Source organism: Priestia sp. FSL W8-0524, from assembly GCF_038005965.1.
GTDB classification, from domain to species: domain Bacteria; phylum Bacillota; class Bacilli; order Bacillales; family Bacillaceae_H; genus Priestia; species Priestia zanthoxyli.
In genome coordinates, this window is record NZ_JBBOUG010000001.1 from 4,736,379 (window position 1) to 4,794,049 (window position 57,671).

General features: G+C 37.9%; 57 protein-coding genes (2 of these 57 cut by a window edge). 12 read left to right on the forward strand and 45 right to left on the reverse strand.

The annotated features are described in order from the left end of the window. A protein-coding gene (locus NST66_RS24810; RefSeq protein ID WP_340843722.1) for a flagellar hook-associated protein 2 crosses the window boundary here: on the reverse strand, positions 1 to 1,186 show its 5' portion. Its footprint begins 611 nt before the window's first position; 1,186 of the gene's 1,797 nt are visible here — the first part of the coding sequence; the start codon lies at positions 1,184 to 1,186; its stop codon lies off the left edge, out of view. A gap of 202 nt (positions 1,187 to 1,388) precedes the next feature. Next, the gene (locus tag NST66_RS24815) at positions 1,389 to 2,069 is read right to left on the reverse strand and encodes a hypothetical protein (protein ID WP_028412021.1); all 681 of its coding nucleotides are present in this window, start codon (positions 2,067 to 2,069) and stop codon (positions 1,389 to 1,391) included. Between the two features lie 331 nt (positions 2,070 to 2,400). Here NST66_RS24815 and NST66_RS24820 point away from each other — a divergent pair, with 331 nt between their 5' ends. Further along, positions 2,401 to 3,798 (forward strand): amino acid permease, encoded by a 1,398-nt coding sequence (locus NST66_RS24820; RefSeq protein WP_340843723.1) that lies wholly within the window; start codon positions 2,401 to 2,403, stop codon positions 3,796 to 3,798. A gap of 39 nt (positions 3,799 to 3,837) precedes the next feature. Here the strand turns inward: NST66_RS24820 and NST66_RS24825 are convergent, their stop codons facing one another. After that, a complete protein-coding gene (locus NST66_RS24825) occupies positions 3,838 to 5,550 on the reverse strand; it encodes a sodium:solute symporter family protein (protein ID WP_028412019.1) in 1,713 nt (570 codons plus the stop codon). A gap of 630 nt (positions 5,551 to 6,180) precedes the next feature. Between NST66_RS24825 and betB the strand changes: the two genes are divergently transcribed. Together betB and NST66_RS24835 are read left to right on the forward strand one after the other, a co-directional pair. Continuing rightward, complete coding sequence (gene betB / locus NST66_RS24830) at positions 6,181 to 7,671, forward strand: betaine-aldehyde dehydrogenase (protein ID WP_340843724.1); 1,491 nt, start codon at positions 6,181 to 6,183, stop codon at positions 7,669 to 7,671. A gap of 21 nt (positions 7,672 to 7,692) precedes the next feature. Next, positions 7,693 to 8,895 carry an iron-containing alcohol dehydrogenase gene (locus NST66_RS24835; protein WP_016765895.1) on the forward strand — a complete coding sequence of 401 codons (1,203 nt, stop codon included), beginning with the start codon at positions 7,693 to 7,695 and terminating at the stop codon, positions 8,893 to 8,895. Between the two features lie 42 nt (positions 8,896 to 8,937). On the opposite strand, the gene cudC is transcribed toward NST66_RS24835, so the two are convergent. From cudC to NST66_RS24910, 15 genes are all read right to left on the reverse strand, one after another. Next, positions 8,938 to 9,492 carry a choline uptake/conversion transcriptional regulator CudC gene (gene cudC, locus NST66_RS24840; RefSeq protein ID WP_028409671.1) on the reverse strand — a complete coding sequence of 185 codons (555 nt, stop codon included), beginning with the start codon at positions 9,490 to 9,492 and terminating at the stop codon, positions 8,938 to 8,940. A 226-nt stretch (positions 9,493 to 9,718) separates the two neighbouring features. Beyond that, positions 9,719 to 9,949 (reverse strand): carbon storage regulator CsrA, encoded by a 231-nt coding sequence (csrA, locus tag NST66_RS24845; protein ID WP_029714345.1) that lies wholly within the window; start codon positions 9,947 to 9,949, stop codon positions 9,719 to 9,721. A gap of 24 nt (positions 9,950 to 9,973) precedes the next feature. Continuing rightward, complete coding sequence (gene fliW, locus NST66_RS24850; RefSeq protein WP_028412016.1) at positions 9,974 to 10,396, reverse strand: flagellar assembly protein FliW; 423 nt, start codon at positions 10,394 to 10,396, stop codon at positions 9,974 to 9,976. 81 nt (positions 10,397 to 10,477) lie between these two features. Then, positions 10,478 to 11,359 (reverse strand): flagellar hook-associated protein FlgL, encoded by an 882-nt coding sequence (flgL, locus tag NST66_RS24855; RefSeq protein WP_340843725.1) that lies wholly within the window; start codon positions 11,357 to 11,359, stop codon positions 10,478 to 10,480. 9 nt (positions 11,360 to 11,368) lie between these two features. Continuing rightward, positions 11,369 to 12,892 carry a flagellar hook-associated protein FlgK gene (gene flgK / locus NST66_RS24860; RefSeq protein WP_340843726.1) on the reverse strand — a complete coding sequence of 508 codons (1,524 nt, stop codon included), beginning with the start codon at positions 12,890 to 12,892 and terminating at the stop codon, positions 11,369 to 11,371. Between the two features lie 18 nt (positions 12,893 to 12,910). Then, positions 12,911 to 13,372 (reverse strand): flagellar protein FlgN, encoded by a 462-nt coding sequence (locus NST66_RS24865; RefSeq protein ID WP_340843781.1) that lies wholly within the window; start codon positions 13,370 to 13,372, stop codon positions 12,911 to 12,913. Between the two features lie 21 nt (positions 13,373 to 13,393). Further along, positions 13,394 to 13,648, reverse strand: coding sequence for a flagellar biosynthesis anti-sigma factor FlgM (flgM, locus tag NST66_RS24870; RefSeq protein WP_014457790.1), 255 nt, complete (start codon positions 13,646 to 13,648; stop codon positions 13,394 to 13,396). A 165-nt stretch (positions 13,649 to 13,813) separates the two neighbouring features. Then, complete coding sequence (locus NST66_RS24875) at positions 13,814 to 14,227, reverse strand: TIGR03826 family flagellar region protein (protein ID WP_249887147.1); 414 nt, start codon at positions 14,225 to 14,227, stop codon at positions 13,814 to 13,816. Between the two features lie 61 nt (positions 14,228 to 14,288). Next, positions 14,289 to 14,981: a ComF family protein gene (locus NST66_RS24880; protein WP_028412011.1), complete on the reverse strand. Its 693-nt coding sequence runs from the start codon at positions 14,979 to 14,981 to the stop codon at positions 14,289 to 14,291. After that, positions 14,978 to 16,468, reverse strand: coding sequence for a DEAD/DEAH box helicase (locus tag NST66_RS24885; protein WP_251440682.1), 1,491 nt, complete (start codon positions 16,466 to 16,468; stop codon positions 14,978 to 14,980). The genes NST66_RS24880 and NST66_RS24885 overlap by 4 nt, the downstream gene beginning before the upstream one ends. Positions 16,469 to 16,565: 97 nt before the next feature. Next, a complete protein-coding gene (locus tag NST66_RS24890) occupies positions 16,566 to 17,411 on the reverse strand; it encodes a DegV family protein (protein ID WP_033580406.1) in 846 nt (281 codons plus the stop codon). Positions 17,412 to 17,517: 106 nt separating this feature from the next. Then, complete coding sequence (locus NST66_RS24895) at positions 17,518 to 17,955, reverse strand: YaaR family protein (protein ID WP_033580405.1); 438 nt, start codon at positions 17,953 to 17,955, stop codon at positions 17,518 to 17,520. 120 nt (positions 17,956 to 18,075) lie between these two features. Then, a complete protein-coding gene (fliS, locus tag NST66_RS24900) occupies positions 18,076 to 18,507 on the reverse strand; it encodes a flagellar export chaperone FliS (RefSeq protein ID WP_081732844.1) in 432 nt (143 codons plus the stop codon). Positions 18,508 to 18,885: 378 nt separating this feature from the next. Beyond that, a complete protein-coding gene (locus tag NST66_RS24905) occupies positions 18,886 to 19,569 on the reverse strand; it encodes a response regulator (RefSeq protein ID WP_013059772.1) in 684 nt (227 codons plus the stop codon). A gap of 77 nt (positions 19,570 to 19,646) precedes the next feature. Next, positions 19,647 to 20,795 carry a sensor histidine kinase gene (locus NST66_RS24910; protein WP_013059773.1) on the reverse strand — a complete coding sequence of 383 codons (1,149 nt, stop codon included), beginning with the start codon at positions 20,793 to 20,795 and terminating at the stop codon, positions 19,647 to 19,649. A 438-nt stretch (positions 20,796 to 21,233) separates the two neighbouring features. Between NST66_RS24910 and NST66_RS24915 the strand changes: the two genes are divergently transcribed. Both NST66_RS24915 and NST66_RS24920 read left to right on the forward strand, forming a co-directional pair. Next, positions 21,234 to 21,869: a YigZ family protein gene (locus NST66_RS24915; RefSeq protein WP_013085443.1), complete on the forward strand. Its 636-nt coding sequence runs from the start codon at positions 21,234 to 21,236 to the stop codon at positions 21,867 to 21,869. Between the two features lie 195 nt (positions 21,870 to 22,064). Continuing rightward, complete coding sequence (locus NST66_RS24920; RefSeq protein ID WP_028412005.1) at positions 22,065 to 23,063, forward strand: LCP family protein; 999 nt, start codon at positions 22,065 to 22,067, stop codon at positions 23,061 to 23,063. 38 nt (positions 23,064 to 23,101) lie between these two features. On the opposite strand, the gene NST66_RS24925 is transcribed toward NST66_RS24920, so the two are convergent. Further along, positions 23,102 to 24,154 (reverse strand): glycosyltransferase family 4 protein, encoded by a 1,053-nt coding sequence (locus tag NST66_RS24925; protein ID WP_013059776.1) that lies wholly within the window; start codon positions 24,152 to 24,154, stop codon positions 23,102 to 23,104. 629 nt (positions 24,155 to 24,783) lie between these two features. Between NST66_RS24925 and NST66_RS24930 the strand changes: the two genes are divergently transcribed. Together NST66_RS24930 and NST66_RS24935 are read left to right on the forward strand one after the other, a co-directional pair. Further along, on the forward strand, positions 24,784 to 25,317 hold the full coding sequence (locus tag NST66_RS24930; protein WP_013059777.1) for an NfeD family protein: 534 nt from the start codon (positions 24,784 to 24,786) through the stop codon (positions 25,315 to 25,317). Positions 25,318 to 25,337: 20 nt separating this feature from the next. Next, positions 25,338 to 26,867 (forward strand): flotillin family protein, encoded by a 1,530-nt coding sequence (locus NST66_RS24935; RefSeq protein ID WP_028412004.1) that lies wholly within the window; start codon positions 25,338 to 25,340, stop codon positions 26,865 to 26,867. 36 nt (positions 26,868 to 26,903) lie between these two features. On the opposite strand, the gene NST66_RS24940 is transcribed toward NST66_RS24935, so the two are convergent. The 3 genes from NST66_RS24940 to galU all read right to left on the reverse strand — a co-directional run bounded on the left by NST66_RS24940 (position 26,904) and on the right by galU (position 30,092). Then, a complete protein-coding gene (locus NST66_RS24940) occupies positions 26,904 to 27,611 on the reverse strand; it encodes a WecB/TagA/CpsF family glycosyltransferase (protein ID WP_028412003.1) in 708 nt (235 codons plus the stop codon). Positions 27,612 to 27,677: 66 nt separating this feature from the next. Continuing rightward, a complete protein-coding gene (locus tag NST66_RS24945; RefSeq protein ID WP_028412002.1) occupies positions 27,678 to 28,961 on the reverse strand; it encodes a nucleotide sugar dehydrogenase in 1,284 nt (427 codons plus the stop codon). Positions 28,962 to 29,207: 246 nt separating this feature from the next. Further along, the gene (gene galU / locus NST66_RS24950) at positions 29,208 to 30,092 is read right to left on the reverse strand and encodes a UTP--glucose-1-phosphate uridylyltransferase GalU (protein ID WP_028412001.1); all 885 of its coding nucleotides are present in this window, start codon (positions 30,090 to 30,092) and stop codon (positions 29,208 to 29,210) included. A gap of 241 nt (positions 30,093 to 30,333) precedes the next feature. On the opposite strand from galU, the gene NST66_RS24955 reads away from it, so the two are divergent. From NST66_RS24955 to NST66_RS24965, 3 genes are all read left to right on the forward strand, one after another. Beyond that, positions 30,334 to 31,896, forward strand: a complete 1,563-nt coding sequence (locus NST66_RS24955; RefSeq protein WP_028412000.1) for a hypothetical protein — start codon at positions 30,334 to 30,336, stop codon at positions 31,894 to 31,896. Beyond that, entirely contained in the window at positions 31,889 to 34,519 is a 2,631-nt protein-coding gene (locus NST66_RS24960) for a DEAD/DEAH box helicase (RefSeq protein WP_033580403.1), read from the forward strand. Before NST66_RS24955 ends, NST66_RS24960 begins: the two co-directional genes overlap by 8 nt. 297 nt (positions 34,520 to 34,816) lie before the next feature. Beyond that, the gene (locus NST66_RS24965) at positions 34,817 to 35,863 is read left to right on the forward strand and encodes a C40 family peptidase (protein ID WP_028411998.1); all 1,047 of its coding nucleotides are present in this window, start codon (positions 34,817 to 34,819) and stop codon (positions 35,861 to 35,863) included. Between the two features lie 267 nt (positions 35,864 to 36,130). On the opposite strand, the gene ssb is transcribed toward NST66_RS24965, so the two are convergent. Further along, positions 36,131 to 36,508: a single-stranded DNA-binding protein gene (ssb, locus tag NST66_RS24970; protein ID WP_340843727.1), complete on the reverse strand. Its 378-nt coding sequence runs from the start codon at positions 36,506 to 36,508 to the stop codon at positions 36,131 to 36,133. Between the two features lie 96 nt (positions 36,509 to 36,604). Between ssb and NST66_RS24975 the strand changes: the two genes are divergently transcribed. Next, positions 36,605 to 37,042 carry a YwpF-like family protein gene (locus NST66_RS24975; RefSeq protein WP_048021732.1) on the forward strand — a complete coding sequence of 146 codons (438 nt, stop codon included), beginning with the start codon at positions 36,605 to 36,607 and terminating at the stop codon, positions 37,040 to 37,042. A gap of 523 nt (positions 37,043 to 37,565) precedes the next feature. Continuing rightward, positions 37,566 to 37,988 (forward strand): helix-turn-helix domain-containing protein, encoded by a 423-nt coding sequence (locus tag NST66_RS24980; protein WP_028411995.1) that lies wholly within the window; start codon positions 37,566 to 37,568, stop codon positions 37,986 to 37,988. A gap of 28 nt (positions 37,989 to 38,016) precedes the next feature. Here the strand turns inward: NST66_RS24980 and fabZ are convergent, their stop codons facing one another. The 22 genes from fabZ to wecB form a co-directional block, all read right to left on the reverse strand. Continuing rightward, positions 38,017 to 38,451, reverse strand: coding sequence for a 3-hydroxyacyl-ACP dehydratase FabZ (fabZ, locus tag NST66_RS24985; protein ID WP_013059788.1), 435 nt, complete (start codon positions 38,449 to 38,451; stop codon positions 38,017 to 38,019). An 83-nt stretch (positions 38,452 to 38,534) separates the two neighbouring features. Then, positions 38,535 to 39,356, reverse strand: a complete 822-nt coding sequence (locus NST66_RS24990) for a flagellar hook-basal body protein (protein ID WP_251440684.1) — start codon at positions 39,354 to 39,356, stop codon at positions 38,535 to 38,537. Positions 39,357 to 39,379: 23 nt separating this feature from the next. Then, the gene (locus tag NST66_RS24995; protein ID WP_228307457.1) at positions 39,380 to 40,204 is read right to left on the reverse strand and encodes a flagellar hook-basal body protein; all 825 of its coding nucleotides are present in this window, start codon (positions 40,202 to 40,204) and stop codon (positions 39,380 to 39,382) included. A gap of 114 nt (positions 40,205 to 40,318) precedes the next feature. Next, complete coding sequence (locus NST66_RS25000) at positions 40,319 to 41,320, reverse strand: rod shape-determining protein (protein WP_013059791.1); 1,002 nt, start codon at positions 41,318 to 41,320, stop codon at positions 40,319 to 40,321. Between the two features lie 186 nt (positions 41,321 to 41,506). Continuing rightward, positions 41,507 to 41,770: a sporulation transcriptional regulator SpoIIID gene (spoIIID, locus tag NST66_RS25005; protein ID WP_013059792.1), complete on the reverse strand. Its 264-nt coding sequence runs from the start codon at positions 41,768 to 41,770 to the stop codon at positions 41,507 to 41,509. A 275-nt stretch (positions 41,771 to 42,045) separates the two neighbouring features. Next, a complete protein-coding gene (locus NST66_RS25010) occupies positions 42,046 to 42,876 on the reverse strand; it encodes a M23 family metallopeptidase (RefSeq protein ID WP_028409695.1) in 831 nt (276 codons plus the stop codon). 160 nt (positions 42,877 to 43,036) lie between these two features. After that, positions 43,037 to 44,059 carry a stage II sporulation protein D gene (gene spoIID, locus NST66_RS25015; protein ID WP_028411991.1) on the reverse strand — a complete coding sequence of 341 codons (1,023 nt, stop codon included), beginning with the start codon at positions 44,057 to 44,059 and terminating at the stop codon, positions 43,037 to 43,039. A gap of 161 nt (positions 44,060 to 44,220) precedes the next feature. Beyond that, the gene (gene murA / locus NST66_RS25020; RefSeq protein WP_028411990.1) at positions 44,221 to 45,525 is read right to left on the reverse strand and encodes a UDP-N-acetylglucosamine 1-carboxyvinyltransferase; all 1,305 of its coding nucleotides are present in this window, start codon (positions 45,523 to 45,525) and stop codon (positions 44,221 to 44,223) included. A gap of 31 nt (positions 45,526 to 45,556) precedes the next feature. After that, the gene (locus NST66_RS25025; protein ID WP_028411989.1) at positions 45,557 to 46,297 is read right to left on the reverse strand and encodes a YwmB family TATA-box binding protein; all 741 of its coding nucleotides are present in this window, start codon (positions 46,295 to 46,297) and stop codon (positions 45,557 to 45,559) included. A gap of 160 nt (positions 46,298 to 46,457) precedes the next feature. Continuing rightward, the gene (locus tag NST66_RS25030; RefSeq protein WP_013059797.1) at positions 46,458 to 46,694 is read right to left on the reverse strand and encodes a DUF1146 family protein; all 237 of its coding nucleotides are present in this window, start codon (positions 46,692 to 46,694) and stop codon (positions 46,458 to 46,460) included. A 274-nt stretch (positions 46,695 to 46,968) separates the two neighbouring features. Then, positions 46,969 to 47,373, reverse strand: coding sequence for a F0F1 ATP synthase subunit epsilon (locus NST66_RS25035; RefSeq protein WP_028411988.1), 405 nt, complete (start codon positions 47,371 to 47,373; stop codon positions 46,969 to 46,971). 26 nt (positions 47,374 to 47,399) lie between these two features. Next, positions 47,400 to 48,821 carry a F0F1 ATP synthase subunit beta gene (gene atpD / locus NST66_RS25040; RefSeq protein ID WP_013059799.1) on the reverse strand — a complete coding sequence of 474 codons (1,422 nt, stop codon included), beginning with the start codon at positions 48,819 to 48,821 and terminating at the stop codon, positions 47,400 to 47,402. Positions 48,822 to 48,857: 36 nt separating this feature from the next. After that, entirely contained in the window at positions 48,858 to 49,715 is an 858-nt protein-coding gene (locus NST66_RS25045; RefSeq protein ID WP_013059800.1) for a F0F1 ATP synthase subunit gamma, read from the reverse strand. Between the two features lie 105 nt (positions 49,716 to 49,820). After that, positions 49,821 to 51,329, reverse strand: coding sequence for a F0F1 ATP synthase subunit alpha (gene atpA, locus NST66_RS25050; RefSeq protein WP_013085461.1), 1,509 nt, complete (start codon positions 51,327 to 51,329; stop codon positions 49,821 to 49,823). 15 nt (positions 51,330 to 51,344) lie between these two features. Beyond that, positions 51,345 to 51,890, reverse strand: coding sequence for a F0F1 ATP synthase subunit delta (locus NST66_RS25055; RefSeq protein ID WP_028411987.1), 546 nt, complete (start codon positions 51,888 to 51,890; stop codon positions 51,345 to 51,347). Continuing rightward, positions 51,887 to 52,405 (reverse strand): F0F1 ATP synthase subunit B, encoded by a 519-nt coding sequence (locus NST66_RS25060; protein ID WP_013085463.1) that lies wholly within the window; start codon positions 52,403 to 52,405, stop codon positions 51,887 to 51,889. The genes NST66_RS25055 and NST66_RS25060 overlap by 4 nt, the downstream gene beginning before the upstream one ends. A 102-nt stretch (positions 52,406 to 52,507) precedes the next feature. Further along, positions 52,508 to 52,720, reverse strand: a complete 213-nt coding sequence (gene atpE / locus NST66_RS25065; RefSeq protein ID WP_013059804.1) for a F0F1 ATP synthase subunit C — start codon at positions 52,718 to 52,720, stop codon at positions 52,508 to 52,510. A gap of 90 nt (positions 52,721 to 52,810) precedes the next feature. Continuing rightward, a complete protein-coding gene (gene atpB / locus NST66_RS25070) occupies positions 52,811 to 53,521 on the reverse strand; it encodes a F0F1 ATP synthase subunit A (protein ID WP_013059805.1) in 711 nt (236 codons plus the stop codon). A gap of 18 nt (positions 53,522 to 53,539) precedes the next feature. Further along, entirely contained in the window at positions 53,540 to 53,911 is a 372-nt protein-coding gene (locus tag NST66_RS25075) for an ATP synthase subunit I (protein ID WP_013059806.1), read from the reverse strand. Between the two features lie 6 nt (positions 53,912 to 53,917). After that, on the reverse strand, positions 53,918 to 54,139 hold the full coding sequence (locus NST66_RS25080) for an AtpZ/AtpI family protein (protein ID WP_013059807.1): 222 nt from the start codon (positions 54,137 to 54,139) through the stop codon (positions 53,918 to 53,920). Positions 54,140 to 54,436: 297 nt separating this feature from the next. Continuing rightward, positions 54,437 to 56,629, reverse strand: a complete 2,193-nt coding sequence (locus NST66_RS25085) for a S8 family serine peptidase (RefSeq protein ID WP_340843728.1) — start codon at positions 56,627 to 56,629, stop codon at positions 54,437 to 54,439. A gap of 67 nt (positions 56,630 to 56,696) precedes the next feature. Further along, a protein-coding gene (gene wecB / locus NST66_RS25090) for a non-hydrolyzing UDP-N-acetylglucosamine 2-epimerase (RefSeq protein ID WP_340843729.1) crosses the window boundary here: on the reverse strand, positions 56,697 to 57,671 show its 3' portion. It continues 177 nt past the right edge of the window; only the last 975 of its 1,152 coding nucleotides appear in the window; its start codon lies off the right edge, out of view — the gene reads right to left on this strand; its stop codon occupies positions 56,697 to 56,699.

The window sequence follows — 57,671 nt, forward strand, 5'->3', positions numbered from 1 at the left end:
TCTTTCCATTAATTTTCTCAATCAGCTCATTATATTTAGTCACAAAATCTTTGATTGTATCAAATACTTTTTGCGTATCATTGCTTACGTTAACGCGCACATCTCCTGTGAAATTATTTTGAAGGGTATAGGTAACGCCTCCCGTTGTAAATGTATTAGACTTACGAGTTGTTTCTAGACCGTTTAGCGTAAATTTTGCGTCTGTTCCGCCGGTTTCTTTTTGAGTATTTAATTTCAAGAAATTGGTTAAAAACTCTCCTGAGAACACCATTTTTTGACCGCCTGCACTACCGGTTTTTGACAAATCTCCTGTGTCTTTGCGAGTAAAGACAACTTTATCTGTTCCTTCATCGTAAAAGGCTGAAATACCTACTTTTGAATTACTAAGTTGGGTCAAAACAGTATTTAATGACGCTGAACCATCAAATTCAAATGACATACTGCCGCCTTCGTTATCTCCTGTTGCTTTTCCATTGCTATCATACGTTGTAATAGAAAACTGGAGGACATTTTGCTTATACGTAAATCCTTGAACAGTACTACCGTTTGCTAACGTGGAACCGAATGTCATTTCGCCCGTATTCATATTAACGAATACATCATTCTCTCCTATTAAAGTAGGATCACCTGTAGTTTTTATATTAAATTCTTGAGAAGATTCTCCATTATTCACTTGAATAGAGGAAGGCAGGCTTCCCTCAAAAATGGCTCCTTTGGATAACTTGGCAGTCTTTGTATCAGCACTTATTGTAATGTCAGGTTGCTTGACCTCTTTTCCACTCCACGCACTGCCAAGCAAGGTTTTTTGTTCCCATAAACTTTTAGTAGGGTCAATAGTGCCTTCTGAAATTTTCCCACTACTGATATTTTGCGCAGCAGTCGCCATTGTCACGTTTGAAAGGGTATAAGACGCATTTCCTGCTGAGGAAGTAGCTGCTGCTTTTACTTTTGTTTCATCTGCTGAAGATACCGTTTTGGACGAATAAGAAGACTGCAAGGTCATATTAAAAGCAAGATTATTAAAGTCTGATAACAGCAAATTCATAGAGCGATAATCGTCGCGCTGCCACTCTAACGTTTGCTTTTGTTTTTTCATCTTATCAATAGGCATTCGTTCAGCCTTCATTAAATCACTGACGATTTGATCAATATCCATCCCACTTGCTAATCCACTTACTCTTACCACTTACCATCACCACCGTTTTTTTATTCATCTATCCATCAACTGCTAGCCATAAAATATAAGTATATTTTTTCGAATCTCCCTATTCGTTCATAGGTTCACCACTTCTCTATTTTGTATCGGTAAAACGAACATTTTTTTCATAGGTCAAAGGGTGCAAGATAGAAAAAGCTCACTTATTTTTTTACAATAAGTGAGCTTTTTATTATTGGCCAAACAAGTTCAGTTTTTGGGATAAATTCCTTTGAATATCCTTAGGAATAAGGTATGGTGCTAGATTTATAATATCTCGTAACGAATCAATGGTTACAGAGGCAGATAAATTTATATATTCATCCGTTGTATCTGCTTGCTCAAACGAAATGGAATCTGGCAAATTATTGAGCAGAGTAATTTCATTCATTTCTTTATCGACCGTGACATCAGAAGACTCGTTAATATTTAAGCGATCCCATACAAGAGACCTCGGAATCGGCATTCTTCCTAAATGCACACTATTCACCTTCAAAACAAGCTTTCCATTCTCGGCATTTGGTGTTACATCAACTACAAACTGTGATTCCATAAAAGATACTACATGTTTATTAATATAAAATTTTATATGTTCCGGAAGCAACTCCGCTTCTGCTCCCTCAACCGTTTCATCATTTTCATAAAGGTAGCTGCGCAAATAATCGTTAACATCGCTCTCGCTCAATCGGTAGCCTAAAATAGGGGAGCCTCCGTTCAGTTCTAGCGACGTCGCACGAGCGGACTTTTCTTGTGCTAGTGAAGATAATGAAGCAGTCTGATCAAGCTTTTCAACATTTCTAACTGGACTAACGAAAAAATACAACCCAAATAAAAGGATAATAAATAGAAAAATAACAGCTATAAATTTTCTCAAACACACGCACCCTTTCAAACATTCTTCTTGGAACATAATACTGATTTATCTTTTATCATACAAGATAAATAAGATGTATGTCGAAAACTTGTATAAAATGTACGTATATACTCGACATCCCAAATGGCGAATAAGTCTATAGTGAATAAAACGAGTCTTTTTCGACTTAAAATGCGTCGATTTTAGTAACTTAAAGTCGATTTTTATAGGAATTTGATAATTGGCACACTTCTTGCTTATTATAAAGGTAAGGGGAGGAATTTCTATTTATATTTTCAGAATTTACTTTATTTTCTAATAGTCTTTCGATAATTTTAAAGGAGTGAATACGATGGGAAACAAAACAGAATCACACGGAAAGTTAAAGCAACGTCACGTTTCCATGATTTCCATTGCAGGTATTATCGGGGCCGGCTTGTTTGTAGGAAGCGGATCCGTTATTAACGCAACAGGCCCAGCAGCAGTAGTTTCATATGCAGCAGCCGGACTGTTAGTCGTTCTATTAATGCGTATGCTCGGTGAAATGGCTATGGTAAATCCAGATAAAGGTTCATTCGCGACATATGCTCAGCAAGGAATTGGCCCGTGGGCAGGTTATGCTGTTGGATGGCTTTACTGGTTTTTCTGGCTAATTGTAATTGCAATCGAAGCCACTGCAGGAGGAGCAATTGTTCATGAATGGCTCCCTTCCGTACCAATTTGGCTTTTAAGCTTAATCTTAACCTTTGCATTAACCTTAACAAACTTATTCTCTGTCAAATCATTTGGAGAATTTGAATATTGGTTTGCAATGATTAAAATTGTGGCAATCGTTGCTTTTATGGGAATCGGTTTAGCTATTATTTTCGGATTAATCCCAGGTACATCTTCACCTGGTTTAGCTAATTTAACGGGGCACGGAGGCTTTATGCCAAAAGGTACGAACTCTATCTTTTTAGGAGTTATTACCGTTATTTTCTCTTATTTTGGAGCTGAAATTGCGGCTATTGCAGCTAGTGAATCAGAAAATCCAGCAAAAGCTATTACAACTGCTATTCGCAGTGTCGTATGGCGAATTTTAATTTTCTATATTGGTTCAGTTGCTATTTTAGTAACTCTTTTACCTTGGAACTCAGCTGATTTACTAAAAAGTCCGTACGTCACAATGTTAGAAATGGTCAACATTCCAGCAGCTGCACAAATTATGAATTTAGTCGTATTAGTATCCGTTTTGTCTTGCTTAAACTCTGCTTTATATACGAACTCGCGAATGATTTTATCATTAGCTCAAAAAGGACAAGCTCCTCGTGCTTTAGCAAAGGTAAGCAAATCAGGCGTGCCGGCAAGAGCCGTATGGATTAGCACAGCTGCCGCATATGTATGTGCTATCTTTAGCTTCGTTTCGCCGGATAAACTCTTTTTATTCTTAGTTAACGCATCAGGAGCCATTGCTCTTATTGTGTACTTAGCTATCGCTATTTCGCATTTACGCCTGCGTAAGAAAATGATTCAAACCAACCAGCCAATTAAAGGAATGAAAATGTGGTTGTTCCCGTATTTAACATACGTAACAATTGCTGTTATTACCGTGATCTTCTTATCAATGGCATTTATTGATTCGATGCGCTCACAGTTTTTCTTAACTCTTGGATTAACCGCTGTTGTTCTTCTTTCATACTCGTTCATCAAAAAAACAAATAACAAGCGACCTGACGATCAATTTTCCGAGTCAGAAAATATTGCAAAATAAAAAAAGCCGCATCTGCGGCTTTTTTTATTTTGTTTTTGATTATTTCTCAACCGATATGTCACGATGAAGGTTTCGAAGCGGCTGAGGAGGGCAAATACGTCGCGTTGCGTAAGAAACAATAAAAATAGTTAACAACCCGCCTACCATCGCAAATGTACGAAATGGAAACATGACCACCCCGTCTTCTATCATCGGATACGGAAGCAGCGCTTTTAAATGAAGCAGCGGTTCCCCTCCACCGATTCGAAGAACAAGAGACACAATGAATCCAGCCAAAGATCCGTACCAGTTTGCTCCTTTAAAGAACAAAGCGCAAACCAATTGTGGAAAAAGAATACAATACACTAGGTCCCCTGATAAATACCATAAGGAGTAGACACTCTCAGAGTTTAAAGCAATTAAAGTTGCTCCAGTTCCAATGATAATGATAGAACGTTTGATAACTTTATCTAACTGCGCCTGTGTCGCATTTGGTTTTACAATCGGACGATACACGTTCCAAGCTGCCATTCCCGAAGCTGAAAGTAACGAAGCCGCTACTGCAGCCATGACGGCAGCAGCTAGTCCTCCAAGCGCAATCGCTCCTACTAAATCAGGCGTTAGATATTTAAATACGTATGTTAAAATCATAGACGCGCTCTCAGGGCTTGACGCTCCAAATGAAGACCAGTCCGCACTGTAACCAATCATTCCTATTAAAGTTGGAGGCAAGGCCGCTAGAGCGCAAAAAATGCCGGCTGTAATAGATAGCCACATTGCTGCTTTTTCATTTTTAGCAGATAACACGCGCTGAAAATAAATCTGCCATGGAATACCACCAAAAATAAGTAAAAATGTGCTATCCCACCATTGCCAATATGTATTTCCCCATTTTGGATCTTCCCAGCCTTTTAATGGAGGAAATAAATGAAGAGAACCAGTCATACCTTCTGAATAAGTAGAAAAAACGGCTCCCACCCCTCCCGTATTCGAAAATGCAAAAGGAAGCACCAGAAATAATCCTAAAAACATAATAGAAAGCTGTAAGATATCGGTATGTGCTACTGCCCACAAGCCGCCAATCACGGTGTATGCAATGGCAATAAGTGCGGAAAGAATGATGGAAATTGAAAAACTGAGGCCTAAAATCACACCGAATGTTGTTCCTAAAGCAGTTAAGATAGCTGCGCTCCAAAACAGCTCTCCTAATATAGCTGGAAAATAAAGAACCGTAGCCATTTTCTTACCGAAACGAGATTCTAGAGGATCGAGCATTGTCATAAACTCAAACCTTCTCATCTTTCTAGCAAAAAAGATACCGCCTAAAATTAAGCTGATTGAATAACACCATGGCGCTTGCGTCCAAGTCAGTCCTGAGGAATAAACAGTTTCGGCCGTTCCAGCAATATACCCTCCACCTACCCAAGTAGCGGTCATTGTGAACATTGAAATCCATAGCGGCATAGATCTTCCCGCAACAAGCATATCATCTGATTTTCCTTTTTTACTTGCAGCAGCTCGAGCACCAATAAAGTAAATAACACCATACATAATGAACATTAAAATGAGGCCTGGCCAATAGAGATCTGGATTATAGAGAGAATAGATAAATGCGACAACCATAAAGATGAAAAATCCTATAATAGTTGTCCATAAGGGGGTTAGTAGACGGTTGTTTCTGTTTGATTTCCCTGAAAAGTCAGAAGTCTCATTCGACTTTTCAGGCCTGGCTTGTTGTGTGTCTGAACGAAATGGCTTTTTAGCATTTTGCATCGTCTCACATCCTTTAAATTGATAAAGAAATCTAAAGACATGACTGTCCTCTATTCCTTTTTCCTACCAGCATACAATTAAACCTAAAAATAGATTTTTTTAGAATAAACTATAAATAGTTGGATTATAAATACCAATACGAAGGGGAGAAATTACGTTTATATAATTATATTAAAATAATTTAAATTGACTTATTTTATTATTCAGCTAAAAATTCATAATTATTTTCATCTTCTCTCTAAACTCCTTTCTTAATTTCCACATTCAAAATCCTTTGTTTCTCAAGGTTTGTATGCAAGCAGATATCGTACTATGGTTAATATATCTGAATGTTTAGGATATTGTCAAAAAAGTTTAAGGGTTTTCATATAAAAAAAGAATAATATTCTCATAGCTCATACATAAAAAAACCTTTTGTATCAAGGGACATAGCAATCAGTATTTTTTAATTACTTTTTGTTAAATTTTTTCTTAATATCCGAATAATCAGCTCTTAATAGAGAAGAAAATCAATTTAAATTCAGAACATTTAAAGTTTTTGGATTTGACTAAATTAAATGGCCGATGCTATAATTCAAATCGTTAAGAACGTTAAATATAAATTTAACAAATTCTATTATTTGGAGGTCGATGCTATTGGAACAAACACTTATGCTTGAGAAAATGCACATAAACGGCCAATGGGTTGAAGCACGCAGCGGCGAGAAAAGAGAAATTGTAAACCCCTTTAATCAAGAGGTTATCGCTGTCGTTACAGAAGGAAATCGTGCTGATGCCATAGAAGCCATTGAATCAGCTAGAAAAGCTTTTGATGCAGGTGAATGGTCTAAATTTACAGCGGCCGAAAGAGGTTCTTTGTTATTTAAAGTAGCGGAAGAAATTCGCAGTGATCGCGAGGAACTAGCAAAGCTTGAAACCTTAAATACCGGAAAAACCCTCGTTGAAAGCCTAGCAGACATGGATGGAATTGCTGATGTCTTTCAATACCATGCTGGATTAGCAGATAAAGATGGCGGACAGATGATTGAGTCACCTAATCCCGATTCTGTTAGCCGCGTTGTCCGTGAGCCTGTAGGCGTGTGCAGCCAAATTACTCCTTGGAATTACCCGTTATTGCAAGCCTCTTGGAAATTGGCTCCCGCACTTGCTGCTGGGAACACAATTGTTATTAAACCAAGCGAAATCACCCCTTTAACAACTATTCATATGATGAAAATTTTTGAAAGAGTTGGCTTTCCAGCAGGCGTCATTAACATTGTGCTCGGTCCAGGTGCGACCGTTGGACAAGAAATGGCAGAGAGTCACTTAGTAGATTTAGTTTCCTTTACAGGTGGCGGAGTATCTGGACGTAAAGTCATGCAGGCTGCCGCAGGCAACTTTAAAAAAATTGCTCTTGAACTCGGAGGGAAAAATCCGAATATCGTCTTTGCTGACGCTGACTTTGACACTGCGGTTGACTATGCATTAAATGCGGTCTTCTTTCATGCTGGTCAAGTTTGTTCAGCTGGTGCGAGATTACTCGTTCAAGATGATATTCACGATAAATTTGTTTCAGCAGTTATTGAACAAGCCAAAAAAATTAAGCTAGGGGACGGCATGGACGAAGCCACTCAAATGGGACCCGTTATCTCAAAAGAACATCTAGCTAAAGTGGAACATTATATTGAGCTAGGGAAACAAGAAGGTGCTTCTCTTGTTTTAGGAGGCAAGCGTCCAACTCAGGATTCTTTACAAAAAGGATTATTTATCGAACCAACTATTTTTACAAACTGTCATGGAGACATGAAAGTTGTCCAAGAAGAGTCATTTGGTCCGATTATGACAATTGAGCGCTTCAGTACTGAAGAAGAAGCAGTCGCACTTGCTAACGATACGATCTATGGATTAGCTGGAGCTGTTTGGACAAGTGATATGAACCGAGCTGAACGTGTAGTGAAAGCACTCCGTATGGGAACAACTTGGATTAACGATTATCATCCCTACTTCCCGCAGGCTCCTTGGGGAGGTTATAAGCAATCTGGGATTGGAAGAGAGCTTAGCCATATCGGTCTAGAAGAGTATACGGAAATTAAACATATTTATACCAATACAAATCCACAGCCAATGCGCTGGTTTCAATAAAAATTAAGGGGGAATTTAAAGATGTTTATGCGATTTGAAAGAATGGAACGTTTAAAAAGTTTTGAGATGCCAACGGTTGTAAAACATGGAATTGGTGCTGTAAAACATACTGGAGAGGAAGTAAAAAACCTAGGTGTGTCTAAAGTTTTATTAGTAACAGATCCTGGTGTAAAAAAAGTAGGTTTAGCAGATCCCGTAATCGCTAGTTTAAAAGAAGCGGACGTAGACGTTATTCTATTTGACCAAGTAGAAGCCAACCCTTCTATTCACGTAGTAGCAGACGGCACAAAAATGTACAAGGAAAATGGATGCAACGGACTAGTAGCTGTTGGAGGCGGAAGTTCAATGGATACGGCAAAAGCTATTGGTGTAGAAGTAGCTCATAATGCTCCCGTCTTAGATTATGAAGCAGCTGAAGGAAAAAAACCTTTAACAAAACGTATCCCTCCTTTAACAACAATCCCTACAACTGCGGGTACAGGAAGCGAAGTCACACAATGGGCCGTCATTACGGATCCTGTTCGTGAGTTTAAGTTTAATACAGGTGGACCTTTAATTGCTGCTCACTTAACAATTATTGATCCAGAACTGCACGTATCTATGCCTTCACATATTACGGCCGGTACAGGAATTGACGCATTAGCTCATGCAATTGAGTGTTATACATGCCACTTTGCGCAACCAATGACAGACTCTGTTGCTTTATTGGCTATTGAGTACGTTGGAAAATACTTACGACGTGCAGTTGCAAATGGACAGGATATCGAAGCACGCTATGGAATGGCGCATGCAGCTATGCTTGCTGGCCTTTCATATGGAAGTGAATCTGCAGGAGCAGCTCACGCGATGGCTCAAACATTAGGAGGCATTTATCCAATTGCCCATGGCCCTTGCGTAGCAGCAATGCTAGGTCCTGTAATGGAGTATAACTGGATGGGTGAGCCTGAGAAATTTGCGCGCATAGCTCAAGCTCTAGGGGTTAATACACATGAACTAACACTTGAAGAAGCAGCTCAAGCAGCTGTTCGTGAAGTATATCAATTAGTTAAAGATGTACAAATCCCTTCTTTAGAAGAACAAGGTGTTCCAAAAGAAGCGGTTTCTCGCTTAGCGCAAGAAGCATTTAATGATCCTCAAACAGTTGGGAATCCTCGTGATTTAACTGTAAAAAGTTACGAATGGATTTATAACCGCTGTTTTGAAGCTACACCATTAACCGTATAAAAATGATAAAAGGCTGTTGATTTTTCAACAGCCTTTTTTATGTTACTCTTTCGCTAATTCTTCATTTAAAATATCGATGATTCTTCGGTCGTCAAAAACTTTCACTACTTTTTTCAAGAAATGATAATAATGTTTGGACTCTATAATCTGCGCTAAATTACGCTTTGCTTTTACTGCGATCTCCTCAGGTACATCTTCATCATTTAAAAGAATCTGCAGCTTGTTTTCCGCTTCTTCGATTGCCTCTAAATTAACTGAAATTTCTCTTTGCCACTTCTTACAGAAAAAGGAAAAAAAGGACTTAGAAAAATCTTTTTCTGCTTCATATAAGTCTTTTCGAACACCTTTTTTCCACACTTTGTGGACCATGTCAATATTTTGAAGCGAACGAATAGATGTACTCATCGTTGGTTTACTCATACCCAATTCTTCACTCATTTGATCTAATGTAACAGGTTCATCCATAAAATAAAGCATGCCATACAGCCTTCCTACTGAAGGTGTAACACCATATAAATCCATCGTATCAGCTAAAGCACTGACAACCACATCTTCGGCTTCTTTTAATAAATCATGATACTCTTGAACATCACTCATTTACTCTTCTCCTCTTTTGTTAAATTTATTTGAATTATACTTAATAAATTTAATGATACACGATAAAAAGGAAAAAAACAGAAATTCAGTTCAATTTTTTGATAAAAAAGAAGCCTTCTCTTAAAGAGAAAGGCTTAAGACATAGTGGGGAATACTATATGTTTATCTTTCCCGATTTAGATATTATTTATACGGTATATTTTTAATTATTTTCAACCTGATTGTTTTATTTCTTTTTCGGTAATTGTTTCAGCATATCAATAGCATGTAATGTAATTTGAGAAGCACTTTTATTTTCGTTACGTATTTCTTCATAAATCTCTTGTCTATGAATATCTACAGACTTTGGAGCTTGAATTCCTAACTTTACTTGATCACCATTAACTGCAAGGACGGTCACTTCAATTTCATCACCTATTTTGATTGTTTCATGTAACTTTCGTGTTAAAACAAGCATGGACTCACTCCTTATCTATTCCTGTTACTCAAATAACCTGTGCTTCGTTTCGTAAGCTGTATTCATTAAAATCACTTGCTTAGCAAGCTGTTGCTTTGTATTAATAATAACAGGAGCCTGCAAATTAGCCGTTATCTTTTCCACAGAATCTGACATCGTAAGCAATACGTAAACAGCTGCATCTTCCGCTTGTTGTAATTGAAGCTTTTCGATTTCCTGAGGTTCTAGTTGAAAATCATAATCTAAAAAAAACTGAAATGGATCCGTGATAATAAAAGCTAATTCTTTGGTTTGAGTAGACTGCAGAACTTGGAAAGCTTCGGCTTCCGGAAGTGGTAAAATAACAAATTCAGTTTCTTCCAAAAATCCTGGAATCCCTTGATTAAATGTCAGTGTTTGCTGATTATCTATTTCTATATCTCCATGATAGCTTGTGGAAATTTTCATCTCATCACACCTTTGCTAATTAATTTTTTCTTGTTATCTTTTTTCATTATAAAAAAGCTCCTTCTGTTCAGAAGGAGCTTTTTAACGCAAGAAATCTAGCAGCGTAGGCTGAATAATTTGAGCCCCTACTCCTAAGGCAGCACGATGCAAGCTTTCTTGTACGGTTAGATCCGTAATAACCTTTTCAATTTCTGCATCTTCATTGTCTGAAAGCATCTTAGTAGCCGTAATTTCTTGTGAATCAAGACGATTTCCAACCAGCTCGAGTCGATTGCTCCTTGCTCCCAATTCAGATCTCTCTGCTAATAACGTAGATATCTGAGTATCTAACTGGGTCGAGAGGTCCTTTAGCGAGCTTACATCATCTTGTTCAAAGGCGGTTTGGAGATTGTTCATTAAGTCAAATGAATCTTGTCCAAAGATGTTTTCAGAATGAATATTGACTCTCAGCTGGATACCTTTTGATACCTCAACTGAAAAAGGATCTAGGTTAATAGTTGACTTGATTGTACCACTTGCGTCCTCACTAACAGGTGGCGCTCCTACATTTACACCGTTAAAAATGTAGTTCCCTGCCACTTGCGTATTACCTACTTGCATATAATCCATCTTTAACTGTTCAATTTCACGTGCAATTGCTTGTCGATCATCGCTTCCATACGTCCCGTTTAATCCTTGTACAACCAGTTCTTTCGTACGCTGAAGAATAGAGTTCACCTGTTCCAGTCCCGATTCTGAATTATCAAACCAAGACTGGGCTTCTGTTAAATTACGTTTATACTGATTTACTTCTGAAAGATTCGAACGATAAGCCATTCCTTTCGTAGCTACTACTGGGTCATCCGAAGGACGGGTGATTTTCTTTCCCGTTGATAATTGATTTTGAAGTGTTTCTAATTTATTGTAGCTATTGCTAATTTGTTTTAACGAATTAGCCCCTAACATTCCTTGTGTGACACGCATCTTTTCCCCCTACCTTCCTCCAGTTCCAAGACCGTTTACAATTTTATCAAGCATTTCATCAATCATCGTCACCATGCGGGCACTTGCGTTATACGCATGCTGAAACTGAATCATATTCGTCATCTCTTCATCTAATGAAACTGCACTTGTAGACTGGCGCCTTTGCTCTACAGCTCCCTGAAGAGTTTCTGAATTACTTTTTAAACGATTCGCTTGTTGGGCATCTACTGCCATTTGTCCAATAACAGATTGATAAAATCCATCTAGTGAAACATCTCGGTTCCCGGAATGAATAAGCACGTCTTGACGAAATTGAGACAATGCCTGAGCATTTTTCCCATCCCCTTTGCGGCCAGTTTCATCATCACTAAGAGCAGACGAAGAAGCGGCAGCAACATTGTTTGTGTTTTGTTTAATGATATCAGCAATCACGATTCCAGTTGCAGCTCCTTCTTTCTGAGAAATCTCATTAAAAAAGGAAATACCCGTATCACCATCTAGCGTGACACCTTTTTGGTGCTCATCATTAAACCAGTTTACGAATTCATATGCCATTTCATCTAAACCATCAATCATTGAAGCGTAAACACCTGCTTTATTACCATTATTATCTACGTATCCAGAAGCCTCAATTAACCCTTTAAGTTTTCCTTGAGGAAATGACTCAGGGTTCCGTATCTCATTCCCTATGTGAATTTCGGTTACATAGGAATCTTGATTTGTTGTCAAGCTGATAGCATTTACTTGATGCGTTTTCCCATCTAAAAGAGTAATAGGCCCTTGAGACGTTTGAAGCTGAACAGTTACTACTCCTTCTGACGGCGCAGAAGCGTTCCCGCTGCTTTTTGTATACTCTAAAGAAACCGGCATAAATTTAGAAATCTCATCTAGCAGCCGATCTCTTTCATCATACAAATCATTAGGTAAATAGCCATTTGGTTCTACGTTTTGTATTTGTTGGTTCACATTATTTATTTGCTCTAGCAACGAATTTACTTGTGTTACGGCTACGTCACGCTCGTTTTGTAAATCACCTTGAATCGTTTTTAAAGAAGTAGATAAATAAGAGAAAGTATCGCCTACTGCTTCAGCTCGTTCAATCATAACAGACCTGGCTCCTGCTTCTGAAGGGTGTGAAGCTACATCTTGAATGGACTCAAAGAATTGATTAAAAACAGCTGAAAGTCCATCTTCAGTAGGTTCATTCATAATTTCCTCCATTTTTTCAAGAGCACCAGCGCGTGCATCCCAATACCCCACTTTAATGGTTTCATCTCGATACTGGGTATCTAAAAATGTATCACGTATTCGCTCTACCGTGCTGGCTTCTACTCCCATTCCTATTTGACCCGCAGTCCCAGTCTGATTCATCCCTGGGGCCGGATAAGCTGGGAACGTTTCTAAACTTACTCGCTGACGCGTATAGCCCGGCGTATTTGCATTAGATACGTTATGGCCAATCGTGTAAAGAGCCGCTTGTTGGGCATCCATTCCTCGTTTAGCCACCTGCAAACCATGAAATGTTGAACTCATTCTGCTTTCCTCCGTTCTTTATGCCTTCGAATTAAAAATAGAGTTGGACTGAAACGATCTATTATTTGTTTTTGTGTAATTGAACGAATCCTCTCGCTTCGATGGAACAAGAAGGTCTAGTTCGGTATGAATCAGCTGTAAAGACTGTGTGAGTAGCTGATTGTTTAAGTCATTTGCATACTTTATATCTTGAATGATATCTATTAGCTGTTTTTGAAAGGGTATCAAGATGGAGTATTCAGAGAATGAGCCTGCTATTTCTTCAATGGAGCGAGCAGTATGTCCGCTTTTTTCCATTGCTTCTATACGTTTTGTTTCCAGTGCAGAAATAGCAGCTATATGAGATTGCTCTTTTTGTAAAGAAGCCGTCAATGCTTTTACATCTTGTTCAATAATAAAACCCGTCTTCTCTTTCACAATAACAGACAAACTTTTGTGAAGTGTTATTTGTTTTTCTAGTATCGTTTGAATTTCTTGCACGTTCAAGAAGTGTCAGTCCTTTTATTTTTTATAGAAATCTACAATACTTTTAGCAATTTCTTTTCCGTTAATTTCGTATGTTCCGCTGTTAATTTGCTGTTTGAGCTTCTCCAATTTTTCAAGTCTTTCTGGAGATGGTTCATTTCCCTGAAGTTTCTTCGCCTCAGATGAAATATGAATCTGATCTTGTGGATTTTTTTTAGAGACCTGTTCTGTTTTTTCTGATTGTTTTTTGTACGGATTTATTCCAAATAAGTTCGATGGGTTAATCTTCATCTCTCTCACCTCTTTTTATATTTGTATCCGTTATCTCTATTCATTATATCGGAATTTCAACCTAAACCTTTAGCGTTAGCAAGGAAGTTGAGACCATTTTCACATTCCATCTTAAACATAGGTCTATAGATAGAGAATGGGCAAAGTTTCAGTCTCAGCATCGTTTTATTTTTTTTTCTTGTCGTGAGAACGATAGGTTGCACGCGTCGTCTCTTCATTTGAGCGAAGCTGCTCACGATTATGCTTTTCCAACCCTTGTTTAATTTCTTGAGAGCATGAATGACAAAGTTTCCCTTCCCGAATCTGAGCGTTGCATTGTATGCATGGATAGCTTATATTTGGAAAGTTATTTAGCACTAAGCGACCTTGTCGAATAAACTGATGAATTAATGACTCTGAAACACCCGTTTCGTTCACTACTTCTTCTGTGCTTGCCGTGCGATTTGCTCTTTTTTTTAAGAAAGAAGAAACACGTTGAAAAAGGATTTCCTCTTTTTCAAAACATGACTTACATATGTTCATTGACCCACTCTTTACAAATAATTGACCGCATTCACTGCAATTATCTAACATTTCCATATTCCAAGCTCCTCATTTGTTTTTTATTTTACTATCGGTCAAAGTTTTAAATTATACATCTTCATGCACGAATTAAAGTGAGCGAACGAACTGAACGTGCCCCAGCTTCCTGCAAACACTTTGCCGCTTGGCGCACGGTTGCTCCTGTTGTATAAATGTCATCAATCAAGAGAAATTCTTGATTCGTAACCATTGAGGAGTCGACTACTTTAAATTCCAGCCTTTCTGTCAGCCGACTTCGCCTATTTTTCTTTGATTGCTTTGTTCCTGAACAACGAACAAGAGGCATTTCTATGTTGTCACTGATCAGTTCAGCTAGTGCTAAAGATTGGTTAAACCCTCTTTCGTATAATCTCTCCTCCGTTAAAGGTACAGGAACTAGTATAGCTTTTGGGTTACATTCTTTTTTATAGAACTTATACCACTGCTCCTTGAATGCTTGGATAATTTCATAGTCTCCTTGAAATTTAAAACGCTCTATTATGCTTTGCATAAAATCACTGTACGTATAAAGAGAACGGTTAAAAAAAGAAGCATCATTCCATTTCTGACAGTCCTTACATGTGTCTAGCTCATAATGAGAAGGAGCCAGGTCTGCAAGAGAGCGGCCGCATCCCCTGCAAACGCTACTGGTGATGATGGGACATCTTTGCAAGCAAACAGTGCAAATCCTATCCGTTGAAGAAGATTTTAACAATGACCTCCAATCGAAAGAAGAGACAAGAGGTTCAAAACAAATCAGACATATTGTCATCGATCAATCAGCTCTTCCTTATAAGCTAGAGCATTCATATGTTCAATATGTCCTTTTGCTTTTCGCATAGACAGAGATTGTCCATAATGAAAAAAGACCACGTCTCCCGTTGGAAATTGAGCACTCCTCCCCACCCTTCCTGAAATCTGCACAAGAGCACTTTCAGTAAAAATCGTTTCTTCTGCTCCCAATACTGCAACATCTATGTTGGGCACCGTTACGCCTCGCTCCAATATGGTTGTCGTTACTAAAATAACGAGCTGCCCTTCTCTAAATTTCATTACTTTTTCTTTTCGCTGGGAATCTTCAGCATGGACACCGTCTACCTTTTCGGTCAGCTTTCGAATCATGTCTGTGATCGGAGCAATCCACTTAATTTGCGGGACGAAGACAAAGCATTGTTTCCCTTCATCTATTCTTTTTTTTACCCATTTCTCAACATTAGCAGGCAAGGTATCTGTTTTTATTTTTTTCTTCCAATTGCCACACCATTCAAACCGAGGAACAGGAATAAGCATTCGGTGATAGCGGGCTGGAATTTTAACTACTTGTTTTTTTCCTTGCTCAACGTCTTTTTTTAATGATTCACTTGGAGTCGCTGTTAAATAAATCTTTGACGCAACGTGTTTAGCTGCTTTTGCAACAGCATAGTGCAGCATAGGCTCTGTTGAATACGGGAATGCATCTACTTCGTCAATAATCAGCACATCGAATGCTTGATAATAATGCAAAAGTTGATGAGTGGTGGAAATAATAAGAGAGGATTCATGAAAACGGTCTTCGCTGCCTCCATACATAGCCAGCACAGATATATCCGGAAATGCCGATTGAATTCTTGGCTTTAACTCAATAACCACGTCTGTTCTTGGAGTAGCAATACAGACTTTCTTTCCGCTGTTCAACGCGGATTCAATACCTTTAAATAAAATTTCCGTTTTTCCTGCTCCGCAAACAGCCCAAATTAACAGCTCTCCATCCTTTTTTATAGCTTGAATGAGTTCATTTGAAGCACGTTCTTGAGCTTTAGACAGCGTGCCTTTCCAATTCATCACGCTGCTTTTTGGCAGGACATTACTTGCTGGCCCTTCCCAGTTTATAAAGGGTGTGCATTCACTTACTTTGCCCATTACAATACATGCTCGGCAATAGTAGCAGTTCTGGTGACATCTACTGCATGGAAATGAAGCGAAATAAAAAGGGCTATCACTTCCACACCGGTTGCATCTGTATCGATTTTCTTTTTGGGTAATTGCTTTTTGATAGGAAATATATCCGTTTAGGTAATGTTCATGAATGAGGGGTAAAGGATAGGGAGTCTGATTGAGTAGCAGCTGCTTTCCGCTTAAAGAGCGCTGAAGATCTAAAGAGTAAGGGTATGAAGGATTTAAAGGTGGAGTTCTCCACGTATCGATTTGAGAGAGAGGAAAAGCATCAGGACTAGGCACTTGAACGGGATCTAGCAGTTCTTGTTTAACAGTAAAAAGCATCTCTTCATTCCTTTCCATTTTTATCGTACACATCTATATACGCAAAAAAAGGTGTTTTTTCCTGCAAAAAAACCAAATCAAATGATTTGGTTTTCGATTACTTTTTATACCAGCCTATACCGATGGCACCTTCACCTAAATGCGTGCCAATGACAGCCCCAAAATAAGAAAGGCTCCATTCAATATGAGGATATTCTTGTTCTAAGTCTCGTTGAATTTCTTTTGCTTCATTTTCACGATTAGAATGAATAACTACAGCTTTCATAGGTACGTTTTCTTTTGCATCTTCATCAAGAAGCTCGGTAATTCGTTTTAATGCTCGCTTACGCGTACGAATTTTTTCAAACGGAACGATTTTTTTAGATTCAAAATGGAGCACGGGCTTTACTTGAAGAAGACTGCCAATAATAGCCTGAGCAGCATTTAGGCGACCTCCGCGCTGTAAGTGAGATAAATCATCTACCATAAAATAAGCACGCATTGATAGTTTCATCTCTTCGAAACGCGCAATGATTTCGTCAGGATGTTTATTTAATCGGACCATCTCGGCTCCTTCAATCGCATAAAAGCCCTGAACCATACAGCTGATTTCTGAATCAAATACGTGCACATCAAAGTCTTCTACCATGCTACCTGCCGTCAAAGCACCCTGATACGTTCCGCTAATTCCACTAGATAACGTAATAACGATAGCAGCATCGAACTGATCTCGTTTTAACTGTTCAAACAACTCTACAAATTCTCCAATAGCAGGCTGAGAAGTGGTTGGAAGATTTTTTGCTTCTTTAATTTTTTCAAAATATTGATTTGCAGTCATATCTACTTCTTCACGATATGTTTCTTCACCAAAAATAACGCTTAGCGGTACCATATGTATATGATAGTTTGATCGAATTTCCTCTGATATATAGGCGGTACTATCTGTAATAATTGCTGTTTTCATAAGATAGGGATCCATCCTTTGTTATATAAAATAATTTCACTCTATTCTACAACATTTAGGATTAAAATGCATGTAACGAGAGGTTTACCTATTAGTAAAAGCTCCTTCACGTATACATATTAATTAACAAACCTTGAATTTCCCCTACCTGCTTGAGTAAATTTAAACTGTCTTTTTCTTTTTGAAGGATATCGTTTGTCAAGTCAACTAGTTTCGTATCCACTTCTTTCACTAGCTTATATACTTTAGTGGTTCCTCTGTGGTTAAATCCTCTTTCTTCATGCAGTTCAAAACCATTTTTAACGACTTCGTTCATAAACTGCTTCACAAGCGTCTTGTATTTCCGCAAAGAATCAATAGTTTGACTTTTTACTAACTGCTTTCCCTGTTCTTCAATTTTATTTATCACTTGAGTTAAATGTTCATAGGTCAGTTCTTTTTGTTTCTTTACCATTACTCCTGTAAATGAAGCCGAACTACTTACTTCTTTTTCTCTAATGAGATTCACGGAAGAAGAAAGACCGTTAATTCGCTGTAACTCCACTATGTATCTCTCCTTTCTCTGTTAGTATACACTTCATTCAGTTTAGACTTTTAGATGCGCTTGCTTGATTAGCTGAAAAGTTTCGAGAGGCATCTGATGCGTGGATATGATGATTATCCTTTAGCTAAGAGTAATACGTATGTGCTGTTCATAAGAAGACAGCTTGTTTTTGCGGGGCGAAGAGGTAACTTTAGGCGTCTCTTTTAACACTTCATTCCAAGCGTTAGAAAGCTTCTTCATCATTTGTTGAACTTCACATAAAATAAACGTATCTTTTTTTAAATTAGCCATAATTAATCTCTCAGACATATAGTTGTAAAGGGTATCTAACTGCTCTGCAATAATACCTGCTTGATATGTTAAGCCAATTCCTAGACGATATAAAATATCGTTGCACTGTTTAATTTTTTCATTCGCTGTAAAATAATCGCTGTGTTGAATTGCTCTAACAGCTTCATCAATATTTTGAATAAATTTTTCATACATCATAGCTGTTAGCTCTTGAGGAGATTTATGATAGATTAATTCTTCCGTTATAAAATTCAGCTTCATCACCTTCTTGCCTTCTTTAAATCCATTTTCTATGTGTTGCGCTATAACTCTTAAATTTTTAAAGTATACCAGTTGAGGTTTGAATAAATTCTTTTACGACCTCATATGTATCTGAATGTATTGAAGACCTTCCTTTACAAGAGCTTGCATCAAATGGATGGACATTGTTTTGAGGTATGGATGCTTTTGTCGAAAGTTGAAGGACGAGTAAATGCACAGAGGTATCACCCTTCGCCTTCCTAGAAGATATCTTCTTCCCTTAACTTATCGGTTGGTTTCCTCTCTCATTACACATGACTTTTTACCCACAATTTCAAAAAAAGTTATAAAAAGAAAAAAAAAGTCCGATATACCTAGCGGTATATCGGACTTTTGAACTTATCTTACTTCTACCCAACCGTTTTTGATTGCCACAACAACAGCTTGCGTGCGATCATTTACATTCATTTTTTGCAAAATATTACTCACATGGTTTTTAACGGTTTTTTCACTAATATATAATGCTTCTCCGATTCCTCGGTTACTTTTACCATCAGCCAACAATTGTAGCACTTCGCACTCACGACGTGTTAACAAATGCAGTGGACGGCGAATCTCAATTGGTTCGTGCGGATAAGAAGACGACTGTCCTTGAGCTGCTAGTCGACGGTACTCTTTTACTAAACTATGTGTTACTTTAGGGTGTAAATATGAACCACCTTCTGCAACTACTTTCACCGCTTCAATTAACGCATCCGCATCCATTTCTTTTAGCAGATAGCCTCGTGCCCCTGTTTGCAAGGCATGAGTTACATACGTCTCATCATCATGAATAGATAAGATAATAACTTTAGCATCCGGATTTACTTCTACAAGCTTTTTCGTAGCTTCTACACCATTCACAGCCGGCATGTTAATATCCATGATTACAACATCAGGTTGATGTTCTTCTACAAGGTCAATAACTTCGCTACCGTCGTCACCTTCTGCAACTACTTCAAAATCTTTTTCGAAATCTAAAATTCTTTTTACTCCTTCACGGAATAATTGGTGATCGTCGATTATGATAATTCTTGTCTGCATGTTTGATTCCTCCCCAAATCGAACAACAAATGTTTTACTCTATATTGACCCCTATTTATATACATATCTCTGCCTTTTTAAGCGGCTATAATCGGTACTTTAATCATAACAAGCGTGCCTTGGTTAATTTTCGAATGAACAGAAATAGTCCCATCTAACAAATCAACACGCTCTTTCATTCCTATTAAGCCGAACGAATTCTCTTTTTTCTCTTCTTGATTAAAACCACAGCCGTCATCTTTGACCAGCAAAATAGCGTGTTCATTGTTGAACTCTATCTTCACCTGGATTTCCGTCGCGTCTGCATGTTTTAATGCGTTCGTTACAGCTTCTTGCACTAGACGAAACAGTGCTACTTCTAATTTTGAAGCAGTTCGCTTCTCTTGTCCAATGGAAATAAACGTAATCCGAGGCTTGCCTTCGTTATAATCTTCGATTGTATCAAGATATTTACGCAGCGTCGGAATTAGACCTAAGTCGTCAAGTGCCATCGGTCTTAAATCATATATAATTCGACGTACTTCGTATAGGGCAGAACGAACCATTTTTCGTAAATCTCGAATTTCCTCCATTGCTTCTTTTGCACTACGTTCCCGGTAAATTCGGTCAATTAATTCCGATCTCATCATAACATTTGCAAGCATTTGAGCTGGGCCGTCATGAATCTCTCTTGACAAACGTTTCCGTTCCTCTTCCTGAGCTTCAATAATCCGAAAGCCAAAATACTCTTTTTGAATAGCATCTTCTACTATTTCCCCTACTTGTTTTAAGTCACTTGTTAAATAATTTAACACAACGGAAATTTGACCTACTAAGTGATCTGCACGTTTAATCGTTTCTTCCAATGTAAGCAAGCGTCTTTCTAGTTCATCTCGACGATTACGCAGCTGATATTCGCTTTGCTGATTCATCAGCAGCTTAGTTTGTAATTCGTGTGCTTTTTCATAAGCATCTTTTACTTCAGGCTCTGAATAAATTTGAAAATGTCGGCTCACATCAGACAAACGCTTTCGAGCCAACCTTGCCTGAGTTTCCAATTTATCACCTTGCTCTATCGTCTCAAGAACTTTTCCTTTTAACACTTCTAACTCTTCTTTAATTTGCTGATATTCTTGTCTGGCATCTTCAGAAAGGCGATAGACTTCATTTTTACTATCTCCCACTGTGCCAATAATCTTCTCAAAAATTTCATCAAGTGCCTTGCTTGTTAATTTATGTTTCGACATTTACTCACCCCAAACTATACTCACATTCGGAGAAATGTCTATACGTTCATGCTATATATAGTATTCGTATGACCTATCTGAATTGTGAGGATAAGATCCATATTTTCTCCCTATCTGACTTTTTATATCCAAAAAGTAACGGTTGTTTTAGTACCCTCAAACTCGACATCAATCGACGCTTGACTCGCGTTATTTGAATAGATTACCATTTACGCTCACTCTTCAACAGTGACTAACTGCCTGTTTAAATCATTTCATTATTTAGCTATACAAGCCTGCACACTATTTTATTATAACGTATATTCTGTATGGCTTGTTTAAGTGATGTTGAATTTGATTAATTGATGTCTTTTCATAAACATTTTATACTAATAGCAAGTAAACAGTACGTAAATACCCGTTTTTCTTCTATTTATAACGCTAAGGAGGATTTTTTGATTGTTATCACAATATTATACCGTAAAACAAGAAGGTTCACATGAAATCACTATTCAAAAATCTAGATTCATTTGTCATATGAAACGTGTAACAACTGAGGAAGAAGCTCAGCAATTTATTCAAGACATTAAAAAACAGCACTGGAATGCTACTCATAACTGTTCAGCTTACCTAATTGGAGAACGAGATCAATTTCAAAAAGCAAACGATGATGGAGAACCAAGTGGAACAGCAGGCGTACCAATGTTAGAAGTGCTTAAAAAGAGAGGCTTAAAAGATACGGTAGTCGTCGTTACGCGCTATTTCGGAGGTATTAAATTGGGCGCAGGTGGATTAGTGCGCGCGTATGGAAAATCCGTTTCCGAAGCGTTAAATGAATTAGGTACAGTCAAACGAACTCTCATGGCGGTTATGCATACAACCGTCGACTATACATGGCTTGGAAAATTAGAAAATGAGCTTCGCAGTTCCGTTTATCTATTAAAAGAAATCCACTACGCAGACATGGTAGAGATTGAAACATTTGTAGAGGAAGCTCAAACAGAAGCATTTACTGAATGGATGACCGAGCTAACAAACGGCCAAGCAGATATTCGAGCAGGTGAGACGACCTATTTAGAAGAAGATGTAGAATGAATTATTTACTCTTATTAAAAAACATTGTACAATTGATAAATAGCGCAACTATTCTGATGGTTGCGCTACTTGTCAATGAGTAAAAACCTCGTAAAGACGCATAGCTTTGACGAGTTTGATTCATACATTCCAATTTATAACACATACTAAGTGTCACAATAAGTGTTCGAATATACGAATAAAAGGAGAAACCGTATGGCTCAATATAGACGTTTTCAAAAAAGAGTAAACAAACGGAAAAGAAAACGAAGGCTTTTTACATTTTTTCTGTTACCTATCCTTATTTTAGGGCTTTCTGCAACCGCTTATGGCTCTTATTTATTTGTTAAGGCTAAAACAGTAGCTTCTGATTCTTATGAAGGACTTGGAGATCGCGATAACTCTCCTATGCGTGATCGTAAAATCGATCCCAAAAAAGATGATATATCCATTTTATTTATGGGCGTAGATGACAGTGAAACCAGGAAGTTCGGAAAATCAGCCCGTACAGATGCTTTGATTTTGGCGACCTTTAACGAAACAAATAAAACCGTAAAGCTTGTAAGCATACCTCGAGATTCGCGGGTTTATATACCTGAAGTGAACAAAAAAGATAAAATTACGCATGCGCATGCGTACGGAGGTCCAAAAGCAACTGTAGAAACGGTAGAACAGCTGTTTAATGTCCCTGTTGATTACTATGTTAAAGTGAATTTTAAAGCTTTCACAGACATTGTAGACTCACTTGGGGGAATCGATTTTGATGTACCTTATGCGATGAGTGAAAAGGACTCAAAAGATCGTCATAATGCTATTGTCTTAAAACCAGGAAACCAACATTTAAATGGTGAAGAAGCGTTAGCTGTTGCTCGAACACGAAAACAAGACAACGATATTGAGCGAGGAAAAAGACAGCAGCAGTTGATCGAAGCCATGATTAAAAAAGCTGCTTCCATTGGATCACTTAATAAATATGGCAATCTTATCGAAGCTGTTGGCGATAATATGAAAACGAATTTAATGTTCGGTGAAATGCTTTCGTTTTATGATTACGCTTCGAAAAAAGTAGACATCGAAACCATTAACTTAGACGGTAGCGATGAAAAAATTAACGGCGTTTACTACTTCAAACTAGACAATGATTCAGTGGAAAAAGTAAGTGAAAAGCTCCGCAAGCATTTAGGCATTGAATCAACTTCAGATACAACAGAATAATTAAAAAGACCTCTTGGATATCCAAGAGGTCTTTTTAATTAATTTTTTAAACGAAGCCCACGAACCATGTTAAGAATTGGCCTATATGTCTTATCAACTAATCCTATTTTTTCAACGATAATTTCAATCGCCACAAGGAGGATAGCTAGTACAAGAAAAGACCCCCACATTGTTTGTACCTTTGAAAAGATAACTGCCGCTAAGCCAAATATCGCACTCATTCCATAAATAATTAAAACCGTTTGTCTATGGCTGTACCCTAAGCGCAACAAGCAATGATGCAAATGAGATTTATCAGGAGCCGATAGCGGTTGATTTTTTACGATTCGGCGAATAATAGCAAAGAACGTATCTGAAATTGGTACCCCTAAAATAATAACTGGAACAATGAAGGAAATAACCGCTACATTTTTAAATCCTAACAGAGACAATACAGAAATCATATAGCCTAAAAATAGTGCTCCTGTATCGCCCATGAAAATCTTAGCGGGGTGAAAGTTGTAAAACAAAAATCCGAGCGTACTTCCCAATACGATGAAACCCATGCTTGTCACAAACACATTACCCATCATAATAGCCATACCAGAGATGGTAATCAATACAATAGAGGAAACGCCGGCAGCTAATCCATCCAATCCATCAATTAAATTAATAGCATTGGTAATTCCTACAATCCATAATACCGTAATTGGAATACTTAACATTCCGAATTCTAATTTTCCGCCAAACGGCAAGTTAATGAAGTCAATTTGGACTCCACCGTATACAACAACAATTAATGTCGCTACTAGCTGACCGCCTAATTTAATTTTAGCGGATAGCTCAATCATATCATCTAAGACACCGGTAATGATGATAATGATGCTTCCGATTAAAATCGGCAGCGCATATTTACTGTCAGGCTGTAAAACGAGGTATCCAATAAGAAAACTAAAAAATATCGCCAAACCTCCAAGGCGAGGCATAATTTTTTGATGAACTTTTCGTTGATTTGGTTTATCCGTTGCACCTATTTTAAACGCCAGCTTCTTAACCAGCGGAGTGATCAGAATAGATGTAATAAAACAAATAAACAAGGTCAAATATAGCATGGAGACCCTCCTCAGGTTTATGTTAACCAAAACCATAAAAAATGTATCCAACTTTATATAATTGGATAGTATTTCAAATTGCGTATAACAATAATTACTTACTTATTCCCAAAATGGATTATATCACAATGATTCTACTACTTAAATAGAAATTTATTCTCAAAAATTAGCACATTTACAAACTATTAATAGAAAAGAACTGTATTTTTTGGTGTATAAACAGCTGATTTACTTTATTCTTATGTGGTTATTTTATGTAGAACATTTTCTTTACTATATTTTATTAAAATATAAGCGAACTCCCCCCTTTTCGTCTAATTTATTCGTCATCTTTAACTCTTTTTCCTTTTTATTAAGCATATTTAAACCTTTATTTTTATTTCACATGGCCCCACTCATTATATGAACAAACTTTTGACCTATGCATGTCCACTACGTCAAACCACATTCGCTGAATCGTTGTCCTTATCTTATATCATTTAAAAGTTAAAATATAGTGAAATGGACAGAGATAAAATCAAACAAAAAAAGGAATTTTATCAAAAAAATGAAACTTTTTTTGATACGGTTCGTAATACATAGTAGAAACAGTATCAATCATCTTACATAAAGGGGGTGTTGAATGAACTATGTTTGGTCTATCTGTTCAAACAGTGTATTTGTATGGATTAATTATCTGCGGAAGTCTCACCTTCTTATACATTTTATTTAGCGATTTGTTAGATGGATTATCTGAAGCAATACCTTTTTTTAACCCCACTCTTCTTTTTTCTTTTTTAACATTCTTTAGTGCCAGTGGATATTTGTTCACCTATACGTCATTGCAAAATTATTGGATTATTTCGATTTCCGCTCTTATTGCCCTTCTACTCGTTATTTTGCTCAACGTTTTCGTATTGATTCCTTTATCATCGGCTGAAGAGTCTCTTGCTTTTACTGAAGATTCGTTAAAAGGAAGACTTGGTACCATTATTACTTCCGTTCCTGCAGATGGTTATGGAGAAGTATTTATCGAAGGGGTTAGCGGCACGATCTCCAAACCCGCTGCCAGCTTTAAAAACACTGCTATACCTTTAGGCAGCAAAGTGCTTGTGGTAGATATACAAAGGGGCAACGCACTCGTTGTGATTTACGAAGAAGTTATGACCAATCACTCATTATAAATAGTATTAGGGGGAGTTTTATGTTTTCAACACCTATATTAGTTGTCGTTGGAATTGTTGTTTTTTTATTAATTGCGCTGATTGCCGTATTTATTACAAAATACCGTACAGCAGGTCCAGATGAAGCGTTAATTGTAACAGGGAGCTATCTCGGAAATAAAAACGTGCACGTCGATGAATCCGGAAACCGCATTAAAATTGTTCGCGGCGGCGGTACGTTTGTGCTGCCAGTTTTTCAGCAGGCTGAGCCTCTGAGCTTGTTGTCAAGCAAACTGGAAGTATCTACACCTGAAGTATATACAGAACAAGGTGTTCCAGTTATGGCTGATGGGGTATCAATCATCAAAATTGGAGGTTCTATTTCAGAAATCGCAACGGCCGCTGAGCAGTTTTTGGGCAAAGCAAAAGAAGATCGTGAAACCGAAGCTAGAGAAGTCTTAGAAGGTCACCTTCGTTCGATTCTTGGTTCTATGACGGTCGAAGAAATTTATAAAAACCGTGAAAAATTCTCTCAAGAAGTACAGCGCGTAGCTTCACAAGATCTAGCTAAAATGGGATTAATTATTGTATCGTTTACAATTAAAGACGTTCGGGATAAGAACGGCTATCTAGAATCGCTAGGGAAGCCTCGTATTGCTCAAGTTAAGCGAGATGCTGACATTGCAACAGCGGAAGCTGAAAAAGAAACAAGAATCAAGCGTGCCGAGGCTCATAAAGATGCCCAAAAAGCGGAGCTTGAGCGAAATACAGAAATCGCGGAAGCTGAAAAAATGAATCAATTAAAAACCGCTGAATATCGTCGCGAACAAGATATTGCCAAAGCTCGTGCTGACCAAGCGTATGATCTAGAAACAGCTCGCGCGAAACAAGATGTAACAGAACAAGAAATGCAAATCCGCATTATTGAACGTCAGAAACAAATTGAATTAGAAGAAAAAGAAATTCTTCGTCGTGAGCGTCAATACGATTCTGAAGTAAAAAAGAAAGCAGATGCAGATCGTTACTCTGTTGAGCAATCCGCAGAAGCTGAAAAAGCAAAACAGCTTGCGGAAGCTGACGCCAACAAATATCGAATTGAAGCAATGGCTAAAGCTGAAGCTGAACGCGTTCGAATTGATGGTTTAGCAAAAGCTGACGCTCAGCGTGCCCAAGGTGAATCTGAAGCTGAGATTATCCGCTTAAAAGGTTTAGCAGAAGCAGAGGCTAAACAAAAAGTTGCGGAAGCATTCGAGCAGTTTGGTCAAGCGGCTATTTTAGATATGATTATCAAAATGCTTCCTGAATATGCAAAACAAGTTGCAAGTCCTTTAGCAAATATCGATAAAATTACGGTTGTGGATACAGGAAGCAACGGTGAAAACAGCGGAGCTAATAAAGTGACTGGTTATGCAACAAACTTAATGTCTTCTCTTCAAGAATCGCTGAAAGCATCCTCAGGTATAGATGTAAAGGAATTGATTGAGAACTTTTCTGGAAAAGGAAATGTGCGCCAGAGCTTGCACGAACTAACGGATGAAATCAAGCAACAAAACAAAAAAGAAGATATCTAAAAATAAAAAGCATGCGGATATCATCCGCATGCTTTTTTAACCTCTTAACACTCGAAGAAGAAACCTAGGCAATTCTAACTGACGCTTCCATCTCCATGGTTCTTTTAATAGTCGATAAAGCCACTCTAAACCAAATTTTTGAAAAACAGCCGGTGCCCGGTTCAATCGTCCTGAAATAACATCAAACGAGCCGCCTACGCCTTGATAAACAGAAGGATTGAGTTTTTCTTTATGAGCAATAATCCAATTTTCTTGCGCTGGACTGCCTAAAGCGACAAACACAATTTCTGCTCCTGAATCATTAATCGTACGTTCAATGACTTCTTCATTTTTTTCATAGCCATTTAATGTTCCAACAATTAAAATCCCTGGAAACATCTCTTCCAATTTAGCTTTGGCTTCATCTGCAATGCCGGGCTTGGCTCCGTATAAAAAAATTCTTTTACCGTTATTAGTTGCTTCTTTGCACAGCTTCAGCATCATATCAATACCCGTTACACGCTCACGAATACGTCCCTTTTTGAGCTTTGAAGCTAAAATCACACCGATTCCATCTGGAATTTGATAAGTCGCTTGATTTAACAGTGACTTTAGTTCCTGATCTTCTTGTGCTTTCATAATTTTTTCAGGATTGATTGCTACAATAAATGATTTTCGGCCTTTATCTATATCCTGAAGTAACTTTGCCGCTAGCTCATCGTACGTGTCGCTACAAACGTCTATTCCTAAGATGTTTTCCTTCATTAAATCACCCGTATGTTGATTTTTTAGTTTTTTACAAACGAAAGACAGGCTGTTCAGCCCGTCTTTTTATAAAGTAGAAACTTTTGAATCACCAAGTAACACTACGTCAAAGCCTGCTGCTTTCCATTGATCACGCTGAATGCAGTTTTTCGTATCAAAAATAATCTTTGTACGCATATGATTTTCAACAGCTGATGGAAGAAGCTCTTTGAACTCATTATGATCTGTTAAAATAAGAATCACATCTGCATGTGCAACAGCTTCATCCAAACTTTGCGTCTGACGTTCGATTTTATTCTCTTTGATATGAGGATCAAATGCTGTGTAATCAACACCTAGCTTTTCTAAGTGATGAAGCACATCCGTTGATGGACTTTCACGCATATCATCAATATTTCCTTTAAAAGCTAAACCTAAAACAGCTACACGTCCATGTTGAATGCCCTTCTCATCTAGTAGGCTTTTCGTTTTTAATGCTGTATATTCAGGCATTGAATCATTTGTCTGACGAGAAAGAGAAATAATTTTTGCAAGTTCTGGCTGAAGCTCCGTTAAGAACCAAGGGTCAACAGCAATACAGTGGCCGCCTACACCAGGACCTGGTAAATGGATGTTTACACGTGGATGATAGTTCGCTAACTTAATCGCTTCCCACGCATTTACACCAATTTTTTCACTGATTTTTGCCAGCTCATTTGCAAAGGCAATGTTCACATCACGATATGTGTTTTCAATTACTTTCACCATTTCAGCTGTTGTAGCATCCGTTACGTGAATATTTCCTTTTACAAATGTTTTATAAAGCTCAACAGTCAAGCGACTGGACTCTTCGTTAATACCACCGACAATACGGTCATTATTTACTAGTTCCTCAAATACTTTTCCTGGAATAACACGTTCAGGTGAGTGAGAAACAAATAACTCACTGCCTAATTCTAAACCAGTTTCTTTTAGCACAGGTAGCATAACGTCTTCTACTGTACGCGGAGGAACTGTGGATTCTAAAATAACTAAATTTCCTTTACGAACGTAAGGAACAATTGATTTTGTCGCTTCTCGAACATAGTTCAAGTTTGCCGTTTTATCTTCATTAATTGGTGATGGTACAGCAATAATAAAAATATCCGCCTCTTCAGCTGTTGTGCCTACCGTAAAGTGGCCGTTGTCAACTGCTGATTCTAAACGTTCTTGTAAGCCATTTTCTTCTATATGAAGTTGCTTATTTTTAATTAATTCTACTGCTTTTTCATTTACGTCAACACCATGTACATATAAGCCGTGATTGGCAAACATAACAGCTGTCGGTAAACCTATATATCCTAAACCAACTACACACAATTTCTTTGTCATTGCAGAAAATCTCCTTTATATGACATGCTTAATAAATAAAACCTATCTGATATTATATCGAAAAATGTCATTTCATGATAGCATTTATATAAAAACATGAAATAATTTCTTTTACTTATTATTATGTAACATTTTATGAGAATTCATCAATAAACGATATAACCATCTTTTGTACAACGGGCTCTAACCCAAAAGAACTATTGAAAATCTCCATGATTCCCAATAGTTCTCCTAGTAAATCTATTTTTACATATGCCCTTCTTTTTCGACAATTTCTCTAAAATAGCTCACTAACTCTTCTCGCAGCGGTTCTCTTTGTAAGGCTAAATCAATTGTTGCTTTAATGAATCCAAATTTATCTCCAACATCATAACGTTTTCCTTCGAAATAATAAGCAAGAACACGTTGAAATTCATTCAGACGTAAAATAGCATCTGTTAATTGAATTTCTCCACCTGCACCAATCTCTTCTCTGCTTAAGATATCAAAAATTTCCGGTGTTAAAATATAGCGCCCCATAATTGCATAGCCTGAAGGGGCATCTTCTGGATTCGGTTTTTCAACGAGCGTTTCTACGTCTAATAATCCTTTTTCAAGAGGCTCTCCTTTAGGGCCTACAATTCCGTACTTTGAGGTTTCTTTCCTAGGCACCTCCTGTACACCAACTACAGCGCATTCATATTTTTCGTATACGTCCATTAACTGTTTCAAACAAGGTGTTTCTGATTGAACTACATCATCCCCTAGCATAACAGCAAACGGTTCATCTCCGATAAAACTTCTTGCACAGTGAATGGCATGACCTAATCCTTTAGGTTCCTTTTGACGAATGTAGTGAACATTAGCCAAATTCGAAATCCCCTGCACTTCTTCAAGCATGTCCCACTTTTCCTTTGCCGCTAATGTTTCTTCTAGCTCATATGATTTATCAAAATGATCCTCGATTGCTCGTTTTCCGCGACCGCTTACAATTAAAATATCTTCAATACCTGATGCTACTGCTTCTTCCACAATGTATTGAATCGTTGGTTTATCTACAATTGGCAGCATTTCTTTAGGCTGTGCTTTTGTAGCCGGCAAAAAGCGTGTCCCTAATCCAGCTGCTGGAATAATAGCTTTACGAATTTTCACTTACTTTTCCTCCTGTCAATGTCAATCGTGCTTATTGGTTATAGTATAGTAAGTCTTCGATTGAGTATGTACACAAAGTCATGTTGAATCCATTTCTTTTTATAAAGAGTCATGTTGGATTCTGCTTTATCATAACAAAAGATTTTGTATAATTCTATTTTTATCATTTATAATGAAAAGAAAATTAATCACTTATAAATATAATTTTATGTTCCACTTATGTATAGAAAGGAATGGGATTATGAGTTCGTTTTCAGATCACTTACAGCACCAATTTATACATCATTTCCCGTACAGTGATGCACGCTATCGTACAAATGCCCAAGCAGGACTAGACCTTTACCGTACCCATTCATTCTTCATTTTGCACAATGATGAACAGATATTAAACGTTAAAATCGATTCGTTTTATGTTGAACTAAACAAACAGCTGCTCCCTGAAAGTACCTGTTCTTGTCAGCATAACGGATTTTGTGAACACTGCTTTGCAGCGTTTTTTTATATGTATTCATTAATAGAACCGCTTTCGCCCCTATTCAAAGAATGGCGAAACCATGAGAAAGAAGCTTTGACTATGCTATCTGCCAAACAAGTGTTAAAAAAACCCAAGGCAACTTTTCAAGAGTGGAGACAAACTTTTGAGGAGCAGTATACGCTTTTTATGCAGGGGCGGAACGAAAATGACCGGTCCATTTATCATGAATATTATCAGTACTATTACCGTTCTTTAGTGAAAAAAGCTCCTGAGCATCCATTGCTTTATGCTTTATTTTGTATGTATGGAGCGGTTCATACATTTTATAAACTATCAGCTCAATTACAGGCACATCAGCTTTCTACTAACATCGAGGAATCATTCGTATATAGTCACGTCTACAAAATAACAAATGAAATTTATGCTACCGCTGATTCATTAAAGCAAACGAAATACGATCGGGATGCATTATCTATTATAGAGGACAGCATCCCATACATCCGAGAATTATTGCATAATGATATGCCTTTACAATATGAGCGTATTGAAATTTATCGCGTTATTTGGCAAAAAGTCTTCACGTTAGAAAGATGGCGAAAAAATGAGGAACGCGAATTAAAAGCCAAGCATGGTTCTTTTATAAATAATACAGCTCTTTCCTATCTTTTATTTCTTCAAGAAAAAGATAGAGAAGCAAAAGAACGTTTGAGCGATGGAACATTACAAATGATTCCCTATCTTATCCCTTGGTTAAATGATTTATTGCACGAAAAAGAAACTGACCGCTTTGCTCAGTGGGGCTCTTATATAATGACCTATATAGGAGATTACGTACGCACCGTTCCAACTACTTATCAAGGAAGCCGAAATATGGTCTCCATGATTGTAAATTTATTTCAGCACTATAAAGACTTAACGAACGAGCAAACTTTGTATACGGAAGCATTACAAACATTACTTCCCTATAGTTTTATTGAATACAGTGATTTTCTATATGCTTCTAACCAATTAAAAAAATGGGTTGAATTACAGGTGCTTCTTCAATATGACAGCATTAAATATGACGAGCAAACGATAGAGGCCTTAAAACAAAAAGATGAAAAGCTGGTTATTCCTCTTTATCATCAAATGATTTCAAAGCTGATTTATGAAAAAAAGAAAAGCAGTTATCAAGAAGCCTATATCTACTTACAAGAATTAAAAAGACTTTATCTACAAATGAATCGCTCTCTACTATGGGAACATTATATAGAAGAATTAGCGATAAAAACGAAGAAACAGCGCGCATTTCAACAACTATTAGAAAAAGGAGATTTACTGAATGTTTGATTTGTTTCATTTAACACTTGAAGTCGAACCTGTACACGATGACTTTTTTCTCTACTGTGTATCACCTAGCGGCCAAATTTTGCTCCCTGATACATGGAAAGATGCGCTGTTTCTATGGCATGAACAGACCTATTACGGAAGTGAAGCTACACAGGTTGAGATTAATGGAAAAAAAGGAATTCTTCTTTCTTCATGGCAAATGTTCACTTTCATACAATCACCTATTCAACAGCATGTGTTGAAACCGGCTTTGTCCGCTTCAGCGGAAGATTATCAGCAAATTGCAGTCGATATGACAAAGAAGATTATCCAAGGGAAATTTCATTCTCTTCCTTTAAAAAAACAAATGACTGGATCGCTTTCACAAGCTGATGAGCAAGAGTGGCGAGCACAAATTAAAGAGAGCCTATTAAAAAAAGAAGGAAAAGACTTTTTAATAAGCATAGGAGGCGAGAGCTATAATCCTCCCTTTGACCTTTCATTGCGTGTTGTAGAGCCAACGACCGATGGAGATGTATGGACGGCTGAAACATTTGTGATTCCCCACGATGAAGCCAAAGAACCTTTTATACTGGGAAGAACACTTCCTAAAGAGTGGAATCACTACGAATCATATATCGCTTACGAACACGAACGATGGAAAGCATTGGCTCCTACTTTATACCAAAAAGGAGCGTTTATTCAGTCTGTCCTAACAGATGAGGAAGTATGGGAATTTCTAACTCAAGATAGTGCAGCATTGATTGAACAAGGTGTCTCTATCCATTTGCCAAGCTGGTGGGAATCATTAAAAAAAGCCACCATAAAAGTATCTGGCGCTATAGAAAATACTTCATCTGCATTGTTTGGTAAACAAGCTATCAGCAGCTTCCGCTGGTCATTTTCTATTGGCGATCAAACTTTTTCAGAAGAAGAGTTTCGGAAATTAGTCGAACAAAAACGCCGATTATTATCTATTAACGGACAGTGGATTCAACTGGATTCTAGATTAATTAAACAAGCGCAGAAAATTGTTAAAGAAGCTAGTAAAAAAGGCGTCTCAATTCATGAAATTTTAAAAACGAAGCTAACCTACATGGCAGACAGTAAAACTGATGAAGAAGAGGTAAAAGTTGAATTCCAACTCCCCGCTTCCTTTCAATCATTTATTACATCCTTAACGGATTTAGAACGGCTGCCGGAAGTGCTGCCTCCCTCTGAATTTAAAGGGATATTAAGACCTTATCAGCAGCAAGGCTTGAATTGGCTCATGTTTTTGAGAAAGTTTAACTTAGGAGGATGTCTAGCAGATGACATGGGGCTAGGTAAAACCATTCAATTAATTAGTTATTTAACAAACATTCATCAGTTACATAGCTTTCCTTCTCTTATCGTTTGCCCAACTTCTTTAATTGGAAACTGGGAAAAAGAATTACAGAAATTTGCCCCTTCTCTTCGTGTTCATGTTCATTACGGGCCGAAAAGAACCGGCGGAGATGCATTTGAGAAGATATGTGAAAGTACTGACGTGGTGATTACGACTTATCAAGTTGCCCTTTTGGATGTCGAATTGTTGAAAGGGTTTATATGGAACAGCATTTCCTTAGACGAAGCGCAACATGTTAAAAACCCGCAGACTAAACAGGCGAGAGCCATTCGTCAGCTGCAAGGAAGACACAAAATTGCGCTTACTGGAACTCCAATTGAAAACCGTCTGCTGGAACTATGGTCATTATTTGAATTCATCAATCCCGGTTACTTAGGAACAATCAATTCATTTAAAAACCGATTTGTAGCCGGCATTGAAAAAGGCGAGAAACCTGAACGAACTGTTGAGCTTAAAGCACTCATTCAACCTTTCTTATTGAGAAGAACAAAACAAGATAAAAGCATCGCCCGCTCACTGCCTGATAAACAAGAACAAAAAGAATATATCCCGCTGACAGCGGAACAAGCTTCACTTTACCAGGAGCTAGTTCAAGAAATGCTTCAAGAAACAGAGGAAAAAACAGGATTTGAACGAAAAGGCATGATTTTGCAAACACTAAATAAGCTAAAATTATTATGCAATCATCCAGCTTTGTACTTAAAGGAAAGTGCAGCTAAACAAACGGTACGGCGATCTCATAAAAGTGAAAAAATTATTGAACTCGTAGAGAGCATTCGCACACAGCAAGAAAGCTGTTTAATCTTTACTCAGTATATTGAAACAGGACTCATGCTACAACGAACCTTAGAAAAAGAAATCAACGAGCCGGTTTTATTCCTTCACGGAAGTTTGTCAAAAGAGCAAAGAGATGAAATGGTTGCTCAATTTCAAGCAAGGAAAAAAGCCATCTTTATCCTTTCTCTTCGCGCAGGTGGAACTGGATTGAATTTAACAGCTGCAAATCACGTTATTCATTTTGACCGATGGTGGAACCCAGCCGTTGAAAACCAGGCAACCGATCGGGCCCATCGCATTGGTCAGAATAAATTTGTTCATGTTCATAAATTCATTACAAGAGGAACGATTGAAGAAAAAATTGATGAAGTGATCAATCAAAAACAACATCTAAACAATGAACTCATCCAAGGAGATCAATGGGTAACAGAACTTTCGAATAAAGAGCTACAAGAGCTTCTTGCTTACAGAAATGAATAAGAAAAATTATAAAATGTGTTACACCGTTACCAAAAAGAGGACTTTTTTACTTGTCCTCTTTTTTTATTAGATCATTCGACACAAAAAAATAAGTGTAAATCGTTCTTCAACTACTGATAAAGATACAAAAAACGCGATAAATATCGTTTTTTGAATAAAAAGGTATTTTTATAGCGAAAAAGACCCTTTACTTTCTCTTTAAATTCCAGCATATTTATACATATAATATTTTTGTAATTTAATAGACATATTGGAAAAATAAACACGAAACATTTACATAATTAGGGGGATTTATTAATGAAAAAAAGGCAGCTCGCTTTATCTCTAGGCGCCATTGTTGGCGGGACATTCTTATATCAAGCTTCAGCTGAAGCATCTGCTTCAACTGTTCAAGTGAAAGCTGGAGATACACTTTGGTCGTTATCTACTAAATATCATACAACGATAGAAGCTTTAAAAAGCGTAAATAAGTTATCTTCAAATACAATTCGCATAGGACAAACGTTATCGATTCCTTCTGCTTCAACCTCTCAACCATCTAATAAGGAAGAAAAGCCTTCAGCTCCTGCTACTGGTTCAACCTATAAAGTTCAAAGCGGCGATACCCTTTGGAAAGTGGCTACTCGTTTTAATATGAGCGTAGAAGAATTAAAACGTTTGAACACTCTTTCTTCCAACATCATTTATATTAACCAAACGTTAAAAGTAAATGGAAGCAACAGCGCATCGACTCCAACTACGAGTAAACCAGCAGAAACTCCTTCTAAGGATGCAAACGGAACTTACAAAGTTCAGCGTGGAGATAGCCTGTCTAAAATAGCTTCGGCATTTCACATGAGCGTGAGCGAATTAAAACAAATAAATGGATTAACGTCTAATACGATTTATGTAAATCAACAATTAAAGGTATCAAAAAGCGCTCAAACAACTACGCCAACAACAAAACCAAGTACATCAACACCTTCAACTTCTAGCGGAACATTAAATGTATCGCAAATGATTTCAGATGCAAAACGTTATATGGGTGTTCCTTACAAATGGGGTGGCACAACTCCTTCTGGTTTCGACTGCAGCGGATTCATTTATTACGTAATGAAACAACAAATTTCTACAACGCGCTATACGACGGCTGGTTATTGGAGTGTATCAACACCCGTAAGTAATCCACAGCCTGGTGACCTAGTATTTTTTAATACATATTCTAGCGGCCCTACACATATGGGCATTTACCTTGGTAATCGTCAATTTATTCATGCTGGATCTTCTACCGGTGTAACCATTGCAAGCTTAGATAACAGCTACTGGAGCAAGCGCTACTTGGGTGCAAAAAGGTTTGCTAAATAACTGATAGAAGCTGAGACAAGAGTATGTTAGCTGAAGGAAGATCCGAATGAGTTTGATTCTTGATGGAGAATCAAACTCGTTCGGATCTTTTCATTAAAAAAACCGTTAAATAATTTAACGGCTGAAATAGAGGAATAATTCGGGGATAGTGAATACTTTAATTTTCTCTCTTGAGAATATAGAAAGAGCCTTGCTCTTAAGGAGGATCTATCTTCTATTATGATAGATAAGGGGAATTAAAACCTTAGCTGAACTAATCACCCCCTTTCATACTAGATCACTTTCTTCTTCTTGTTGATTTGAACCAAATGAAGAAGAATCAGATGGCTTTCCACTTAAAAATTTAACCGCATCAGCCACAACGTCGGTCATATATACTCGTTGCTGAAGATTATTTTCAAATGTGCGCGTTTGTACACGCCCTACCACGCCTACAACCGCTCCTTTATCACAGTAAGCAGCTGTATTTTCTGCATTTTTTCTCCACAGAGTAATGTTGACAAAATCAGCATCATATTCACCTTCAACATTTCGAAACGTTCGATTAATTGCTAACGTAATAGTAGATACGGCAATCCCTTCATGGGTATATCGAAGCTCCGGCTTTTTTGTCAGTCTTCCTACAAGAACAATATGGTTAATCATAGTCTACCACTCCAACTGATTGAATAATGGGAATCTTTAAGCTCATTCATGTTATAATATGGATAACCTACTATTTACGTAAAGGAGGAAACATCAATGAAAACATTTAAACTTGTGTCATTTCAATTGGTTGATAATCAAGAAAAGCGTCAGTCTGTCTCACTAACTAATGGCCTTATTATTAATAAAGAAGACGGCGAAAATAACTGGATTTTAGAAGCAGTTATCGATAAGAAATGGTACGATGAATTTCATGTTTTGTTGAAAGATAAACAAAAAGTGACGGTAGAAGCTAAAATTACGAAAGAAACAAATGATCCAGCTACCTTTATAGCTACCGTGGCTTCCATTACTTCAATTGGTGAAAATCGTATTAGTTTGTTGATGAAAGGTGTTTTAAAAGAACGGAGACTTCATTATGCTGAAATGCTCTTAGAGGATTTAATTAACCAAGGGTTATCAGGTCAAGATTTACTTCAACAGTTCAAACTGCAGCTTCGAAACAGACCGGTAAAAAGTACATCTAAAAAATAAGTCAAGTCATCTCAAGGTGTCTGGATTTAAAAGAGAGGATTATTGTTTGAGGTCTTTTTCGTTGGTCCATGAGAAGGGTAAAGAAAAGAGAACTCACTGGAGAGGTACCTTTCTTTTTTTCCTAAAAATAAATGTGCATGACTAGAACGTTTGAAGCGATTATCTCTTATGCGAGCACCTTGCCTTTTCAAATAAAAATTTGTCATTTTTTCACTCCTTTTTCTTTGTAATTCGTATATTAATGCATTTTTCCCCGTTATTCAACCATTTTTTTCAATATACCGAACAAAAAATAGGATTTTTTTACTATAAAAACCTCTATTTTTGTTCTTTTTTTTATATCCATGCAGAAAAATGAATCTTTTTAGAGAAAAAAAAGAAATAAAAACAGGTTTTATTCCCTCTATTGCAGAAAGTAAAGTGTATATGTTTCATATTGTGCAAATTAAGCATGTTACAAAGAACATGAACTACATTCGAACAATAAGACATATACTTATCTTTACGAAATCAGGTGATGCATATGAAAGATTTTGGAGAAAGAATTAAACATTTCAGACTAAAAGGAGGATTTTCACAAGAAGAATTAGCAAATCAGTTGAATGTTTCTCGTACAACTATTTCAAAATGGGAATGTTCGAAACAAACGCCTTCCATTTTTGATTTTCTATCTCTATGTAATTGTTTTCAAATTACGCTCGACCAACTTATTGAGCCTTCCTCTTATAAACAAGATTATTTACATGACTTCCAACTTCTTTACTTAACAAGAAAACGTGAATCGGATTCACAGGAAAATACCATTTTAACCCTCATAGATAAACAGCCCTTATTAAAACATGTGCTCTTACAATTTTCATCTCTGTCACCAACTCTTCAAAAAGAGTTGCTAACGGATATTATACCTTTATTAAAGAAACTTTTTTCTGCTTTGCAGCGCCAATAAAAAAAGCTGCATCAGCAGCTCTTATGTACTATTCTTTTTTATCGCCTAAAGCAAACATAATATCTGTTTCGCAGACTAACTCTCCATCTACAGTTGCGATACCTTTTCCTTTGCCAATAGATCCACGCGCACGTACAATTTCAACCTCTAAACGCAGTTGATCACCAGGTCTTACTTGCTTTTTAAAACGGCAGTTGTCAATGCCTGCAAAAAATGCTAAACGTCCTTGATTTTCCTCTTTTTTTAGCATAGCTACTGCTCCTACCTGAGCCAAAGCTTCTACAATTAAAACCCCTGGCATCACAGGATAGTCAGGGAAATGCCCGTTAAAAAATTCTTCATTGGCAGATACGTTTTTTAAACCAACTGCTTTTTTTCCCTCTTCCACTTCTAAAATACGATCGACCAATAAAAATGGATATCGGTGTGGAATAATTTCTTTAATTTGTTCAATATCAAGCATAAATAAGTCTCCTTTCAAACCGCATGTAACATACGATACTATTATCAATATACAGAATGCTCAATTGAGAAGCAACTACTTGCTTAAGCTCTGATTCCATTCACCAAGCCCATCATTTGGTCTGCAATTGAAATAGAGCGGGAATTAAACTGATACGCACGTTGGGCAATGGACATATCAGTGAGTTCTTTGCTCAAATCTACATTTGACTGTTCCAATTTCCCTTGATCTACGCCTGCTGTTTCTCGAGCTTTTCCAGTCAGATCTGTAAACATATTCGGTTGGTTCATCCCAGCTGGAAAGGCAAATAGATTTTCTCCTTTAGCTTCTAGCTCCTGCGGCTTTTGAACATTTGTTAACCCAAGGGTAAACTGGTCAACGCCCGTATTCGTAGTAACCGTTATCGTTCCACTTCCATCAATCTGTATATCTTTAAATGCGTTACTGAAAATAATAGCTTGACCATTTTCCCCCAGCACATCCTGGCCAGAACCGTTTACTAATTTAACATTGTTGGGGCCTTCAGGGCTAAGGTGAAATGAACCATCTCGCGTATATTGTACAGGCTGTTCGGAATCGTTTACGGCAACTTGAAAATAAACGTTTGGATTTGATGCAGCTACATCTAATGGTTTGTCTGTATTTTCAAAAGCACCTTGCGTCATATTTAAGCGTGTTTGGTCTAGATAAGCTCCTGAACCTTGTCGAATTCCAGACGGTGTAAGCCGCTTTTCTGTTCCCTGGTCTACTTGATTATTTACTTGTTGATACAGCATATCGTTAAATGAAGCGTCTCTCGATTTATATCCTGTCGTATTTGTATTAGATAAATTGTGACTGATGACATCAAGCTGCTGCTGTAGCTGCCCCATTGTATTAGCCGCTGTTATCATTGTACGGTTCATTTTCATCATCTCCCCTGTTGCTTTTAGCGCACACGTCCAATTTCATTTGCCGCTTTATCCATGCTTCTATCGTAAGCTTGCATTATTTTTTGATTTGCTTCAAAAGCTCTGTAAGCTGTTAGTAAATCCGTCATACTTTGAGCAGCATCTACATTGGAACGTTCAACAAATCCTTGCTTTAACTGATAAGAAATGCCTGGATTATTTCTTGCTGAAGGCAAGGGCTGATTGTTCAACGTTTCATACAATCCATTCCCTGCCTTTTTAATCGTTTGTAAATCACTAGAATAAGCAATACCGATTTGTGCAATCTGCTGATTATTTTCCGTTACGTTACCCTGTGAATCAACTGTAAAGTTTTCACTTTTCAGTTGAATTGGCTGATTATTTGTATTTAATACATAAGCTCCCGTAGACGTAGTTAAAAACCCTTCTTGATCTAATGTAAAATTACTGTTTCTTGTATATTGAGGCGTATTATTAGGGCTTTGTACCACAAAAAATAGGCCGCCCTCTTTTGTAGGCATATTTTGCTCCATCAATGCAATATCAGTTGATTGAGACGTTTGCTGAAGATCACCTTGTGTAAAATTTGGAACTGTTTCTTGCATATACACACCCGTATTAATTGTACCTATGTCTTTTTTGTTCTGAACAGAGATGTTACGGTCAGTGGGTAAATCTTCAGATTCCATTCGCTGCAGTAACATATCAGGAAATGCCTTTAACGTACCTTGATCTGCTTTAAATCCTGGCGTATTAGCATTTGCTATGTTATTCGTTAATAAGTCAGTTTGACGCTGCTGAGACAGCATACCCGCTGCTGCCGTGTAAAACCCTTTAAACATAATTCATCCTCCTTACAAGTAAACGTTGTTCGTTATAGCCGGCTGACAGAGTATAATAAATAAAAGAAGAGACTCCTCTGTATGAAACGAGCCAATAGAGGAGTCTTCATTTATTTAAACAATATTGCGACGAGATAGTTTATCAATATTATCAAGCATAATACCTGTTCCAACAGCTACACAACCCATTGGATTTTCTGCAATTAGCACAGGCACCTTTAATTCTTCCGCTAACAGCTGATCCATACCGTGAAGCAATGCTCCACCGCCAGTTAAAATAACGCCTCTGTCTATAATATCGGCAGAAAGTTCGGGAGGTGTACGCTCTAATACACTTTTCGAAGCTTGTACAATGACGCTGACAGACTCTCTAAGTGCCTCCTCTACTTCCTCAGAATAAACAGTAACCGTACGAGGTAAGCCTGAAACCATGTCTCGCCCTCGAATGTCCAGCTCTTCATTACGAGCTTTAGGAAACACTGTGCCAATTTTCACTTTAATTTCTTCTGCTGTACGCTCTCCAATTAAGAGCTTATATTTTTGCTTAATGTACTGCAAAATTTCCGCATCAAAACGATCACCAGCCATCTTAATAGAAGCTGCTGTTACAATATCGCCCATTGAAAGGACAGCCACATCGGTTGTACCTCCACCAATATCTACGACCATGTTTCCGCTCGGCTGAAAGATATCCATTCCAGCGCCAATAGCCGCGACTTTTGGTTCTTCTTCCAAATAAATGGTTTTTCCACCGCTTTTTTCAGCAGCTTCGCGAATTGCTTTTTGTTCAACAGAGGTAATATTTGTTGGACAACAAATTAAAATACGAGGCTTGGATAAAAAACCTTTTACATTTAATTTATTAATAAAGTGTTTGAGCATAGACTCGGTAATTTCGAAGTCAGCGATAACGCCATCTTTTAATGGACGAATGGCAATAATATTACTGGGCGTTCTTCCTACCATACGTCTCGCTTCTTCCCCTACTGCTAGCACTCTATTTGTATTTTTATCAATCGCCACAACAGACGGTTCATTTAACACAATTCCTTTGCCTTTAACGTGAATTAAGACGTTAGCTGTACCTAAATCGATACCAATGTCTTTTGCTAACATACCTTAAATCCTCCTTCTATTTACATATCTTTGCATGATAACCATTCTTTTTTCCTAATTTACTATTTTATCACAATTTGTATATGTATGTTGTTATTAGCAAAAATATTTATTATATACCTATTTTATCCAAAAATTAAAATGCCCTATACTACCTCTATAAAAAAGGCAATATCGGGCATTCTTTTACTTTACAGTTTCTTCTTCTTTTTTGTACTTTAATTTTGTTGCTTCTCCTCCACGCAAATGCCGAATAGATTTATGGTAATCAAGAATTTCTTTTACTTCATTTGCTAACTCAGGATTTATTTCTGGTAGACGCTCTGTTAAATCTTTATGGACAGTACTTTTCGAAACTCCAAATTCTTTCGCAATTACACGAACTGTTTTCTTTGTTTCTACAATATACTTTCCAATCTTGATAGTTCTCTCTTTGATGTAATCGTGCACACTACTCGCCCTCCCCAAATTGGATATGAGAAGTATCCAAGGGAATGTATATATTATCCCTTTTCTAACATTCTCTTTATAGGTTTGTAACAGTTTATTAGCTTGTGTGCAGATATATGCTAGAAAAGTCAGTAAGGACAAGTGATTTCTTATATTTTTTTGAAAATTTAGTGTTTTTTATTTACTTTTTTAACATAATGCATCTCATTTTAGAAAAATTCATAAAAAAAGAAGCTCGGTTTTATCCAGCTTCTTTTCGTATTTATGGTCTTGCTTTATGCATTTGGTTTAGACGTATCTGTTGAAGGTTGTTTTGAATCTTTATCTTCTTTAGTCTTTTCATCAGATGATTTTTCGCTATCCTTTGATTCTTCAGAAGAAGAGTCGTCTTTTGGTTCTGTCACTTCAGCTGCTTTGACTTCTTTGATAGAACTAACCGATTTTCCAAAATAACTGCTTGGATTAATTGCTACACCATCTTTACGAACTTCAAAGTGCACATGTGTTTTTGCTTCTTGATTATATAAGCTTTTTCCAGCTTTTGCGATCGTTTGGCCTTGTTTAACAATATCTCCTACTTCTACATCAGCTTTCTCAAGAGATTGATACTGTGTTACTAAACCATCTTTGTGATCAATTTCTACTACATAACCTAGTAAAGGATCTTTTGTTGCTTTTGTTACTGTACCGCTAGCTGCTGCTACAACATCAAATGATTTATCTCCCTTAACAGCTAAATCAACACCTGTGTTTGGATGATACGTATTGTTGTAGAAAACTAGTGCTTCTTCTTGTTGTTTTTCAGATGCTTGATCGTCGTAGAAAGGCTTTTTCACGATAGCTGATGCTTCACTAGCAACTGGCATTTTTAAATTTTCAAGCGAAGCATTTACCTCTACAGCGTCGTCTCGATAAGCCGTACCGTCTTGGCTATAGCCGCTTTTGTCTTCTTTGCTAATATCATTTCCATTAGCTTGAAACCAAAGGACTGCTGTAAGAATAATTGCTGCACTCGCTAAATAGATAGCCGGGAACACCCAACGCTTTCTAACTAATTTTTGAACTTTCGATTTTGGAGAAGTACGTTTCTTTTCTTCCTCTCTCATATATCATCACCTCAGCAATCAGTCTGAACACAATTGAATGAATATATACACAGCGATAAAAAATTTTTTCGATTATTTTTCAACAGATGAATCTAAAATATACATTTTATTCAAAAAAAGTGAAAAACATAAAAAAGACCCTGCTATAAGGGTCGTTGAATTAGCGTTTAGCTGTCAATTGTGCAACAAACTGATCGTTAGGAGTAATCGCAACACCTGTATAATAATGAGTAACAATATCTTTATACGTTTTTCCTTCCAGTGCCATACCATTTGCTCCGTACTGACTCATCCCAATACCATGTCCATATCCTTTTGTATTGATGATAATTTCATTCCCTTTTTTTGTCCAATGAAAGTCGGCTGACGATAAATCCAGTTTTTCCCGAACATCTTTTCCCGACAGTTCTTTACCGTTTATCTTTACGTAATCTACGCGCTGCCCCGGCGTTCTAGAGACGATTTCACCTACTGATCCACTGTTTGTTAATTTCACTCCAAGCCTCTGTTCAAAGCTAGCAACAGACATTACTTTCTGATTTGTAAATTCAGGAGACTTTTTATCCCATGGACTAGCTACACTTTTTAGATAAGGAATGGAATTCTTCCAATACGCTTCTGAATTTTCAGTGTAACCATTGCTGGTAGAAAAGAACGTAGCATTAATTGGCTTATTTTTATACGTAAGAATTTGACCTTGGGTGTCCTTCACTGCTTCTTGAATTTTTTTGATTTTCCAATCATAGTCTTTGTTCCATCGGCTTCTTAGCTCATCTTTATTTAAATATACTTGGTACTCTACGGTATCAGTCACATCCGCTCCTTGGGGAAGATGACTATTTCCATTCATCATAGTTTGCACAATATAGGTTCTGGCTGCCAAACTTTGAGCCTTAAGTGCTTCAAGTTCAAAAGTAGCAGGCATTTCAGCTGCTACTACCCCTACAAGATAGTCTTCGAGCGGCAGTTTTTCTACTTTTTTCGTTTCCGTACGATAAACACTGACATCAAGAGGAGACGCTGTCACTTTTTGTAGTTTTTCGGTTTTTGGGGTCTGTTTGACATTTTCATGTAGCTTTCCATCTGTCTTTTCAGTAAAAGGAACAACGAGAAGTGTTGGGATGAGTAACACAACGAAAAAAAAGATGACTCCTAGTACGACGATTGGCTTTGCTTGTTTCATGAACGCCTAGCCTCCATATCTATTATTTTGACAAGGAACACCTATATCCCTATATTCCATATGTATGGAGGTGGACAACCTTTTATGACAGCAAACCGGCCATAAGGGTCGTCCAACGACAAAAAAAGCATCTCGCTATGAGATGCTTTTTTATGACATATTTACTTGACGTCTGAAGCCTGTTGAGTTTGTTCTACCTGCTTTGTTTCGTCATTTACACGTTCAATATCAGCGCCTAAAGCGGCTAATTTATTGTGGAAATTTACATAACCACGATCAAGGTGTTTTAATTCCGTTACACGCGTATAACCGTCTGCTACAAGTCCTGCTAATGTTAACGCTGCTGCTGCACGAAGATCTGTTGCTGCTACTTCAGCGCCTTGTAGTTGAGAAGGTCCGTTAATAATAACAGAGCGTCCTTCAATTTTAATATCAGCGTTCATGCGGCGAAACTCTTCTACGTGCATAAAGCGGTTTTCAAAAACTGTTTCTGTAATCATACTTGTGCCTTCTGCTGCTAATAATAATGCCATCATTTGAGATTGCATATCCGTAGGGAACCCTGGATGAGGCATTGTTTTAATATCTACTGATTTTAGCTTTTCAGGTCCTACAACACGTAAGCCGTCGCCTTCTTCAGTAATTTCAACACCCATTTCTTCCATTTTAGCAACAAGTGAACTGATGTGCTCTGCTACTGCACCGCGTACAAGTACGTTTCCACCTGTAATAGCTGCTGCTACCATGAATGTTCCAGCTTCGATACGATCTGGAATAATTGCATGTTCTGCACCATATAATTTATTAACACCTTCAATACGGATCGTACCAGTTCCTGCACCGCGAACTTTAGCGCCCATTGCGTTTAAGAAGTTTGCTAAGTCGACAATTTCAGGTTCTTTTGCTACGTTTTCCATAATTGTAGTGCCTTCCGCTAATGCTGCTGCCATCATAATATTTTCTGTGGCACCTACACTTGGGAAGTCTAAATAAATTTTAGCACCTTTTAGTCTTCCTTCAACTTTTGCATCAATAAAACCATTTCCTACTTGAACTTTAGCACCCATTGCTTCAAAGCCTTTAAGGTGCTGATCAATCGGTCTTGATCCAATCGCACATCCACCAGGTAAAGCTACACGAGCCTCACCCATACGCGCTAATAAAGGACCCATTACAAGTACTGAAGCGCGCATTTTTCTTACATATTCAAAAGGTGCATCTGTTTTTAACTCTCTTGATGCATCTACAACTACACGATTTGTTTCAAAATCTACTTCTGCATTCAGATGTCTTAAAACTTCGCCAATCGTAAATACATCGGAGAGAGCTGGTACATCATTTAGAATTGTTTTTCCTTCACTAGCTAATAAGGTTGCAGTGATAATAGGTAAAACGGCGTTTTTTGCTCCTTCAACTTTAACTGTACCGCTTAATCTATTTCCACCGCGGACGATGATTTTTTCCAAGGTATTCCCCTCCGCGTCCATTTTCTCTATATTAATATTCAGACGTAATGATAGGTGTGCCAACAACTATGGTTGTTTGACCGCCCATTCTTGTCTTGCGTAATGCAATTTGTAAGTTCATTTCCTGCTTTTTCGTTTGAAGAGCTTCTTTCCACAGTCCAGTATATGCTGAAACAGAGGTAAATGACTCTTCCACTAGAGATTCCACTGGTTTAGCATTGAAAGCTCGTAATAGGTCTTGAATTTCAACAGACAAAACACTTTCCATCTTATCATTGATTTCCCCTGTTGCACAAGAGAAAATTATGGGTTCTGACAGGAAAATTTTTTCATAATTTGTCTGAAATACATTTTGAAAATGGGTCATATTTTTTTCTTTTAAACCTTGTCCCGTTACATGATACGATATGTACGCATTGCTGTGTTCATCGATCGCATAAGTTAACAGAATGACTTCGTTCACATCTTCACTTTTGCGTGTACCTATTGCTTTCCATAGGTCTCTTTCCCTCTTCACTTCCCATTTAAAACCTCTAAAATTACTTTTAATACTTTCAGCTTGCGAATAAAAGGTTTTTTGGTCAGTAACAGCTTTTACTTCTTCTCTTGCATACAACGATACTTCAGTTAACGAAACATGCTGCTTATTTAAGGTGTGAACAATCTTCTCAATAGTAGTTTCATTGTTTTGGGCATTGCTCACATAACTTCCATGATATACGAATAAGCCAGTAATGAAAATAGCCAAAAAGACACTAATTTTTTTAAACATTTCGCCACTCCCTCTCCGTACTCATCAGTCTTTCCAGAAGGCGATGATACATACATGAAAAGGGTCGTCATATTTAGACATAGCGACATACATTAGCGTATAAATTCGTATATCTTCAACGAATGAACGTCTATTTTATCATAGACTCATAGCCTGCCAATCATTGAAAAAATGAGGGAATGCGCTGTGACCAAAATAAATAATCCAAAAAGAAATTACTTACTGTTGATGAAATAGTAATGGTCAATAAAATAAGCATTAATTTTGCTTGAAACACATGATTAGGTTTCATCAGCTTTTCAATTTGAAAGCCTTGCAAAGCATACCAAGTAATCACAATAAAAATCAAATGTGAAATCATGGTTAGTAACGTTTGCTGCTCAATTCCTCCAAACAATAAAAGCACTCCTTTTAAACACCATATGAAAAGAAGAGACGATCATCGTCTCTTCTTTTCATATTAAAGCACACTTATGCAAATTCGTAAACGGTAACATGAAAAACATTTATTTTATTCCCTATTTTAAGATCCTTTTCCATTATTAAGAAAAATAAAGAAGACGGATACGCTTAGTTAAATAGAATATATAATCATAGACGAATGCTATTTGCTCTTCCTCTTTTATATAATAGAGCAAAAAAGCCCTCTCATTCGTTTGAGAGGGCTTTTTTTAGAACTTACGTTGACTAATATCTAAACGATTGACTGCCCGTTTTAAGGCAATTTCAGCACGCTTAACATCAACGTCGTCTTGTTTGCTATCAAGGCGCATTTCAGCGCGCTTTTTCGCTTCTTCTGCACGAGCTACGTCAATCGCTTCAGCTGTTTCAGCAGCCTGTGCAAGAATTGTTACTTTGTCAGGTCTTACTTCAAGAAATCCTCCGCTAACAGCCACAAGTTCTGTACTGCTTGCTTTCTTCAAGCGGACGGCTCCAATTTGTAAAGGAGCAACCATCGGAATATGTCCATGTAAAATACCAAGCTCACCGCTCTGTGCTCGGGTACTTACCATTTCCACTTCTGATTCGTAAACTGGGCCATCAGGAGTCACTACACTGACATGGATTGTCTTCATTTAAAAAACCTCCTATGTCCCTTAAATTAAACTTCTACTCCCATACGTTTCGCATTTTCAATAACTTCTTCAATGCGACCAACTAAACGGAACGCATCTTCAGGTAAATGATCGTATTTACCTTCCAAGATCTCTTTAAATCCTTTAACAGTTTCTTTTACAGGAACATAAGAACCTTTTTGACCTGTAAATTGTTCTGCTACGTGGAAGTTTTGAGACAAGAAGAATTGAACGCGACGAGCACGTTGTACAACAAGTTTATCTTCATCAGATAACTCATCCATACCTAGGATTGCAATGATATCTTGTAACTCTTTATAACGCTGTAACGTTTGTTGAACTTGACGCGCAATTGCATAGTGCTCTTCTCCAACAATTTCAGGAGATAAAGCGCGAGATGTAGATGCTAATGGATCTACCGCAGGGTAAATACCCATCTCTGATAATTTACGCTCTAAGTTTGTTGTTGCATCTAAGTGAGCAAATGTTGTCGCTGGAGCTGGATCCGTATAGTCATCGGCTGGTACGTAAATCGCTTGAATCGATGTTACAGAACCTACGCTTGTTGACGTGATACGCTCTTGAAGCTGACCCATTTCTGTCGCTAATGTTGGCTGATAACCTACTGCTGATGGCATACGGCCAAGTAATGCTGATACTTCTGAACCCGCTTGTGTGAAACGGAAGATATTATCGATAAAGAATAATACGTCTTGACCTTGTTCGTCACGGAAGTATTCTGCCATTGTTAATCCTGTTAATGCAACACGCTGACGTGCACCAGGCGGCTCATTCATTTGTCCAAATACCATAGCCGTCTTCTTAATAACACCAGAGTCTGTCATTTCATGGTATAAGTCATTACCTTCACGCGTACGCTCACCTACACCAGCGAATACCGAAATACCGCCGTGCTCTTGAGCAATGTTATTGATTAACTCTTGAATTAATACTGTTTTACCTACACCGGCACCACCGAATAGACCGATTTTTCCACCTTTAATGTAAGGAGCTAATAAGTCTACTACTTTAATACCTGTTTCAAGAATTTCAGCTTGTGTAGATAGATTTTCGAACTTTGGTGCTTGACGGTGGATCGGATCACGACGTGCACCTGCATCGATTGGGGCGTCTAAGTCGATTTTTTCACCTAATACGTTAAATACACGACCTAACGTAACGTCACCAACTGGTACTGAGATTGCTGCACCTGTATCTTCTACTTCTAATCCACGAACTAAGCCGTCAGTGGATGACATTGCTACTGTACGAACTGTGTTATCACCTAAGTGAATCGCAACTTCTAATGTTAATTCGATTGCAACTTCACTTGCACTGCTCGGTTTATGTGAAATTTTAAGGGCGTTATAAATTGCCGGAAGGTGTCCGTTGTCAAACTTTACGTCTACAACTGGACCCATGATTTGAGTAACGCGTCCTTTTGTCATCGTGTTCCCTCCTAACTTGCTTTTCCATTAAACTTTCTATTCTAACGCTGCCGCTCCGCCAACAATTTCCGTAATTTCCTGGGTAATTGCCGCTTGACGTGCACGGTTATATGACAATGTAAGATTATTGATAAGATCTTTTGCATTGTCTGTTGCACTTTTCATCGCTGTCATACGAGCAGCATGCTCACTTGCTTTTCCATCAAGCAGGCCGCCGTAAATTAAACTCTCTGCATACTGAGGAAGTAATACTTCTAAAATCTCTTCTTGTGATGGTTCAAATTCATAACCAACAAGTTTACCAGAAGGTTGAAGATCTGTTAGAGGCAATAGCTTCTTCTCCGTCACTTCTTGTGAAATCGTATTGATAAAGTGATTGTAGTATAAGTAAAGTTCATCAAACGTACCGTCCGCAAACATTTGAACTGTTTGTGAAGCAATTCCTTGAATGTCAGCAAAAGCTGGCTGATCTGCTAAGCCTGTGATTTCAAGCAAAACCGGAATACCGCGTTTTACGAAGAAATCTCTCCCTACTCGTCCAATTGCAATCACACCGTATTCATCAGGTGATTGATGGCGTTCTTCAATAGCTTGAGATACTTTTCGCAAAATATTACTGTTATATGCTCCTGCTAGACCGCGATCTGAAGTGATTACGATATAACCAGTCTTCTTCACGCTGCGCGCAGTTAACATTGGATGTGAAGCGCCTCTGCTGCCTAGGGCTACACTTGAGACTACCTCTTGAATTTTTTCCATATATGGAACAAACGATTTTGCATTTTGTTCCGCTCTATTCAGCTTTGCAGCTGAAACCATTTCCATTGCTTTCGTAATCTGGCTCGTTTTTTTCGTCGATGTGATTCGAGTTTGTATATCACGTAATGATGCCAAAGGTTTCACCACCTTGTTTTAGAAGATCACGTGGTATGAAAGGTGAACAAATGTTCACCTTCACCTTATTGAAAGATTGTCTTAACATACCATGCTGACAATATATTATTCAGATGCAATAAATGTTTTCTTGAATTCTTCAAGTGCTGATTCGAATACGCCAGCTTCAGGAAGGCCACCAGTTGTACGGATTGATTCAAGTACTTCTTTACGGTTTGATTCTAACCATGTTAAGTACTCGTCTTCAAAGCGTGTAATATCTGATACTGGAACATCATCTAAGAAGCCTTTTGTTAATGCGTAAAGCACAGCTACTTGTTTTTCTACGCGAAGCGGTTTGTGTAAACCTTGTTTTAAGATTTCAACTGTACGCGCTCCTCGATTTAATTTTGCTTGAGTTGCTTGGTCAAGATCAGAACCGAACTGAGCAAACGATTCAAGCTCACGATAAGATGCAAGGTCTAGACGCAGTGTACCTGCTACTTTTTTCATCGCTTTAATTTGTGCAGATCCCCCTACACGTGATACAGAAAGACCAGCATTAATCGCAGGACGTACGCCTGAGAAGAATAGATCTGACTGTAAGAAAATTTGTCCGTCTGTAATCGAAATTACGTTCGTTGGGATATAAGCAGATACGTCTCCTGCTTGCGTTTCAATAAATGGAAGAGCTGTTAATGAACCTCCACCTTTTGCGTCCGATAACTTTGCCGCACGCTCTAATAAACGAGAGTGCAGATAGAATACATCCCCTGGGTACGCTTCACGACCTGGAGGACGGCGTAATAGTAATGAAAGTTCACGATAAGCTGATGCTTGTTTTGTTAAGTCATCGTAAATAACAAGTACGTGCTTACCGTTATACATAAACTCTTCACCCATTGTTACTCCAGCGTATGGTGCTAAGAATAATAGTGGAGCTGGTTGTGAAGCTGATGCTGTTACAACGATTGTGTAATCTAGAGCACCGTGTTTACGTAATGTCTCTACTACGTTACGAACTGTTGATTCTTTTTGGCCAATCGCTACATAGATACATACCATATCTTGATCTTTTTGGTTTAAGATTGTATCGATTGCTACCGATGTTTTACCCGTTTGACGGTCACCGATAATTAACTCACGCTGTCCACGGCCGATCGGCACAAGTGCGTCAATCGCCTTGATACCTGTTTGAAGCGGCTCATGTACTGATTTACGATCCATAACGCCAGGTGCAGCACCTTCAATTGGACGTGTTTTTGTTGTTTCTACCGGGCCTAAGCCGTCTACTGGCTGACCTAATGAGTTAACAACACGACCGATTAACTGCTCTCCTACTGGAACTTCCATGATGCGTCCTGTACGGCGAACTTCGTCACCTTCACGAATTTCTGTATATGGTCCTAAAATAATGATACCTACATTGTTTTCTTCTAAGTTTTGTGCCATTCCCATGACACCATTTGAAAATTCAACCAGTTCTCCAGCCATGACATTGTCGAGGCCATGAGCACGTGCGATACCATCCCCAACTTGGATAACAGTACCTACATCACTCACTTTAATCTCAGACTGATAGTTTTCAATTTGCTGCTTGATCAGCGCACTAATTTCTTCAGCTTTGATGCTCATGAATTTCACCCCTATCTACGATCTGTGTGCAAGAAGTCCTCGGTGGATCGTTTCTAATTTGCTGCTAATGCTGCCATCATAGATACGATTACCAATGCGAAGCTTCACGCCGCCGATTAGGCTTTTATCTACTACATTTGAAATATTTAACGTATGTTTTCCAACTTTTGAAGCAAATGATTGCGAGATTGCTCGTTTCTCATCTGCGCTTAAAGGTTTGACAGAATAAACAGTTGCGTCTGCCACGCCACGTACTTCGTTCGCTAGGAAACGATACTCTTGCACCATTTGGCTAACAATTTGAATGCGGTGACGCTCTAATAATAGAAGAACCGTATGTTGAACAGTTGGTGAAAGTTCAGCAAATGCCTCACTTACAAACTGTTTTTTTCGCTCAATTGTAATTTTTGGATGAGTTAATACATCCATTAATTCAGGTGTTTTAGCAAACACCTCTTCAACGATTTGTAGCTGGTCTTGCATTTCATCGATCATCTGTTTTTCTGTTGCTAATTGAAAAAGAGCTAGTGCATAGCGCTTGGCTACAGCTGGTTGACTCATCGTACATCCCCTACTTCTTGGATATATTCATGAATTAACTTCTCTTGATCTTGTTCAGAAAGTTCTTTTTCAATAACTTTCGACGCAATTAAAACAGATAATGAAGCAACTTGCTCACGTAACGCAGCAACTGCTTGATCTTTTTGCTGTTCGATTTCTTGTTTTGCTGCAGCTTTTAGACGCTCAGACTCTTCGCGTGCTGCCGCAATGATTTCTTCTTTTTTATCTTCTGCAGACTTTCTAGCGTTTTCCATCATTACTTGCACTTCTTGACGAGATTGCTTTAAGATTTCACGCTGCTCTTCAACAAGCTTCTTCGCTTCCTCATTTTGCTTTTCTGCTTCATCAATCTCACCGGCAATATGCTCTTCACGTTTTTTCATGATTCCCATTACAGGACCAAACGCGAATTTTTGAAGTAACGCAAGTAGGATAAGGAACATCACTAATTGGAAAAGAATATCTCCACCATTAATGCCTGCTGCTCCTAACACAAACATGTTCGACACGGCCATGTTCACTCCCTTCAGAGACTCCACATATATAATTTACTTCTTAAAGACATAAAGTAATGGCGAAGGTTCTTTTGAATGATCTTCGCCACATGTAACACATTATTATTTACCTTGTACCATGAATGCAATAACTACGGCGATAATTGGAAGCGCCTCAACTAAGGCAACCCCAACGAACATCATTGAAGTTAATGTACCACGTGCTTCTGGTTGGCGAGCTGTGCCTTCAATCGTCTTAGAAACGATAAGACCGTTACCAATACCAGCACCTAGTGCCGCTAAACCAATCGCAATTGCAGATGCTATTAAACCCATTTTATAAAGTCCTCCCTTAATATATATGATTTTGTTTAACTAAGTTTTGTTTTGTCCAAATTGGGTATTACTTGAACAAAGCTTTATAAATTAATGGTCGCTACTCACTTTGTGAGATAAATAAACCATCGTTAACATTGTGAAAATGAAGGCCTGAATTGCGCCTACAAAAATACTGAATCCTTGCCATAAAAGCATTGGGATAGCAGCTCCAATTGTACCTAGGAAGCCTGTTGTTGCTAAACCAGCTAGCAAGCTTAACAAAATTTCCCCAGCATAAATATTACCGTAAAGACGAAGGCCAAGCGTTAACGTATTGGCAAACTCCTCGATAATCTTAAGCGGGAATAAAAATGCCATTGGCTTGAAGTAATCTTTCGTGTATGCAGAGAAACCTCGCATTTTAATACCATAATAATGTGATAGTACAACTACCATAACGGCTAACGTCAGCGTAATTGCTGGATCAGCGGTTGGCGATTTCCACCATAAGTTATGGTCAATCACGATGGCGAATGGAAGACCCAACATATTTGACACAAAAATGTACATAAGTAAAGTTACACCTAGCGTCAAAAAGCGGCCACCTGTTTTCCAATCCATATTGCTATTAACGAGTCCTTTAACAAAATCTAAGACCCATTCAATAAAGTTTTGTGCACCGCTTGGCTTCATAGCAAGAGTACGAGTACATAAAACTGCAATTAAGAATACAATAACAGAAGCTACGGTAACCATAAGCAAGTTACTTTGACTAAAAGTAAGGCCTAGAAACTCTATAGTTGGTGATTCATGACCCAACTGTGTTCACCTCTCTTTCTATCTTCTACGCATATTTTGAACAACTAAATCTATGATAATGACAACATAATACGTCATTAATCCCACAACTACACTAATAATATGAAAGGTTTTTGGATAAGAGATGGTAATCACAACTGCGAGAGCAGCTGTTGCAAATCTTACAACAGTCCCAATTGAACGGGGCTTTTTCCCCTCATCCAACGCCTGTCCAAACTGCTCAAACTTTCTTACTAAGTTCCACAAATTATACAAACTCAGGGCGGTTCCTAAAATTAAACCTGCAAAAACAGCCTTATAACTTGTAAATCCCCAGCCGAGAACGTATAATGCTAACAAATACAATATGTATGAACGAAGTCTTGGAAAAACGTGCTGCAAATCCTGCATGAATTATTAATCTCCTGAAAAAAAATGGTGGACTGTGCGCAGCATCATAAAAACACCTGCTGCTAGCCCTAAAAGAAGGCCTAAAATCAAAAATAGTGGTTCGGTGTCAAGCCATTGATCAGCCCATCTTCCAGAGAATAAGCCAATTAAGACTGAACCTGCTAACTGTGATAGAATGATTGACACTAATGCCATCGCTTGCAAAGGATGACGGTTGCGATCTTTCATAAGCTCATACCCCTTTTGCAAAATTTTCTTTTTTCCGAATTCTCTATCGTTTTCATAGCTCAATATATGATAGAAAGGCAAAAAAAATTGCTAAAAAAGGTAAAAACAGCTAATAAAATACGCAGAAATATCAACGGTTTTCACAGGTTGAAAACCTTATCATTTATATTCCCTGTAAGCATACAATAGCGTATATTTAATGTCAATGTGTTTAAGCTAAAAACTTCACAATCTCTTCTTATTGTTCACATTTCTGCCACACATAAAACCTCTTCAAATGAAAACATTTAAAGAGGTTCATTCAATCGTTATTGTACTGTGTACAACCTGCTCTTGTCTATGCTTTTTCACAAATGCAAATATTTGGTACACTCCTGGTACAAGCGATTCATCAATCGTTATTTTTCGTTTTCTCATGCCTCTTTCTACATCCACGTCAACATCTAAATACGATACAAACTGTAAAGACTGCTTATCAAAAAGAGCGACGCCTAACTGATCTGCTCCTTCAGGCAAAAACAGTTCATAGCTATACGTATTTTTCTCTTTTTCCGCTGCTACTTGCAATCCCATGACACGAGGATAATCTGGAATGCTAATCATGTACATATAGGGAAGCGAAAATGTTTCACGTGAATCATTTATTTCCAAATATCCGTCATATATACCTTTATTTTTATAACGGGGCTGCACCGATAAAGTGACAGCTATCTCTTTTGTCTGACGGGGTGGCACCGTGACGGGTAATGGAACATCCCAGTTCACTCCTTCATCCCTTTTTGGAACGTTTAAGCGATACGTTTTTGCTTTATCAGACTGGTTATCAATTTTAAAAGATAAAACTTTCTTTGATGGACGCGTAAAAATACCAAAAGATAAAGAAGATGGATAAAACAAAGATTCTGCTGTGACGGCTTTTGCTATTTGAATTCTTCCCGCTCCTTGTTCATATACGCGATACGTTTGACCGTTTAGCTGCTGCATTACTTTACTGGTGTTCATCAATGAAGCTTTGACTTGTTCAGGAGACCAGTTCGGGTGAGCTTGTAAAATCAGCGCACACGCTCCAGCTACATGGGGCGCAGCCATACTTGTGCCATGCATGCGTTCATATCCTCCAGGAACTGTACTATTAATGAAGTAACCTGGTGCGACGACGTCTGGTTTGATTCCCCAAGTAGTCGTTACAGGCCCTCTTGAACTGAAAGATGTGAGCAAGTCTTGCACCACTTGCTGGCCAGTGCGTAAGTACGGTTGTTGAGACTGAATGTGTTGGGTAATGGTGTCACCGCTTTTTTTACTTACCCATATCACGGGAATATTTACTGACTCTTTTAGTTTACTGACTATGCTTTTTTCTGTCGGGCTATATAAAATAACCGCTTTTGCTCCCGCCTGTTCAGCTTGTTTAATCTTTTGTTGAACCGCATTTCCTTCTGCTTTTAGCAAAATGACGTTACCCGACGCATGCTTTTGCTCTTTGGAATCTTCTTCATTTATTACACGCAGCGTTTGATTAAACGTCCATGGACGAGACCCTTCTACTGGCGCCATCATAATTTTTTCTTTGTTAAATCCAATTGTTAGAAATTGAACTGTTGTCGGAGAAACAGAAGCGCCAACGGAAATAGCTTTTCCCGCTGTACCCGGAGAGCCCACCGTCCATAAACCTGGACCTGAATTGCCGCTAGATGTAACCGTTACAATTCCTTTTTCAACAGCTCGATCTAACGCTAAGCTTGTTGGTAAATCAGGGCCATTCACATCATTTCCTAATGATAAATTAATAATATCTACATCATCTTGAATTGCTTTTTCAATAGCTAGAATAACACTTTCAGACGTTCCAGCTCCTCCAGGTCCAAGAGCTCGGTATGCATAGATTTCCGCTTGGGGTGCTACGCCTGTAATATTCCCATTCGCTGCAATAATACCAGCTACATGAGTACCGTGCAGAGTCGGTTCTCCTTGCTCACGAGTGGTTTCCATCGGCTCATAATCTTCATCTATTACATCGTAACCCCCTCTGTAGGTTTGTTTTAAATCAGGATGAGAATAATCAACCCCCGTATCGATAACGCCTACTTTGATCCCTTTTCCTGTTAAGCGCTGATTGTGAGTATCAAACAAGCCTCTTACCTGTTCTGAGCCAATGAACGTTACGCTATTTTCTTCTGTAACCTGATAGTTTTTAATAGAATGTGAACTAATAATAGATGGATTCTGAGATAGTTTTTCCAAATCCGAGATGGAGCCGTTTAATGAAAGTCCTGTAAACACCGTGTGAAATTCGCTCTTAATCTTTATATTAGGATAATTTTTTTGTAGCTGACTTTTAAATTTCGTGAATTTTTCTTTTTTAATCATCACAATGATTGATTTTTCCTGATGATTCATTTCTTGCTTTATAGAAGGAAATGTCGGATTGAGCGACATTTGCCCTCCCCCACTTCCCAATATAAAGCTAATCATTAACCATTTAATCCACATAAAAAAACACCTCTCACACTATCGTGTCTCAAAGAGACGCTTTTCATGTGAAAGGTGTTTAGAAATCTTACGAAAGCGGATTAAAAGCTTCCGGTCTGTTTTCACGGCGGTTGAAATAGTAGCTAATAGCATCACAAATGCGTTTAGAAGCTAAGCCGTCTCCGTAAGGATTCGATGCTTGTGACATTTGCTTATATACGTCTTCATCTATTAACAGCTCTTTTGCTAGCATATAAATCGTTTCTTCTTCCGTGCCTGCTAGTTTGAGCGTTCCTGCTTCAATTCCTTCCGGGCGCTCTGTTGTATCGCGAAGTACCAATACAGGTACGCCTAATGAAGGAGCTTCTTCTTGAACACCGCCCGAATCTGTCAAAATAATATGAGCGCGCTCAGCGAAGTTATGGAAGTCAATTACATCTAACGGTTCAATTAAATGAATGCGCGGGTCATTTCCTAAGATATCGTTTGCTGTTTCTCTAACTACTGGATTCAAATGAACAGGATACACAACTTGCACATCTTCATGTTCATCTACAATACGCTTAACAGCACGGAACATATTTTTCATTGGTTCGCCTAAATTTTCGCGGCGATGTGCCGTTAACAAAATAAGACGATCATCTCCCAATTTCGTTAACACTTCATGCTCATATGTCTCTTTTACTGTTGTTTTTAACGCATCGATAGCTGTATTTCCAGTCACAAAGATTTGCTCTTCTTTTTTGTTCTCTGCTTGCAAATTAGCTGCAGACTTATCTGTTGGAGCAAAGTGCAAATCAGCGAGAACACCTGTAAGCTGACGGTTCATTTCTTCCGGGTATGGAGAATATTTATTCCATGTGCGCAAACCTGCTTCAACATGCCCGACCTGAATCTGATTATAAAAAGCTGCTAGCCCAGCAATAAACGTCGTAGTTGTATCACCGTGTACAAGTACCATGTCCGGCTTTACTTTTTTCATTACGTCGTCCAAGCCTTGTAATCCTCTGGTCGTTACGTCCATAAGGGTTTGGCGATCCTTCATAATGTTCAGGTCATAGTC

What these genes read in the sequence shown, in the direction of transcription:
- NST66_RS25060 (WP_013085463.1), bottom strand. Translation starts at nt 52,405, where the DNA reads ATGGCCGTGTCGAACATGTTTGTGTTAGGAGCAGCAGGCATTAATGGT.
- NST66_RS24995 (WP_228307457.1), bottom strand. Translation starts at nt 40,204, where the DNA reads ATGTTTAAAGGGTTTTACACGGCAGCAGCGGGTATGCTGTCTCAGCAG.
- atpA (WP_013085461.1), bottom strand. Translation starts at nt 51,329, where the DNA reads ATGAGCATCAAAGCTGAAGAAATTAGTGCGCTGATCAAGCAGCAAATT.
- flgL (WP_340843725.1), bottom strand. Translation starts at nt 11,359, where the DNA reads ATGCGTGTCACACAAGGAATGTTAGGGGCTAATTCGTTAAAACAAATT.
- NST66_RS25000 (WP_013059791.1), bottom strand. Translation starts at nt 41,320, where the DNA reads ATGTTAGCAAAAGACATTGGTATCGATTTAGGTACAGCTAACGTCTTA.
- NST66_RS24955 (WP_028412000.1), top strand. Translation starts at nt 30,334, where the DNA reads ATGAGTTCGTTTTCAGATCACTTACAGCACCAATTTATACATCATTTC.
- NST66_RS24885 (WP_251440682.1), bottom strand. Translation starts at nt 16,468, where the DNA reads ATGCTTTTTACTGTTAAACAAGAACTGCTAGATCCCGTTCAAGTGCCT.
- NST66_RS24825 (WP_028412019.1), bottom strand. Translation starts at nt 5,550, where the DNA reads ATGCAAAATGCTAAAAAGCCATTTCGTTCAGACACACAACAAGCCAGG.
- fabZ (WP_013059788.1), bottom strand. Translation starts at nt 38,451, where the DNA reads ATGCTTGATATTGAACAAATTAAAGAAATTATTCCACACCGATATCCA.
- NST66_RS24880 (WP_028412011.1), bottom strand. Translation starts at nt 14,981, where the DNA reads ATGACAATATGTCTGATTTGTTTTGAACCTCTTGTCTCTTCTTTCGAT.
- NST66_RS24920 (WP_028412005.1), top strand. Translation starts at nt 22,065, where the DNA reads ATGGCTCAATATAGACGTTTTCAAAAAAGAGTAAACAAACGGAAAAGA.
- atpE (WP_013059804.1), bottom strand. Translation starts at nt 52,720, where the DNA reads ATGGGTTTAATAGCATCTGCAATTGCGATTGGTTTAGCGGCACTAGGT.
- NST66_RS24980 (WP_028411995.1), top strand. Translation starts at nt 37,566, where the DNA reads ATGAAAGATTTTGGAGAAAGAATTAAACATTTCAGACTAAAAGGAGGA.
- NST66_RS25010 (WP_028409695.1), bottom strand. Translation starts at nt 42,876, where the DNA reads ATGAGAGAGGAAGAAAAGAAACGTACTTCTCCAAAATCGAAAGTTCAA.
- NST66_RS25080 (WP_013059807.1), bottom strand. Translation starts at nt 54,139, where the DNA reads ATGAAAGATCGCAACCGTCATCCTTTGCAAGCGATGGCATTAGTGTCA.
- NST66_RS24930 (WP_013059777.1), top strand. Translation starts at nt 24,784, where the DNA reads ATGTTTGGTCTATCTGTTCAAACAGTGTATTTGTATGGATTAATTATC.
- NST66_RS24890 (WP_033580406.1), bottom strand. Translation starts at nt 17,411, where the DNA reads ATGAAAACAGCAATTATTACAGATAGTACCGCCTATATATCAGAGGAA.
- NST66_RS25055 (WP_028411987.1), bottom strand. Translation starts at nt 51,890, where the DNA reads ATGAGTCAACCAGCTGTAGCCAAGCGCTATGCACTAGCTCTTTTTCAA.
- NST66_RS25075 (WP_013059806.1), bottom strand. Translation starts at nt 53,911, where the DNA reads ATGCAGGATTTGCAGCACGTTTTTCCAAGACTTCGTTCATACATATTG.
- cudC (WP_028409671.1), bottom strand. Translation starts at nt 9,492, where the DNA reads ATGAGTGATGTTCAAGAGTATCATGATTTATTAAAAGAAGCCGAAGAT.
- NST66_RS24965 (WP_028411998.1), top strand. Translation starts at nt 34,817, where the DNA reads ATGAAAAAAAGGCAGCTCGCTTTATCTCTAGGCGCCATTGTTGGCGGG.
- NST66_RS25025 (WP_028411989.1), bottom strand. Translation starts at nt 46,297, where the DNA reads ATGTTTAAAAAAATTAGTGTCTTTTTGGCTATTTTCATTACTGGCTTA.
- NST66_RS25085 (WP_340843728.1), bottom strand. Translation starts at nt 56,629, where the DNA reads ATGTGGATTAAATGGTTAATGATTAGCTTTATATTGGGAAGTGGGGGA.
- fliW (WP_028412016.1), bottom strand. Translation starts at nt 10,396, where the DNA reads ATGAAAATTTCCACAAGCTATCATGGAGATATAGAAATAGATAATCAG.
- NST66_RS24935 (WP_028412004.1), top strand. Translation starts at nt 25,338, where the DNA reads ATGTTTTCAACACCTATATTAGTTGTCGTTGGAATTGTTGTTTTTTTA.
- NST66_RS25035 (WP_028411988.1), bottom strand. Translation starts at nt 47,373, where the DNA reads ATGAAGACAATCCATGTCAGTGTAGTGACTCCTGATGGCCCAGTTTAC.
- NST66_RS24990 (WP_251440684.1), bottom strand. Translation starts at nt 39,356, where the DNA reads ATGAACCGTACAATGATAACAGCGGCTAATACAATGGGGCAGCTACAG.
- flgK (WP_340843726.1), bottom strand. Translation starts at nt 12,892, where the DNA reads ATGAGTTCAACATTTCATGGTTTGCAGGTGGCTAAACGAGGAATGGAT.
- flgM (WP_014457790.1), bottom strand. Translation starts at nt 13,648, where the DNA reads ATGAAGATTAACCCATCGAACTTATTTGGAATAAATCCGTACAAAAAA.
- ssb (WP_340843727.1), bottom strand. Translation starts at nt 36,508, where the DNA reads ATGATTAACCATATTGTTCTTGTAGGAAGACTGACAAAAAAGCCGGAG.
- NST66_RS24945 (WP_028412002.1), bottom strand. Translation starts at nt 28,961, where the DNA reads ATGACAAAGAAATTGTGTGTAGTTGGTTTAGGATATATAGGTTTACCG.
- NST66_RS24910 (WP_013059773.1), bottom strand. Translation starts at nt 20,795, where the DNA reads ATGTCGAAACATAAATTAACAAGCAAGGCACTTGATGAAATTTTTGAG.
- NST66_RS24975 (WP_048021732.1), top strand. Translation starts at nt 36,605, where the DNA reads ATGAAAACATTTAAACTTGTGTCATTTCAATTGGTTGATAATCAAGAA.
- NST66_RS24960 (WP_033580403.1), top strand. Translation starts at nt 31,889, where the DNA reads ATGTTTGATTTGTTTCATTTAACACTTGAAGTCGAACCTGTACACGAT.
- NST66_RS24835 (WP_016765895.1), top strand. Translation starts at nt 7,693, where the DNA reads ATGTTTATGCGATTTGAAAGAATGGAACGTTTAAAAAGTTTTGAGATG.
- fliS (WP_081732844.1), bottom strand. Translation starts at nt 18,507, where the DNA reads ATGAAGCTGAATTTTATAACGGAAGAATTAATCTATCATAAATCTCCT.
- NST66_RS24925 (WP_013059776.1), bottom strand. Translation starts at nt 24,154, where the DNA reads ATGCTATATTTGACCTTGTTTATTTGTTTTATTACATCTATTCTGATC.
- atpD (WP_013059799.1), bottom strand. Translation starts at nt 48,821, where the DNA reads ATGACAAAAGGACGCGTTACTCAAATCATGGGTCCAGTTGTAGACGTA.
- spoIID (WP_028411991.1), bottom strand. Translation starts at nt 44,059, where the DNA reads ATGAAACAAGCAAAGCCAATCGTCGTACTAGGAGTCATCTTTTTTTTC.
- NST66_RS24820 (WP_340843723.1), top strand. Translation starts at nt 2,401, where the DNA reads ATGGGAAACAAAACAGAATCACACGGAAAGTTAAAGCAACGTCACGTT.
- csrA (WP_029714345.1), bottom strand. Translation starts at nt 9,949, where the DNA reads ATGCTTGTTTTAACACGAAAGTTACATGAAACAATCAAAATAGGTGAT.
- NST66_RS24875 (WP_249887147.1), bottom strand. Translation starts at nt 14,227, where the DNA reads ATGGAAATGTTAGATAATTGCAGTGAATGCGGTCAATTATTTGTAAAG.
- NST66_RS24940 (WP_028412003.1), bottom strand. Translation starts at nt 27,611, where the DNA reads ATGAAGGAAAACATCTTAGGAATAGACGTTTGTAGCGACACGTACGAT.
- betB (WP_340843724.1), top strand. Translation starts at nt 6,181, where the DNA reads ATGCTATTGGAACAAACACTTATGCTTGAGAAAATGCACATAAACGGC.
- NST66_RS24905 (WP_013059772.1), bottom strand. Translation starts at nt 19,569, where the DNA reads ATGCAGACAAGAATTATCATAATCGACGATCACCAATTATTCCGTGAA.